Source organism: Bacillus sp. FSL M8-0077, from assembly GCF_038050255.1.
Classification (GTDB): domain Bacteria; phylum Bacillota; class Bacilli; order Bacillales; family Bacillaceae; genus Bacillus; species Bacillus altitudinis.
Window position 1 is genome coordinate 1,115,205 of record NZ_JBBPAF010000001.1, and the last position, 57,671, is coordinate 1,172,875.

General features: G+C 41.5%; 57 protein-coding genes, 2 pseudogenes and 1 riboswitch (2 of these 60 cut by a window edge). Of the genes and pseudogenes, 40 read left to right on the forward strand and 19 right to left on the reverse strand.

All coding sequences use genetic code 11. The features are described 5' to 3' along the window. The 5 genes from NST57_RS05580 to NST57_RS05600 all read right to left on the reverse strand — a co-directional run. Positions 1-309: the 5' portion of a spore germination protein GerPC gene (locus NST57_RS05580; RefSeq protein ID WP_008348607.1), read on the reverse strand. 306 nt of this gene lie to the left of the window's left edge; 309 of the gene's 615 nt are visible here — the first part of the coding sequence; it begins with the start codon at positions 307-309; the stop codon falls past the left edge of the window. A 31-nt stretch (positions 310-340) separates the two neighbouring features. Further along, positions 341-574 carry a spore germination protein GerPB gene (locus NST57_RS05585; RefSeq protein ID WP_142154730.1) on the reverse strand — a complete coding sequence of 78 codons (234 nt, stop codon included), beginning with the start codon at positions 572-574 and terminating at the stop codon, positions 341-343. Between the two features lie 14 nt (positions 575-588). Continuing rightward, positions 589-810, reverse strand: a complete 222-nt coding sequence (locus tag NST57_RS05590; protein ID WP_003211745.1) for a spore germination protein — start codon at positions 808-810, stop codon at positions 589-591. Between the two features lie 127 nt (positions 811-937). Beyond that, positions 938-1,099, reverse strand: a complete 162-nt coding sequence (locus NST57_RS05595; RefSeq protein WP_008348605.1) for an aspartyl-phosphate phosphatase Spo0E family protein — start codon at positions 1,097-1,099, stop codon at positions 938-940. Positions 1,100-1,221: 122 nt separating this feature from the next. Continuing rightward, positions 1,222-2,316, reverse strand: a complete 1,095-nt coding sequence (locus NST57_RS05600) for a CotH kinase family protein (RefSeq protein WP_341298213.1) — start codon at positions 2,314-2,316, stop codon at positions 1,222-1,224. 201 nt (positions 2,317-2,517) lie between these two features. Here NST57_RS05600 and cotG point away from each other — a divergent pair. From cotG to NST57_RS05615, 4 genes and pseudogenes are all read left to right on the forward strand, one after another. Next, positions 2,518-3,021: pseudogene (cotG, locus tag NST57_RS20335) on the forward strand (spore coat protein CotG); the annotation flags it as partial. Beyond that, positions 2,918-3,202 (forward strand): hypothetical protein, encoded by a 285-nt coding sequence (locus NST57_RS05605; protein ID WP_445818814.1) that lies wholly within the window; start codon positions 2,918-2,920, stop codon positions 3,200-3,202. The pseudogene cotG and the gene NST57_RS05605, both read left to right, overlap by 104 nt. An 18-nt stretch (positions 3,203-3,220) precedes the next feature. Beyond that, complete coding sequence (locus NST57_RS05610; protein ID WP_341298215.1) at positions 3,221-4,126, forward strand: fumarylacetoacetate hydrolase family protein; 906 nt, start codon at positions 3,221-3,223, stop codon at positions 4,124-4,126. Positions 4,127-4,217: 91 nt separating this feature from the next. Beyond that, on the forward strand, positions 4,218-4,586 hold the full coding sequence (locus tag NST57_RS05615; RefSeq protein ID WP_142154734.1) for a DUF1516 family protein: 369 nt from the start codon (positions 4,218-4,220) through the stop codon (positions 4,584-4,586). Between the two features lie 38 nt (positions 4,587-4,624). Here NST57_RS05615 and NST57_RS05620 read toward each other — a convergent pair whose 3' ends face one another. Continuing rightward, on the reverse strand, positions 4,625-5,149 hold the full coding sequence (locus NST57_RS05620; RefSeq protein ID WP_142154735.1) for a DUF2777 family protein: 525 nt from the start codon (positions 5,147-5,149) through the stop codon (positions 4,625-4,627). A 155-nt stretch (positions 5,150-5,304) separates the two neighbouring features. On the opposite strand from NST57_RS05620, the gene asnB reads away from it, so the two are divergent. From asnB to NST57_RS05640, 4 genes are all read left to right on the forward strand, one after another. Continuing rightward, positions 5,305-7,146, forward strand: coding sequence for an asparagine synthase (glutamine-hydrolyzing) (gene asnB / locus NST57_RS05625; protein ID WP_341299187.1), 1,842 nt, complete (start codon positions 5,305-5,307; stop codon positions 7,144-7,146). Positions 7,147-7,293: 147 nt separating this feature from the next. Continuing rightward, complete coding sequence (locus NST57_RS05630; protein WP_341298216.1) at positions 7,294-8,811, forward strand: phytoene desaturase family protein; 1,518 nt, start codon at positions 7,294-7,296, stop codon at positions 8,809-8,811. Continuing rightward, positions 8,808-10,283 (forward strand): phytoene desaturase family protein, encoded by a 1,476-nt coding sequence (locus NST57_RS05635; protein WP_142154737.1) that lies wholly within the window; start codon positions 8,808-8,810, stop codon positions 10,281-10,283. Before NST57_RS05630 ends, NST57_RS05635 begins: the two co-directional genes overlap by 4 nt. Further along, positions 10,276-11,115, forward strand: a complete 840-nt coding sequence (locus NST57_RS05640) for a squalene/phytoene synthase family protein (RefSeq protein ID WP_142154738.1) — start codon at positions 10,276-10,278, stop codon at positions 11,113-11,115. The genes NST57_RS05635 and NST57_RS05640 overlap by 8 nt, the downstream gene beginning before the upstream one ends. Positions 11,116-11,196: 81 nt before the next feature. On the opposite strand, the gene NST57_RS05645 is transcribed toward NST57_RS05640, so the two are convergent. Then, positions 11,197-12,573, reverse strand: a complete 1,377-nt coding sequence (locus NST57_RS05645) for an MATE family efflux transporter (RefSeq protein WP_341298217.1) — start codon at positions 12,571-12,573, stop codon at positions 11,197-11,199. Positions 12,574-12,686: 113 nt separating this feature from the next. On the opposite strand from NST57_RS05645, the gene NST57_RS05650 reads away from it, so the two are divergent. The 3 genes from NST57_RS05650 (at position 12,687) to NST57_RS05660 (ending at position 14,467) form a co-directional block, all read left to right on the forward strand. After that, positions 12,687-13,553: an AraC family transcriptional regulator gene (locus tag NST57_RS05650; RefSeq protein ID WP_142154740.1), complete on the forward strand. Its 867-nt coding sequence runs from the start codon at positions 12,687-12,689 to the stop codon at positions 13,551-13,553. 14 nt (positions 13,554-13,567) lie between these two features. Further along, positions 13,568-14,128, forward strand: a complete 561-nt coding sequence (locus NST57_RS05655; RefSeq protein ID WP_142154741.1) for a GNAT family N-acetyltransferase — start codon at positions 13,568-13,570, stop codon at positions 14,126-14,128. Positions 14,129-14,191: 63 nt separating this feature from the next. Beyond that, on the forward strand, positions 14,192-14,467 hold the full coding sequence (locus NST57_RS05660) for a hypothetical protein (protein WP_035392471.1): 276 nt from the start codon (positions 14,192-14,194) through the stop codon (positions 14,465-14,467). Positions 14,468-14,634: 167 nt separating this feature from the next. On the opposite strand, the gene NST57_RS05665 is transcribed toward NST57_RS05660, so the two are convergent. After that, entirely contained in the window at positions 14,635-15,171 is a 537-nt protein-coding gene (locus NST57_RS05665; RefSeq protein WP_341298218.1) for a serine O-acetyltransferase, read from the reverse strand. 385 nt (positions 15,172-15,556) lie between these two features. Between NST57_RS05665 and NST57_RS05670 the strand changes: the two genes are divergently transcribed. The 6 genes from NST57_RS05670 to NST57_RS05695 are packed head-to-tail and all read left to right on the forward strand — an operon-like array spanning position 15,557 to position 23,867. After that, positions 15,557-16,903, forward strand: a complete 1,347-nt coding sequence (locus NST57_RS05670; RefSeq protein ID WP_025207123.1) for an aspartate aminotransferase family protein — start codon at positions 15,557-15,559, stop codon at positions 16,901-16,903. Then, positions 16,890-18,386: a pyridoxal-dependent decarboxylase gene (locus NST57_RS05675; protein WP_142154743.1), complete on the forward strand. Its 1,497-nt coding sequence runs from the start codon at positions 16,890-16,892 to the stop codon at positions 18,384-18,386. Before NST57_RS05670 ends, NST57_RS05675 begins: the two co-directional genes overlap by 14 nt. Then, positions 18,383-20,164, forward strand: coding sequence for an IucA/IucC family protein (locus NST57_RS05680; RefSeq protein ID WP_341298219.1), 1,782 nt, complete (start codon positions 18,383-18,385; stop codon positions 20,162-20,164). The genes NST57_RS05675 and NST57_RS05680 overlap by 4 nt, the downstream gene beginning before the upstream one ends. Beyond that, positions 20,161-20,715 (forward strand): GNAT family N-acetyltransferase, encoded by a 555-nt coding sequence (locus tag NST57_RS05685; protein WP_341298220.1) that lies wholly within the window; start codon positions 20,161-20,163, stop codon positions 20,713-20,715. Before NST57_RS05680 ends, NST57_RS05685 begins: the two co-directional genes overlap by 4 nt. Then, the gene (locus NST57_RS05690) at positions 20,690-22,039 is read left to right on the forward strand and encodes a lysine N(6)-hydroxylase/L-ornithine N(5)-oxygenase family protein (RefSeq protein ID WP_341298221.1); all 1,350 of its coding nucleotides are present in this window, start codon (positions 20,690-20,692) and stop codon (positions 22,037-22,039) included. The genes NST57_RS05685 and NST57_RS05690 overlap by 26 nt, the downstream gene beginning before the upstream one ends. Before the next feature lie 13 nt (positions 22,040-22,052). Then, a complete protein-coding gene (locus tag NST57_RS05695) occupies positions 22,053-23,867 on the forward strand; it encodes an IucA/IucC family protein (RefSeq protein WP_341298222.1) in 1,815 nt (604 codons plus the stop codon). 45 nt (positions 23,868-23,912) lie between these two features. Here the strand turns inward: NST57_RS05695 and NST57_RS05700 are convergent, their stop codons facing one another. From NST57_RS05700 to NST57_RS05720, 5 genes are all read right to left on the reverse strand, one after another. Continuing rightward, a complete protein-coding gene (locus NST57_RS05700) occupies positions 23,913-24,770 on the reverse strand; it encodes a GNAT family N-acetyltransferase (RefSeq protein ID WP_341298223.1) in 858 nt (285 codons plus the stop codon). 295 nt (positions 24,771-25,065) lie between these two features. Further along, entirely contained in the window at positions 25,066-26,001 is a 936-nt protein-coding gene (locus NST57_RS05705) for an anti protein (protein WP_142154749.1), read from the reverse strand. A 321-nt stretch (positions 26,002-26,322) separates the two neighbouring features. Beyond that, complete coding sequence (gene metH / locus NST57_RS05710; RefSeq protein ID WP_341298224.1) at positions 26,323-29,751, reverse strand: methionine synthase; 3,429 nt, start codon at positions 29,749-29,751, stop codon at positions 26,323-26,325. Next, positions 29,735-31,576, reverse strand: a complete 1,842-nt coding sequence (locus NST57_RS05715) for a bifunctional homocysteine S-methyltransferase/methylenetetrahydrofolate reductase (protein ID WP_142154751.1) — start codon at positions 31,574-31,576, stop codon at positions 29,735-29,737. Before NST57_RS05715 ends, metH begins: the two co-directional genes overlap by 17 nt. A gap of 78 nt (positions 31,577-31,654) precedes the next feature. Continuing rightward, a riboswitch (SAM riboswitch) is annotated at positions 31,655-31,773 on the reverse strand. A gap of 81 nt (positions 31,774-31,854) precedes the next feature. Then, positions 31,855-32,346 carry a YajQ family cyclic di-GMP-binding protein gene (locus NST57_RS05720; protein WP_076821901.1) on the reverse strand — a complete coding sequence of 164 codons (492 nt, stop codon included), beginning with the start codon at positions 32,344-32,346 and terminating at the stop codon, positions 31,855-31,857. Positions 32,347-32,572: 226 nt separating this feature from the next. Here NST57_RS05720 and NST57_RS05725 point away from each other — a divergent pair, with 226 nt between their 5' ends. From NST57_RS05725 to NST57_RS05735, 3 genes are all read left to right on the forward strand, one after another. Further along, on the forward strand, positions 32,573-33,421 hold the full coding sequence (locus NST57_RS05725) for a CvfB family protein (RefSeq protein WP_017360190.1): 849 nt from the start codon (positions 32,573-32,575) through the stop codon (positions 33,419-33,421). 158 nt (positions 33,422-33,579) lie between these two features. Continuing rightward, positions 33,580-34,557, forward strand: coding sequence for a BMP family lipoprotein (locus NST57_RS05730; RefSeq protein ID WP_341298225.1), 978 nt, complete (start codon positions 33,580-33,582; stop codon positions 34,555-34,557). Then, positions 34,554-36,203 carry a methyl-accepting chemotaxis protein gene (locus NST57_RS05735; protein ID WP_142154753.1) on the forward strand — a complete coding sequence of 550 codons (1,650 nt, stop codon included), beginning with the start codon at positions 34,554-34,556 and terminating at the stop codon, positions 36,201-36,203. Before NST57_RS05730 ends, NST57_RS05735 begins: the two co-directional genes overlap by 4 nt. 41 nt (positions 36,204-36,244) lie before the next feature. Here NST57_RS05735 and NST57_RS05740 read toward each other — a convergent pair whose 3' ends face one another. Continuing rightward, positions 36,245-37,102 (reverse strand): DegV family protein, encoded by an 858-nt coding sequence (locus NST57_RS05740; RefSeq protein WP_008348544.1) that lies wholly within the window; start codon positions 37,100-37,102, stop codon positions 36,245-36,247. A 141-nt stretch (positions 37,103-37,243) separates the two neighbouring features. On the opposite strand from NST57_RS05740, the gene NST57_RS05745 reads away from it, so the two are divergent. After that, positions 37,244-38,086 carry a YitT family protein gene (locus NST57_RS05745; RefSeq protein WP_025207135.1) on the forward strand — a complete coding sequence of 281 codons (843 nt, stop codon included), beginning with the start codon at positions 37,244-37,246 and terminating at the stop codon, positions 38,084-38,086. Positions 38,087-38,100: 14 nt separating this feature from the next. Next, positions 38,101-38,556, forward strand: coding sequence for a BsuPI-related putative proteinase inhibitor (locus NST57_RS05750; RefSeq protein ID WP_008348542.1), 456 nt, complete (start codon positions 38,101-38,103; stop codon positions 38,554-38,556). A 44-nt stretch (positions 38,557-38,600) separates the two neighbouring features. Here NST57_RS05750 and NST57_RS05755 read toward each other — a convergent pair whose 3' ends face one another. From NST57_RS05755 to NST57_RS05765, 3 genes are all read right to left on the reverse strand, one after another. Further along, on the reverse strand, positions 38,601-38,792 hold the full coding sequence (locus NST57_RS05755; protein ID WP_008348541.1) for a DUF3813 domain-containing protein: 192 nt from the start codon (positions 38,790-38,792) through the stop codon (positions 38,601-38,603). Further along, complete coding sequence (locus NST57_RS05760; RefSeq protein WP_008348539.1) at positions 38,789-38,941, reverse strand: hypothetical protein; 153 nt, start codon at positions 38,939-38,941, stop codon at positions 38,789-38,791. Before NST57_RS05760 ends, NST57_RS05755 begins: the two co-directional genes overlap by 4 nt. An 88-nt stretch (positions 38,942-39,029) precedes the next feature. Then, positions 39,030-39,842, reverse strand: coding sequence for a Cof-type HAD-IIB family hydrolase (locus tag NST57_RS05765; protein WP_007499065.1), 813 nt, complete (start codon positions 39,840-39,842; stop codon positions 39,030-39,032). Positions 39,843-39,979: 137 nt separating this feature from the next. Here NST57_RS05765 and yjfP point away from each other — a divergent pair, with 137 nt between their 5' ends. From yjfP to NST57_RS05830, 13 genes and pseudogenes are all read left to right on the forward strand, one after another. Further along, positions 39,980-40,765, forward strand: coding sequence for an esterase (gene yjfP / locus NST57_RS05770; protein WP_142154757.1), 786 nt, complete (start codon positions 39,980-39,982; stop codon positions 40,763-40,765). A 46-nt stretch (positions 40,766-40,811) separates the two neighbouring features. After that, complete coding sequence (locus NST57_RS05775) at positions 40,812-41,120, forward strand: metal-sulfur cluster assembly factor (protein WP_060595986.1); 309 nt, start codon at positions 40,812-40,814, stop codon at positions 41,118-41,120. 314 nt (positions 41,121-41,434) lie between these two features. Further along, on the forward strand, positions 41,435-42,145 hold the full coding sequence (locus tag NST57_RS05780; protein WP_341298226.1) for a hypothetical protein: 711 nt from the start codon (positions 41,435-41,437) through the stop codon (positions 42,143-42,145). A gap of 28 nt (positions 42,146-42,173) precedes the next feature. After that, a pseudogene (locus NST57_RS05785) lies at positions 42,174-42,287 on the forward strand (MFS transporter); the annotation flags it as partial. A gap of 138 nt (positions 42,288-42,425) precedes the next feature. Continuing rightward, entirely contained in the window at positions 42,426-43,463 is a 1,038-nt protein-coding gene (argC, locus tag NST57_RS05790) for an N-acetyl-gamma-glutamyl-phosphate reductase (RefSeq protein WP_341298227.1), read from the forward strand. A 20-nt stretch (positions 43,464-43,483) separates the two neighbouring features. Beyond that, positions 43,484-44,704, forward strand: coding sequence for a bifunctional ornithine acetyltransferase/N-acetylglutamate synthase (gene argJ, locus NST57_RS05795; RefSeq protein ID WP_007499060.1), 1,221 nt, complete (start codon positions 43,484-43,486; stop codon positions 44,702-44,704). A gap of 14 nt (positions 44,705-44,718) precedes the next feature. Further along, the gene (gene argB / locus NST57_RS05800) at positions 44,719-45,495 is read left to right on the forward strand and encodes an acetylglutamate kinase (protein WP_017360181.1); all 777 of its coding nucleotides are present in this window, start codon (positions 44,719-44,721) and stop codon (positions 45,493-45,495) included. Continuing rightward, complete coding sequence (locus NST57_RS05805; protein ID WP_341298228.1) at positions 45,492-46,643, forward strand: acetylornithine transaminase; 1,152 nt, start codon at positions 45,492-45,494, stop codon at positions 46,641-46,643. The genes argB and NST57_RS05805 overlap by 4 nt, the downstream gene beginning before the upstream one ends. A 69-nt stretch (positions 46,644-46,712) precedes the next feature. Further along, the gene (locus NST57_RS05810; RefSeq protein WP_045034690.1) at positions 46,713-47,774 is read left to right on the forward strand and encodes a carbamoyl phosphate synthase small subunit; all 1,062 of its coding nucleotides are present in this window, start codon (positions 46,713-46,715) and stop codon (positions 47,772-47,774) included. After that, a complete protein-coding gene (locus NST57_RS05815; protein WP_341298229.1) occupies positions 47,767-50,847 on the forward strand; it encodes a carbamoyl phosphate synthase large subunit in 3,081 nt (1,026 codons plus the stop codon). Before NST57_RS05810 ends, NST57_RS05815 begins: the two co-directional genes overlap by 8 nt. After that, complete coding sequence (gene argF / locus NST57_RS05820) at positions 50,844-51,794, forward strand: ornithine carbamoyltransferase (RefSeq protein WP_341298230.1); 951 nt, start codon at positions 50,844-50,846, stop codon at positions 51,792-51,794. Before NST57_RS05815 ends, argF begins: the two co-directional genes overlap by 4 nt. 103 nt (positions 51,795-51,897) lie before the next feature. Continuing rightward, a complete protein-coding gene (locus tag NST57_RS05825) occupies positions 51,898-52,077 on the forward strand; it encodes a YjzC family protein (protein WP_008348517.1) in 180 nt (59 codons plus the stop codon). Positions 52,078-52,246: 169 nt separating this feature from the next. Then, positions 52,247-53,512, forward strand: coding sequence for an MFS transporter (locus tag NST57_RS05830; protein ID WP_341298231.1), 1,266 nt, complete (start codon positions 52,247-52,249; stop codon positions 53,510-53,512). A 117-nt stretch (positions 53,513-53,629) separates the two neighbouring features. Here NST57_RS05830 and NST57_RS05835 read toward each other — a convergent pair whose 3' ends face one another. Further along, positions 53,630-53,824, reverse strand: a complete 195-nt coding sequence (locus NST57_RS05835) for a YjzD family protein (RefSeq protein ID WP_024720055.1) — start codon at positions 53,822-53,824, stop codon at positions 53,630-53,632. A 212-nt stretch (positions 53,825-54,036) separates the two neighbouring features. Here NST57_RS05835 and NST57_RS05840 point away from each other — a divergent pair, with 212 nt between their 5' ends. From NST57_RS05840 to NST57_RS05855, 4 genes are all read left to right on the forward strand, one after another. Then, on the forward strand, positions 54,037-54,777 hold the full coding sequence (locus NST57_RS05840) for a hypothetical protein (protein WP_341298232.1): 741 nt from the start codon (positions 54,037-54,039) through the stop codon (positions 54,775-54,777). A 75-nt stretch (positions 54,778-54,852) separates the two neighbouring features. Next, positions 54,853-55,428: a nad binding enzyme gene (locus tag NST57_RS05845; protein ID WP_341298233.1), complete on the forward strand. Its 576-nt coding sequence runs from the start codon at positions 54,853-54,855 to the stop codon at positions 55,426-55,428. Between the two features lie 90 nt (positions 55,429-55,518). Continuing rightward, positions 55,519-56,484 carry a BMP family ABC transporter substrate-binding protein gene (locus tag NST57_RS05850; protein ID WP_008348509.1) on the forward strand — a complete coding sequence of 322 codons (966 nt, stop codon included), beginning with the start codon at positions 55,519-55,521 and terminating at the stop codon, positions 56,482-56,484. 11 nt (positions 56,485-56,495) lie between these two features. Continuing rightward, positions 56,496-56,693: a ComZ family protein gene (locus NST57_RS05855; RefSeq protein WP_008348507.1), complete on the forward strand. Its 198-nt coding sequence runs from the start codon at positions 56,496-56,498 to the stop codon at positions 56,691-56,693. Between the two features lie 203 nt (positions 56,694-56,896). On the opposite strand, the gene NST57_RS05860 is transcribed toward NST57_RS05855, so the two are convergent. Continuing rightward, positions 56,897-57,130, reverse strand: coding sequence for a hypothetical protein (locus NST57_RS05860; protein WP_008348506.1), 234 nt, complete (start codon positions 57,128-57,130; stop codon positions 56,897-56,899). Between the two features lie 169 nt (positions 57,131-57,299). Between NST57_RS05860 and NST57_RS05865 the strand changes: the two genes are divergently transcribed. Then, positions 57,300-57,671 carry the start of a beta-ketoacyl-ACP synthase III gene (locus NST57_RS05865; RefSeq protein WP_024720058.1) on the forward strand. Its footprint extends 567 nt past the window's final position, so the window shows 372 of its 939 coding nt (coding positions 1-372); it begins with the start codon at positions 57,300-57,302; its stop codon lies beyond the right edge, outside the window.

A 57,671-nucleotide genomic window follows, 5' to 3' on the forward strand; every position in this document is an offset into this window, starting at 1 on the left:
GAAAAATTGATCAGCCATTTCTTGCTGCATCATTCCAATTCCCGGGGTTGTTGTTTGGCCCACTTCAAAATTTTGAACACTATTTGGATCAGATGGATTGAGGCCGATATTTAATGTGCCTTCGAGCCGCTCGATTTTCAGTTGATCAAATTGATAATCAATCCGTTCAATCGTTGTTGTCGGTTTATCTTTGATCATTTGCATTTCCTGCTGAAGCTCGTTAAGCCTTTTTTCAAGCATCATGATTTGCTGTGTTTGCTTTTGAATGATGCCATACATTTGTGAAGCGCTGTTTTGATAGTCATACATATGCATACACCTCCGGGGATTGCAGATGAACTTATGTTGTTGGTGACTGAAGCGGTACAAAAGGTGCCGTGCTTGCGCCTAGAGACTCTTCAATTCCTTGTGTGCCTGCTGCGGCAGGTGCTGCTTCTACGTAGCTGCCAGTGTTATACAGATTGGAGAGTGCTTTGATGGATCCAGCACTGCCGATTTGAAGAACGGATGAGTTACTCACAGACTCCACACGTAAGTAATTAATTTGTATCGCTTGATTAATATAGAAGTTCAATGGATTCTCACTCCTTACAAGTTACCAACAAGCGGTTGATCAATGACATCACTATCATACGTATTTGTCACACTTTTATAGTTGCTAATGCGTAATTGATCACCAGTGTTAAAACTGCCTGCGCCAGCAAACGTTTTAACCTGACTATTTGGAGAAATGGTGATGCAGTCTCCAACATGAACGACTCCGCTCGTTCCGACGGCATTTACTTTAAAGGCTCCAACAATAGCCGGCATAGCGGTGCACATCCTTTAGAAAAATAGGGCACTTCGTTTTTGGGCGTTTCACCATAGCTTATGATGGGTCTTTTAATATGTGATTGTCTTTTTGAAGAACTTTGATGAGAGGAATGAAGTGTATGGTTTACCCTTTATTCGAGCATTCTTTAGAGGTGGTTTTGATGCCTTTATTTAAGAGTGTGTCAAGCTCTTGACTGCACCTGATGGTTTCTTCGGCATTCATTCCGAATTTTTTTGCGGTCTCAATTAAATGTAATCTTTTTTGTTCAATTTCATAATTGATCATAACGGACGCCAACTCTCACATTTTTTATCAAATAGAAGGATATGGTTAGTATACCCTATTTTTCTATAAAAAAAGCTGTTTCGTCAATATGAGAACTAAAGTGACAAAATTCGAAAGTGTCTTTACAGGTGAGATGTCTCTTTTTTGATTTCAGTTTGTAAATAACGTCGTCTTTTGTTGATATACTGTCGGATTAATTCTCGCTCTGAATGCAGCATGTCTTTTCGGTCTTTCGTATATGGATCGTCTCCGATTCGCTGCTCAATTGAAGCATGCCATGTCTCAATGATGGGAAGAAGCCGGTTTTCTAAAAAATGTGTATCTAGTACATGCTGGAAAAGGGCATAATAGTCTCTTTTAAATGCAGGGATGTCTAGTAATCTAGCGGTTAATGTATTGAAACCGCTGACTGGAATATAATCAAACGCCATTTCTTCTCCGTGAATATCACGGCCCCAGGTCGCATCATAATCCCAAGGCATTACTTGAAACCTTCCTTGATCATTCACATAAAGCGCATAGTTATGAACAAAGCCATCAAAATTCTGGGTACACACGACACCAATGAGCCAGCGGAAATATTGTGTCACATCAAGGTACTGCTCAATCTTATTTGCAAACGTGTCGTCCCTTGCGGTGTTCAAAAAGTAAATAAATTCACTCAGCTGCTTGTCGTGTTCAGGTGTTCCCGTTTTTTTCTCATAACCGAGAAGAAGGTGTTTTTTGGGCTTTTTATCAAATGAACTTAAAAGAGAGAAATTGGCATCATCATCGACAGCATAATAAATGCCGCCTCCATGCAGCTGTCGTTTTTGGAGGAACCGCTCATCTACAGATTCTATTTTTAAATAAATGCCTTCTTTTCTTCCATTAATGGTCAGAAACACATGAGAAGCGGACGGGCTGAACACACCCATATGTTCAAAGAAATAAAAAGACAGCCTGTTGCGAATGAAAGAAGGATCATTGTACTCTGCATTTAAGTGAAAAACGGATTCGCCCTGTCTTTGTTTAGGTTTTCGATATTCAATTTGATAGGATTTTTTCTTGAGCTTTCGAATGTGTGATCCTCGGTATGAGGCATAAATATGTGACTTGGTTTGGCCAGTTTTCAGAATGGCCTCAACGGGTTCATCGTTCCATACGTCCTTTTTTAATTCCATGAGATCTTTTGGATGAATCCAGATATCCAGTTGTTTTAAAGGTTCTGTGTCCATACGTTCATCACCCTCCTATATCTCCTCCACTATATGAAAATGAAGGAATGTCCTGTACCTGCTGATAGGTATTCATGGAGTTTTATAAGAAAGAGGCATTCGCCAAGAACACTTGTCTATCGAGTCTCGTAACATAAAGCAGAGAAGATAAACAGCTTTGTCTGTTTGTTTTGTCAGCACAGATTGGGAGGGGAATTGTTCGTGAGCACATTTGATCATTCTCATATTGAACATGCAGTTGATTCACTTCGAAGTGAGGGGCGTGATCATCACTTAGATCGTGAACCTGAATCGGGACATTCACACAAATCATCTCGTTCTCGTCATTCAAATCGCCGTCACTGGTTCTTTGGTGGGGGAGGATGCCGTAAATCACATCGCAGCAAAAAAAGCCATAAAAGCTATCGTTCTAAGAAAAGCTATCGCTCTAAAAAAAGTCGCTGCTCAAAGAAAAGTGTAAAGAGCAAGAAATCATGCAAAAGTAAAAAGTCGTATAAAAGCAAAAAGTCATGCCGCAGCAAAAAGAGTGAACCAAAAAAATCATACCGCAGTAAAAAGAGTAAACCAAAAAAATCATGCCGCAGCAAATACAGATCTCATCATAAGAAAAGCTGCCGCAAGTCACTCCGAAGCCATCGATCTAAACGTTCTCATCATCATAAACGGAGTCACTCTTGCCGAAGATGCGGAAAGAAAAAACATCATTCCCGCAATCAAGGAAATGTCCATCGCAAATGGGATCAAGGAAATATGTGGGAGTATCGACGCTTCCGCTAAATATCAGGTCTTCCTTTTTGAAACCCTTTTTAAAAGAGAGTATGATAAAAAAGGGTTTTTTTTATTTCGTAGAGAAATAAAAATGAGACATCATAATGTATTGAAATGAAGATTGCGAGGGGAAGACATGAAGTTTTTTACAGGTGAGATACATAACAGATTGTTTATTGGGGTCGTCATTGATGATGAATGGGTGATGGACGTCAAAAAGGCAGAAGCAAAACTATTTGAGCTGGAGACATTGCCAAACTCTTTATCTGAATGCATCAACATGGGGGACAAGTTTGTCGAACACGTCAAACAGCTTCTTGATTGGGCGGAGAAAAAAGAAGAAGACCGCGGCTCTTATGTCTATCCGCTTTCGGACGTGACACTCCATGCACCGATTCCAAAACCAACGAAAAACATCATGTGTGTTGGGAAAAACTATCAAGATCACGTCATGGAAATGGGAAGTGCGGCAGATATTCCTAAAGACGTGATGATCTTTACAAAGGCGCCTACCTCTGTTGTAGGGCATGAAGCGGACATTCTTCTCCATGAAGATGTGACAAGTGAATTGGATTACGAAGGGGAGCTTGCCATTGTCATTGGCAAAACAGGAAAGAATATTGCTCCTGAAGAGGTCCACGATTACATTTTCGGTTACACCATTTTAAATGATATAACGGCAAGAGATTTGCAGAAAAAACACAAACAATTTTTCATCGGAAAAAGCTTAGATACAACTTGTCCAATGGGACCTTATATCGTGCACAAGTCAGTGATCGAGGATCATGGAGCACTCCATGTGAAAACAAAGGTAAACGGAGAGGTTCGTCAGTCTGCCAGTACGGAATTAATGATCTTCCCAATTGAAGACATAGTGTCAACTCTTTCAAAAGGGATGACGCTGGAAGCGGGAGACATCATTGCAACAGGTACACCTTCTGGAGTCGGCAAAGGTTTTGAACCGCCAAAATTTTTAGCCTCAGGCGATCAGATTGAAGTAACAATTGAACCAATTGGGACGTTATCAAATCGCGTCAAATAAAGGTGTGTTGACACAGGATTGTCGCTTTGTGTTCGACTTATTTCGTGGTACGATGAGAAGGTAATTGTTCTGATAAAGGGGGAAATCACAAATGGGAACACATTTACATATTACAGCGTGGGTGCTAGGTATTATTTTATTTTTCGTTGCCTTTGCATTAGCAGGTAAAAACGATAAAGGCGCTAAAATTGTGCATATGATCGTACGACTATTTTACTTGCTCATTATTGCAACAGGCGTAGAGCTGTATGTTCGCACAGGAATGAAAATCCCGGGTTACGGGGGCGAGTATGTTGGAAAAATGATACTTGGTATTCTTGTGATTGGTTTCATGGAAATGGTTCTTGTACGCAAGAAAAAAGGAAAATCGGTGACGGGTGTATTCATTGGTTTTATCGTGGTTGCCATTGTGACCATTCTTCTCGGCTTACGTCTGCCGATCGGGTTCCATATCTTTTAAGATAAAAAGGGCATTGCTTATCAAAAGCAGTGCCCTTTTTATGTGAGATCAAACTGAGACATTAGCCGGTGACCGTCAGACGTCGTCCATTCCAATTGAACTTGATTTGCACCCGAATGATGGCATTGAAGGGCAAGTGATTGCATGTCTCCTGAAAACTGAAAAAAAGACACGCGATGAGATGGATGGAAGGAAGAGAAGACACAATCATAGACGGAAAAGCCAAGCTGTTCTACATGATCAATGATCTGATAAAAGACGCTTTCCGGTACGAATAGAAGCAAATCAAGCCAGCCTTTAGACAGTGCCGCTGTATATTGGATGAATTCTCCGCCTTTTACCTCCATCAGTTGTCCATTTTCACAAAGAACAACAGACCCGAGCAATTCACCTTTTGTCCATTGCTCCTTTTCTTTCAAGCAGATCATAGAACTTTGAAGGCTTTCAGGCAGCATGATGTCTCCTTCTTCGTCTTCAATCAGACAATGACCGTTTTCCATCAGTAAATACCCGTTACACCATTTTGGGTGGTTTTGCTGAAGATATGTCATTCGGTTCTCCATTCGCAAAACCTCCTTTCCTCTTTCTTTTCTTACCAAATGAAGCTTGTCCTATACACAGGGGAAAAAAGGACAAATCAACTATCAAGGAGCCGATGCATAAACTAAGAAAGGCTAAATGAGAACACTTGATGAAAAACGGATGGGAGCTGATGATGATGTGTGGAATAACAGGCTGGGCAGACTTTAAAAAGCAGCTCATCCAACAGGATCATGTAATCAATCAAATGACAGATACATTATCTAAACGAGGGCCGGATGATACAAATACGTGGAAAAGTGAGCACGTTCTTTTTGGCCATAAACGGTTAGCCGTTGTCGATGTTGAAGGCGGAAAGCAGCCGATGACATATACCCATCAAAACCATGCTTACACGGTGGTATACAATGGAGAACTCTATAACACGGAGGATATACGAAAAGAATTATTCAAAAGGGGGCACCGCTTTCTTGGGCATTCTGATACAGAAGTTCTTCTTCACGCCTATACAGAATGGAAGGAAGAGTGTGTGACCCATTTTAATGGGATTTTTGCATTTGTCATCTGGGATAGTGAGCGTGAATTATTATTTGCAGCGAGAGACCGGCTCGGCGTCAAGCCATTTTTCTATACAGAACGTCATCATTCCTTTTTGTTTGGATCAGAAATCAAAGCACTGCTGACTCATCCTGAAATGAAAGCCAAAGTCAATCATGAAGGCTTATCAGAAATTTTTGGTTTAGGGCCGTCTAGAACACCGGGGCAAGGCGTATTTAAAGGAGTGAAAGAGCTGAGACCAGCTCATGCCTTAACCTTCTCAAAAGATGGTTTGCGTGTATGGAGGTACTGGAATGTCAAAAGCAAGCCGCATACAGATTCGCTTGATGACACCGCTCAGCACGTGAGAGAACTCTTTACAGATGCCGTTACAAGACAGCTCGTCTCTGATGTGCCTGTATGTACGTTTTTATCGGGCGGTGTGGATTCTAGTGCCATTACGGCCATTGCCGCCAAGCACTTTGAGAAAATAGGGAAAGCCCCGCTGCATACGTATTCCGTTGATTACGACGGAAATGATCAATTCTTTGAAGCAAGTCAATTTCAGCCGAATGCTGACGGGCCGTGGATTGATCGAATGACCAAAGCGTTTCAAACGGATCATCACAGCTGTATCATCGGGCAAAAAGAGCTGGCTTCTTATTTAAAAGAAGCGGTTGAAGTACGAGATTTGCCGGGGATGGCAGATATTGATTCTTCTTTGCTATGGTTCTGCCGAGAAATTAAAAAGGATTTTGTTGTCGGTTTATCAGGTGAATGTGCGGATGAGATTTTTGGTGGCTATCCATGGTTTCACATGGCAAGCGAAACAAATGGATTCCCTTGGATGAGATCAACTGAAGCACGCATTCAGCTTCTTCAAGACTCATGGCAAAAGAAATTATCATTGAAAGAATATGCGCAAAGCAAATATGAAGAAACCGTGGCAGAAACCCCTCTTTTAGATGGAGAAACTGGAGTAGATAAAGCCCGAAGAGAACTTTTTTACTTAAATATGATTTGGTTTATGACAACGCTGTTGGATCGAAAAGATCGTATGAGCATGGGGGCGAGCCTTGAGGTACGTGTACCATTCGCAGATCATCGTCTTGTTGAGTATGTATGGAATATTCCTTGGGAAATGAAAATGTATGGAAATCGGGAAAAAGGGGTTTTGAGAAAAGCATTAGAGGGAATTTTACCGAATGAAGTGCTTTATCGCAAGAAGAGCCCTTATCCGAAAACACATCATCCTGCTTATACTCAGGCGGTAAAAGAAATGTTAACAGATTGTCTCGCGCAAAAGGATTCTGTGCTTCATGAATTTTTAGATCCACATCAATTAAAACAGCTGATTGAAACGGAAGGGGCTTCTTTTCAGGTTCCTTGGTATGGTCAGTTAATGAAAGGCCCACAGCTCATTGCCCATTTGGCACAGATTCATCATTGGTTTGAAACATATCGAATTGATATAGAAGCATAACAAAGGGTCGGCTTTCTTGCATTTGTTGAAAGGAAGTCGGCTTTTTTGATACATAACATGAGACTTTTAGAGCACATCAAAAGTTGAACTAACAGTTTTAATTTGTATAATTAACTTAAAGTGAATTAATTTGGAGGAAAAAGGATAATGAAAATCATTGTGATCGGAGCAGGACCAGGGGGACTTGCAGCAGCTATGATGTTGCAAAGCAAAGGACATGATGTTCATATATATGAAAAACAGTCCTTTGTTGGCGGACGTAACTCTAAGTTTCAACTTGGTGATTTCACGTTTGATACAGGTCCTACTTTTCTCAGTATGATTCATATTGCAGAGGAACTGTTCACCTTTGCCGGTAAAAATCTCTATGATTATATAGATGTGATTGAATTAAGAGAAATGTATAGATTAATCTTTCAAGATGAGAAGCTTGATATGATTCGAGATCGAGACGAAATGTACAAACGACTAGAAGACTTTGCACCTGGTGAGGGCGAAGGGTATGTACGTTTTATGAATGATACAAAACGAAAAATGGACCGCCTAACGCCGATTCTACAAAGTAAAATGGATCGTTTCCATCATTATTTGCGTCCAAAAGTCATCAAAGCACTTCCTCAGCTCTCATTAAATAAAAGCTTATATGATGTGCTGTCAGATTATTTCTCAAATGAATCAGTGAAATATGCCTTTACATTCCAATCAAAATATTTAGGGATGTCACCTTGGGAATGCCCAGGAGCATTCTCGATTCTTTCCTATATGGAGCATGACACAGGCGTTTATCATCCGAAAGGCGGAGTGAATCAACTGTCAGAAGCGATGGCAAAGGTAGCTGTTGAATCTGGGGCTACCCTTCATTTATCAACTGGAGTTGAAAAGCTGCTGACGGAAGGTAGGAAAGTGAAGGGCATTCGCTTAGAAACCGGTGAAGAAATACAGGCAGATGAGGTGGTCGTAAATGGTGATTTTGCACACGTCATGACAAAGCTTGTAGAGCCGGGTCTTTTAAAGAAATATAGCGAGAAGAAACTGAAAAAGAAAAAATTCTCATGCTCTACCTTTATGCTGTACCTAGGTTTAGATACGATATATGATGAGCCGCATCATACCATCGTTTTTTCCGATGACTATGCGAAGTTCGTCAAAGAGATTACGAAAACCTTTGAGCTGCCGGATGATCCGTCCATTTATATTCAAAATGCAAGTGTGACAGATGATTCTCTTGCGCCAAAAGGCAAGTCCGCTCTTTATGTGTTAGCACCCGTTGCCAATAATCAAAGCGGTATTGACTGGGAAGCGCATCAAGAAGAATTCAGAGAGCTTGTGCTGGATACGCTGGAGCGGAAAACGGGGTTTAAAAATATTAGGCATCATATCGAAATCGAGCGGATGATCACGCCGAAGCAGTGGGAAGAAGAGCTGTACGTGTATGAAGGAGCTACATTTAACCTTGGTCACCAGTTGACGCAGATGATGGTACTAAGGCCGCATAATGAATTTGATGAGTTGAAACACTGCTGGCTCGTTGGTGGAGGAACCCACCCGGGGAGCGGATTGCCAACCATTTTAGAATCAGCGCGTATCACGACAAATGCGATTCTGTCAAAAGAGAAACATACGCACAAAAGAGTGCCACATCAAGAAAAGGGGAGCGCCTCATGAAAAAACATATATTGATTGCTGGCGGCGGTATTGGCGGAATGATCTCAGCCCTCTATTTAAAAAAAGCTGGACATGATGTCACCCTTGTTGAAAAAAATGAACGGCTTGGCGGGAGGCTTGCTTTTGTACGTGAGAAAGGATATAAAGTAGATGAAGGTCCGACCATTGTCCTACTTCCTGATATGTTAAAAGGCATTTTACATGACGTAGGCATTGATGAAACCTCTCTTGATCTCTTACAGCTCGATCCGCTGTATACGATCCACTATCAAGATGGAACCTCCTACACGAAATACTCTGATACACTGAGACAACTAGAAGAAATCAAACGTGTATTTCCAAAGGAAGAACAGGGATATTTAACATTTATGCAAGAAATGACGGATCGGTTTCAAGAAGGGCAGCAAGCTTTTCTAGAAAAATCATTTCATGAAAAACGAACCTTTTTTACAAAAGCGAACATGAAGATTTTAATGAAATTAAAAGCATATCGAACCGTTCAAAGTTCTCTCAAAAAATATTTTTCGGATGAGCGCCTCCGAGATGCATATGCACTTCAAACCCTCTATGTCGGAGGAAATCCGTATGAAGCATCCGCCATTTATTCGCTTGTTTCATATAGTGAGCACGCACACGGAATTTACTATTTAAAAGGCGGATATGCGAGTTTAGTAGATATATTGGAGAGACAGCTCTTAAAGACGGGTGTACACATAAGAAAAAGTGAAGAAGTCGCACAATTTGAGTTTGAGGGGAAACGTGTGGTCAAGGCAAAAATAAATGATGAACACATAGCAGCTGATGCATTTGTGATGAACGGAGATTATCCAGCGGCGTTAAAACAGCTTGGTTTAGGTGAACAAGACCGGCGTAAATATGTTCCATCCTCCGGCTGCGTGATGGTGTATCTAGGGTTAAACAAAGTATACGATGAAGCACCTGTTCATCAATTTTTCATGGGAGAACACTTTGATCAGCATATGAAAGAGGTGTTCCAAACGAAAACGATACCTCAAGATCCATCATTTTATACTTTTAATCCATCGACCATCGATCCATCCCTTGCCCCAGAAGGCAGCAGTGTCCTATATATGCTCATTCCTGTTCCATCAGGAGATCACATCAACTGGGAACAAGAGACAGACTTTGTGGATAAAATGGTGGAGCGTCTTGAGAAAAGAGGCTTTCCGCAGCTGCGAGAGGCGGTTGTCTGGCACAAGGTGAGAACACCGAATGATTCAATGCGAGAAGGATTGTTTGAAGGCGGCAGCTTTGGCCTCGCTCCTAATTTGTTTCAATCAGGTGTGTTTCGCCCGCAGGTAAAGGTTGCAGAGGTAGACAATTTATATGCGGTAGGTGCTTCCATCCATCCCGGCGGCGGGGTACCGATCGTGATGCAAAGTGCAAAGCTCATGGCTTCTGTACTGCTTAAAGATCTGAACAACAGAAAGGAAGTGAAGCTAAGTGGTTGATGTGCAAACAGCATTGAAAATATGTGAAGAGACCATTCAAACCCATTCAAAAACGTTTTATCGTGCTTTTTCCATGCTGCCTAAAAAGAAAAGACAGGCTGTTTGGGCCGTATATTCCTTTTGTAGGAGAGCGGATGACATTGTAGATGAGTCTCCTTCACCAAAGGAGGAACTGGCGTCTTTTGAGAAGGCATTTGATCGTTTCTTGAAGGGAGAAGTAGATTGTGATGACCCAATGTGGGTGGCGCTGGAGTATACATTTCAACAGTTTCGTATGGATGAAGCCCCATTCCGTGACCTGCTGCGAGGACAGGAGATGGATTTAGAGCAGCACCGGTATGAAACGTTAGATGAACTGCTCATCTATTCCTATCATGTCGCAAGTACAGTTGGATTAATGCTGCTTCCGATCATTGCACCGCGTAAAAAAGAACAGCTAAAAGAAGCAGCGATTTCCCTTGGGATTGGCATGCAGTTGACCAATATTCTTCGAGACATTGGTGAGGATAAGGCGGAAAGGAACCGCATTTATTTGCCAAAACAAGTCATGGATCAATTTGGGTATACAGAGCAAGAATTACAAGAAGGGATCGTCAATCAAGCCTTCCAGCATGTATGGGAATATATTGCTTTTGAGGCAGAGGCGTACTACGAGGAATTTTTTGACCATCTCCATGAATTCCCACTTTATTCAAGGATACCAGTGAAAGCAGCTGCTCACTTTTATAAGGCTATTTTAGATAAAACTAGAGAAAACGAATACCGCGTCTTTACGAAGCGGTCATATATTTCAACACAAGAAAAAGCACTTATTTTAGAAGATATTACGTAATGAAAAGAAGACAAAGGGCTAAAATAAGGTTCGTTTTAGCCCTTTGTCAACAATCTGAAAGGACTGCACCCGCAGTCCTTTTTATGTGGAAGTAAACCGATACTCCGTCCACACCCTTGAACGCCACCGTCTATACATGAAGATACCTCTTACCCATTCATCCACGATAAAAGAAATCCAAATCCCGATAAGGCCCATCTCAAGTTGAATGCCTAATAGATAAGCGATGGGAAGGCCGATGCCCCACATTGAAATCATCGCCATATAGACTGGAAACTTTGCGTCACCAGCTGCCCGCAAGGAGTTGATGATGACCATATTAAAAGAACGTCCCGGCTCTAAAATAATCGTCAATATGAGGAGGAGGCTCGCTATTTGAATGATCTCACTGTTGCTAGTGAAAAAAGTAAGTAAATGCGTCGATGATAAAGATAAAGCAGTCGAAGAAAGAAGTGAGATGGCAATGGCCCAGTATAAGCTTTTCATGCATCTTCGATAGGCCGCATCAAACTCTTTCGCCCCGATCAGGCGCCCGATTAAGATTTGCGTTCCTTGGCTAATGGCGGCACCAAATAACATAATGAACATCATCAAACTCTGGGTATAGACTTTTGCTGCCAGTGCTTGCGTGCCCATAAATGTGATAAACAGCGTAATGATCATTTGAGAGCCATTATAAGAAAGCTGTTCTCCAGCAGAAGGAATACCGATTTTTAGCAGTTTTTTTAAATGCGTCCGCTGGATGTAAAACATTCGCTTGAATGAAAACCGTAATCCAATTCGGTGTCGAACAATGAGGATCATGGCTGTTAGTCCGATCAACCGTGCAAATGATGTGGAAAGAGCAACACCCATGACACCTAATACAGGGAAGCCAAATGGTCCGAAGATGACCAAATAATTACCAGCAACGTTTAACAGGTTCATACCGATGGTGACATACATCGTATCTCTCGTGAATCCATAGCTTTTTAAAATAGCACTATAGGTCATAATGAGCGCCTGAATAAAAGAAAGCAGGCCGACAATCTGTAAAAAGACGGATGCATCTGGCATGAGCTCGCTTGATAATCCCATCATATGCAGGATAGGCACAGCTAACACAAACATAAGAAGACTGATCACAAAACTAATGAGGAAGTTTGTGCCTAGTGATACATAGGCAACTTGGGTCGCTTCCTGCTTGCGGCCCGCTCCTAAAAGCTGCGCAATGACAATCGTCGTCCCAGTCGTAATGAAGCTGAACATCACAATCAATAAATTTAATAGCTGATTGCTTACCCCTACTGCGGCAACACTATTGTCAGAATACTGGCTGAGCATCAGTGTATCTGCGCTCCCCATCAGCATATATAAAGAGATTTCGATAAAAATAGGCCAAGTTAATGCAAATAATGAAGGGTGGGATTTTTCACTTTTGGCTTGAACCTTTTGTATTGTCAGTGCTTGTGGTTTCATCACATCGCCTTCTTTCGTATAAATCCGATTTATAGTGTACCTTGCATCGACTATAATAAGAAGAGATGAAACCGAAACTTATTGGAGAAATCCGACTTCATAAGGGGATGAATATGGGTCCGTTTATTACATTTACTGTGCCGCCATTTCCAGTCTATATTGCTTCAGGCAAAGGTGTATTCCAGCCAGGAGAACGACATATCTCCAGAATTTTCACCGTATTTGATCTTCTTTATGTCACGAAAGGTGAACTATGGATCACAGAAGACGAGGTGCCTCATCACATAAAAGAGGGAGAATACATCATCTTATCACCGGGACTCGCCCATGGTGGACATCTGCCATGCAAAAAAGAAACACTTTATGAGTGGCTGCATTTCTCAATAGATTCATTTGAGTTTACAGATCGGCCGAGAGAGCACTGGTTTGACATGAAACAAAATCAAGCCACTTTTGAAAAAGCAGCAAGCTATGAATTTCGTCTGCCCCGAAAAGGAAAAGTGAAAGGGAGAAACGTATTACAGAAGCATCTTTCAGCGATGCGTGCATTAAATGATGATGCGTCTGAACTTCCGCTCAAAAAGCAGCTTCAATTTGAGGAAATGCTCATTCACTTACAAAAAGAAGCATTTCATATTCCAAGTGCAAAAGAGACTGTCGCTTCAGAAGTGGTTCACTATCTTGAACGTCATTTTACGCAAAAATTACAGATGGAAAAGCTGGCAGAGATTCTTCATTACCACCCTGATTACATGACAAGATGCATGCAGACCGTGTACGGACTGACGCCAAGCCAGTACATCAATCGACTCAAAATTGAAAAAGCCAAAAGCCTACTTGCTTCAACGAATGAAAAAATTGCTCTCATCGCAGAACATGTAGGCATTGATGACCCTACTTATTTTTCTAAGCTGTTTCGGCAAAATGAAGGCATAACGCCTATCGAGTACCGCCATCTTGCCAAAAGGACGACAAAGTAAAGGAACGTGAACAGATGAAAGGAAAAAAAGAAGAGATTGTGGGTATACGCCCATTAGACGAAACCGATTTAGAAGTGGTATGGCATTTAAGGTTTAAAGCACCAGACCAGGCCTATCGAAAGTGGAATGCACCGTATTTTATTGAACACGACATATCGCTTGCTGCATTTAAAAAACGCTATTTACAGGATGAATCTGTCCTGCCAAAATTATTTGGCATTGATGTAGGAGGTGAATTAAAGGGCACAGTTTCTTATTATTGGGAGAATGAACGCACGCGCTGGTTGGAGTGTGGGATTCTTATTTATGACTCGCGTTTTTGGAATGGGGGCGTTGGAACAAAGGCATTGCGTCTATGGATCGATGAACTCTTTTCACACATTGATATCCCACGTATCGGTCTGACCACCTGGTCTGGAAATGAACGCATGATGCGTTGCGCAGAGAAATGCGGGTTTATCCTTGAGGGAAGACTTCGTAAGGTTCGTTACTATCAAGGGGAGTATTATGATTCGATGCGGTATGGGATGTTGAGAGAAGAATGGCAAAGCCTTCCTCACCATTCATTTGAATAGTTGTTTTTAAGATTAGGAAAAAAGTATAGTAAGATTAAATAAATTGAAAAAGAAGGGTGGCGGATGAATGTGAAATGGATTACAGGTTGGTTCGTATCCATATTAGTCGCAATCTACCTATTCGTTGATGCACCAAAACACGGGAAAAATAAATGGTTATGGGCCATCTTAGGCCTTTTACTCGGGCTCTTTACACTTGGAATATATCTCATTCAAACAGGAAGAAAAGGGTTGGGCTGGACAGTACTGATTGTGTCCATTTTCATCTATGCGATTGCCATCCTCGTCTTTGTCTTGTACTTCCTCATGCTGGTCTTCGGGTACTCCAACGCAAATTAGAGAGTACGGCTGTGGTGATTTTTTCACTTCATGTTGCTACCGATTGATGGTTTGATTGCGCCATAGCATCATAAGGATAAATGGTGTTGGGCTCGGGCAGGATGATCCTCATGTTTAACCATCTTATTTTATCTCATGTGGCTCACTGCTTTGATCAAGTAAGTCCTTCATAAAGAAGGGCTTTTTTCTTTTATTTTTTGCGCAGGCACACCTGCAATGACAATGTGCTCTTCATGAAAGGAGCGATTCACTACAGCATTTGCTCCGATGGAAATATGATTCGCAATATAAATGTTTCCAAACAGTTTAGCGCCAGGGCCGATCCATACATGATCTCCGATGACAGGCACATCTTTTTCGTGATGGTTTTGACCAAAATTCACGCCCTGATGAATATCACAAAATGCGCCGATTTTGGCATGCTTGTTCACAATCAACAACCCAGTATGGTTGATTCTGAGCCCAGGTCCAAATACACCAATTGGAATATCAAAGCCAAGCTGCATGCCTTTCTTTTTATGTAAGTAACGATAAAACCATTTGCGTAACGTAGCACCGCTATTGGTATAGTACTCATATTTTCGTAAATATCTTTGATATTTCCAAATATCATCCCCAAGCCACTTTGGTCTTTTTCGATTGATGGCAAGTGCTTTCTGATCTTGTGCCAGGTAGTGGTGAAGGTCATGCTTCGTTAAAATCATCAGATCTCCCTCGATTCCCTTTCGCTTCAGAGAAATTATACCATTATACCCATTTATATCAAGAGAAAATGACGTTCATTCTTTGATTTTCTACATTCATTTCATTCGGCCGTCCCGTATCAATCAAGGGCTCTACAACGCATAGAGCAAAAGAACCGGGAGAATTGATTTGTAATTTTTTTAACATTTTTCATGATTAAACGTTACATCGCCTTATGGCTGTAGATGTTTGTAAAAAATACACGAAATTACTCGTTAAAAAGAGAATATAGCATTTATATGCTTTTAGAATCATCTTTTTGAATACAATTGACTTTCGTATCTTACATCCTCTAGGGTAGTAAATGAAAATGATAATCTTTATCAATTGGAGGAGTGTTTTATTATGTCCATCAAAACCGTTTCTAAAAATCAGCAATTTTTAGAGCAGCAAAGTCAAAGAGAATCTAATGCAAGGTCTTACCCGAGACGGTTCCCATTAGCCATGCAAAAAGCCGAAGGTATGATCGTGACAGATGCAGATGGTAGAGAATTTTATGACTGCCTAGCAGGCGCAGGAACACTTGCCCTTGGTCACAATCACCCGGTTGTTATAGATGCTATTGAACGTATGCTTCATGAAAAAAGACCGTTGCATACGCTGGACATCACTTCAGAGATTAAAGAAGAATTTGTGAATGAGATTTTTTCTCACTTGCCAGAGGAGTTTGCAAAAAGAGCGAAAATTCAATTTTGCGGACCAACTGGTGGTGATGCTATAGAAGCAGCAATTAAACTAGTCAAGACAGCGACAGGAAATCGTTCCATTCTATCATTCCACGGGGCATATCATGGTGCTACGCATGGCACGATGTCATTAAGCGGCAATTTATCACCAAAGGAAAGAGTGCAAGGATTAATGCCAGATGTTCACTTCCTGCCTTATCCATATGAATACCGCTGCCCATTTGGAATTGGCGGTAAAGACTCACATCGCATTTCCAGCTCTTATATTGAGCGTGTATTAAATGACCCTGAGAGTGGTATTCTCCCGCCAGCAGGCATGATATTTGAAGCGGTGCAAGGGGAGGGCGGCTCCATCCCGGCATCAATTGAATGGATACAAGAAATGAGACGAATCACAAAAGAAAAAGGAATTCCGCTTATTATTGACGAGGTTCAGTCAGGCATCGGCCGAACAGGTAAGATGTTTGCCTTTGAACATGCTGGTATTGTGCCAGATGTCATTGTGTTATCAAAAGCAATTGGGGGAAGCCTTCCGCTATCAGTTGTGATTTATGACAAAGACTTAGATCAATGGAATCCAGGTGCACATATTGGCACGTTTAGAGGAAACCAAATGGCGATGGCAGCTGGAACTGCTACGCTTAAATTTATAAAAGAAACCAATCTGCTTGATCATGTAGAAGCGCTTGGTCAGCGTATGCAGGCGAATCTAAAAGACATTCAAAAACAAGTGCCTGCTCTCGGTGATGTGCGAGGAAGAGGATTGATGATTGGTGTTGAAGTTGTGAATCCAGATGAGAAACAAGATGTGGACGGCAGTTATCCAGCAAATCCAGAGCTAGCCAGTCTCATTCAAAAGAATTGTTTCGATAAAGGCTTAATTGTGGAGACAGGAGGCCGTTTTGGAAGTGTGATTCGATTCTTACCGCCTTTGATTATGACAGAAGAACAGCTTGAAAAAGTCATCACGATTTTTAAAGAGGCCGTTTACGATGCAGTCAACTAAACCATCTATTGATTCATTATTTATTCAACAAAGCCAGCTTGGGAGGGAGTCCTTCCAAGCGGCTCTCTCCACATCCATCGACAGCTTACTTGCAGAGTGGCAAACAAGCAGAGGACCGTATAGCGGAATATTGCCTGGGAAATTAGCGGCTCATGTCGAATCGTTATTCCAAATTCAACCGGCTGGTGAATCTATTGAGTCTGTTTTTCAAGATATAAAAAATCACCTTTTACCGCATTTGGTTGATGTATCACATCCTAAATGCCTGGCACATTTACATTGCCCACCTCTTATCCCTGCACTGGCAGCAGAGGTGATCGTAAGTTCCTTTAACCAATCAATGGATTCCTTTGATCAAAGCGGCATTGCATCTTTGGTTGAGGAGGAAATCCTTAAGTGGTTATGTGAAAAGTTCTCTTATGGAGAACGAGCAGATGGGACCTTTACGAGCGGTGGAACCCAATCTAACTACATGGGACTGCTTTTAGCAAGAGATGCATTTTGCGAAAACACATGGCAATGGAATGTACAGCAGAAAGGGTTGCCGAGCGAGGCAAACCGTATGCGGATTCTTTGCTCCAAGAATGCCCACTTCACTGTGAAAAAATCAGCATCTCAGCTAGGTTTAGGTGAACAGGCTGTTGTGTTAGTTGAGACAGACGAACATCACCGAATGGACCTGCATGATTTGCAGAAGAAGCTTATGGAGCTTAAGGAGCAGGATTTGCTTCCATTTGCAGTCGTGGCGACTTGCGGAACAACTGATTTTGGCAGTATTGATCCTGTACATGACATATATGACATGGTGAAGCCTTTCGGTTTGTGGATTCATGCAGATGCTGCCTATGGAGGAGCGCTTGTATTAAGCAAAACCTTCCGAGGAAAATTAGATGGCATCGAGCTTGCGGATTCGATCACGATCGATTTTCACAAGCAATTTTATCAGCCGATCTCTTGCGGGGCATTTTTACTAAAGGATAAAAGATATTTTGGTTTGATTGATTACCATGCAGATTATCTCAATCCAAAGGAAGATGAACTGGAAGGAATTCTACATCTCGTTAATAAATCTGTTCAGACGACGCGCCGGTTTGATGCGCTAAAACTCCTTTTCTCTTTGCGCATGATTGGAGAAGAAGGATTTGCAAGTATCATTGACCATACCATCCATTTTGCGAAAGATGTGGCTGCGTTGATTGAGAAAAATGAGCATCTTGAGGTGATCAATCCTGATCCAGAAATCAATGCAGTCGTGTTTCGTTTTATGGATGATCATCAAGCAGATGACATCAATAAAATCATTCATCGCACACTTTTCCAAACAGGAACGGCTGTCGTAGCAAAAACAGTGGCCAATGGTCAAACATGCTTAAAATTCACTTTGTTAAATCCGAGAACGACTATTACACATATTGAGGAAATCCTTTCTGACATTGTTGATATCGGGATCGCTCATATTCAATCCGGGAGGGTACTACGTTGAGTCAATATAAACAAATGGCTGAAAATGCAACGATGCAAAGCTTTTTAAACTGTTTTTTACGTGAAACTGGAATTGATCGATCTGCAAAGAAAGAGACAAAAGCAGACGGCTCACTTGTATTTGTAGCAGCATTAGCAAAACAAGATCTTGAGCTTGTCATTCCGATTCGATATTTTTCGCCTGTAGGCCGTCATCTCTTTGATTTCCCCGTTCGCTTTCGCCCGCAAGGCAGTGAGCAACAGGGAACGATCATCGATTATACAACACTTGTTGCTTTATGTTCAAAGGAACTTCTCATTGAATACGGCCGCACTGATGCAGAGGATGAGTTCATGCTTCGCATCATTTTAAGCTGCCGGAATATTGAACGATTCATTAGAGAGAGAGAAAGTGATCGAGCGGCTCTTTCTTCAGCTGATTTTGAATATATTGAAGCGGAGCAGTCGCTTCTTCTTGGACATTTAACGCATCCTACACCAAAAAGCAGACAAGGAATGACAGAAGAGGAGGAAGCTATTTATTCTCCTGAGCTGAAAGGCTCTTTCCAGCTTCATTACTTTAAAGCACATCCGTCAATTGTGCTTCAGGATTCTTCTATTTCACAGTCTGCGGCAAGTCTCATGTTTGAGGAGCTCATGCGCCAGATGCCAGAAGAAAAAGAGAGACTGACGACGTTAACAGAAGGCGGTCAATATGTCCTGATTCCGATTCATCCGCTGCAAGTCCAAGTGGTGATGGAAAAAGCGTTCGTCAAGCGTTATATAGAGGACGGGATGTTGACGTATTTAGGGCCGCTAGGGTCTGAATACACAGCGACATCTTCCTTTAGAACGGTCTATCAAAAAAACTCTGAGTACATGCTCAAATTCTCTGTCCCTGTAAAAATCACAAACTCTTTACGTGTTAACAAACAAAAGGAACTTGATCGCGGAGTTGAGATGTCTCGTATCTTAAAAACAGAATTAGGCGTTTCTTTATATGACAAATTCTCTGGATTCCGTGTGATTGAAGATCCTGCGTATCTATCTATTCAAGGGGATGAGGTGGAATCTGGCTTTGAAGTCGTCATTCGTCAAAATCCATTTTTGCATCATGAAAAAGGGGCAAGCTTAATTGCAGGGCTATGTCAGGATCATGCATACGGAGGAAAATCAAGGCTTTCAGGCATTATTCATGAATTAGCAGACGCTGAAGGCAGATCAACAGAAGATGTCAGCCGTGATTGGTTCACACAATATTTATCGATTTCGTTAGAGCCGATGCTTTGGTTGTTTGAAACGTATGGTCTTGCCCTTGAAGCCCATCAGCAAAATGCTGTCGTACAGCTAAAGAATGGATATCCGCACACATTCTATTATCGTGACAATCAAGGCTACTATTATAGCGAATCGAAAAAGGATCAGCTTGCGAAGCTTGTTCAAAACTTAAGCGTCAGAAGTGAAACTATTTGTGCAGACGATGTAGCGGTTGAGAGACTGCGTTACTATTTCTTCTTTAATCATTTGTTTGGTCTTGTGAATGGTTTTGGTACAGAGGGGCTTGCACAAGAAGAAGATTTATTAGCCCTGATTAGAGACACACTGATTGCGCATGAAGAGACATATGGTGCATCTGAGCTGACGAACAGTCTTCTCCGGTCACAGGAGCTGCCTTCAAAAGCGAACTTACTCACTCGGTTTGAAGATATGGATGAGCTGACGGGTTCTTTAGAAACGCAATCCAGGTACACGTCTGTATTGAATCCGCTCTTTTTACATAAGGAGGCGCTGATTGGATGAGGCATCGAATTGGGTTCATTCGCGCTGAATATGAACGGGACGTCCAGCTTGTCCACAAGTGGATGCAAGAAGAGTATGTCCACCCATTTTGGCATTTGAATATTCCATTTCCTGCTTTTGAAAAGCACTTTTATCAGGCCATTCATGATCCGCATCAAACCCTTTATTTGGGAACCATTGATGGCACGCCGATGAGCTATTTTGAAGCATACAATGTGAAAGGGGATATCATTGAATCGTACTATGAGCCTTCTCCGCATGATCAAGGCATTCACCTGTTAATTGGAGAGCCAGATTATGTAGGGAAAGGATTTGCGGCTCCGGTGCTTCAAGCCATGACAGCATTTCAGTTTGAGCAGAACAAACGAACAGAAAAAATCGTGGCTGAGCCAGATATTCGGAACGAAAAAATGATTCATGTCTTTGAAAAGTGTGGATTCGAACGTGTGAAACCAGTCACTTTACCAGATAAAACAGGTCTTTTGATGTTTTGTCATCGAGATCGATTTGAAAGGAAGTATAACCATGACGTGGTTCAACAAGCAAAATAATGTAGTGAATGTCATTGGGATTGGCATTGGACCATTTAACCTAGGGCTTGCTGCATTATCTGAAGAAGTAGACGAAATTGACGCTTTGTTTTTTGAAAGAAGTGAAGCGTTCCACTGGCATCCAGGTATGCTCATTGAAGGGACAACACTTCAAGTCCCCTTTTTAGCGGATCTTGTCAGTATGGCGGATGTGAAAAGCAAATATAGCTTTCTCAACTATTTGCAGGAACAAAACCGTTTGTATTCATTTTACTTTCTAGAAGACTTCCATATCCCGCGCAAGGAATATAGCCATTATTGCCGCTGGGTCGCGGATCAATTAGATTCTTGCCGATTTGGCATGAATGTCGAATCTGTCTCCATCGTTGAAAAAGCTGGAGAAAAACGATATGAAGTGCATGTCCGTCATGTGAAAGATCAAACGGTAGAGGTGTTTGAAAGTAAGCATCTTGTTTTAGGTATCGGTACACAGCCTGCGGTACCAGTATCTCTTCAGCCAGCTTTAGGGGATCGGGTGTTTCATTCTGCTGATTACTTGAAACGAAAGAAAGAAGGTTGTTTTAAAGGAAAATCCGTGACGGTCATCGGTTCTGGTCAAAGTGCGGCAGAAGTATTCTATGACATTTTATCAGACGATGAGGCGAAGGATATTCATTGGTTTACACGCTCTAAAGGGTTTTTCCCAATGGAATATTCAAATTTGGGTCTTGAGTATTTCTCTCCAGACTATATTGATTTCTTTTATGAGCTTCCGCAACCTAAAAAAGATGCGCTATTAAAGCAGCAAGATTTGCTGTATAAAGGCATCAGCTCAGCGATGATCCGAGATATTTATCACTTGCTGTATGAACGTTCTGCTTGCGGAGAGCAGCTGAACACCGTGCTGCAGGCGATGACGGAGGTCAATTTGATTGAGGAAACGAGGGACGGCTTATCGCTTTCATGCAATCAATGGGTCAAAGAGGAATCCTTTACGCATGAGACAGACATTGTCGTCTTGGCAACGGGCTATCAATCCGTATTACCGCCATTTATTGATCCGATTTCCCATCATATTAGGTGGGATCATCAAGGACGCTTCCAGGTTGAACGTGAATATCGATTGAAAACAAATACATTAGGTGAAAATGATATTTTTGTACAAAATGCAGAGCTTCATACACATGGAGTAGGCGCACCAGATTTAGGGCTAGGGGCGTACCGAAACAGTGTCATTATCAATGAACTGGCTCGTCGACCTGTGTATCCACTTTATCAAAAGCATGTCTTCCAGACATTCGGTACACATAAACACGCAAACACATTTGAAGAAATCAAAGGGTAAGGAGGATGAACCGATGAGTGTACAAGATGAATTGAAAAAAGCGGTCAATCCTGCTGCTTGGAAAAAAGCAAACCAGCGAATGGTGGCAAAAATGCTGTCCGAATATATGTATGAGGATATGCTTCATCCCGTTCAGCTAAATCATCAGGATGGCATCGCCCAATATGAATTAATCATTCACGAACAGAAGAAATATCGTTATCTCGCAAAACCTCGTTTGTTTGATAGTTTTGATACGATTGCTGAATCGATCGAGTGCTGTCAAGACGGAACATGGACAAAGGATGTTAGTGCCATTGTGTTTTTACTAGACATTCAGCCAATCATCCCAATGTCTTCTGAAACAACTGGCCATCTGATCAAAGAGCTTCACCATACCTTGTTAGCTGATGTTCATTTGCTGTCGAAAAAAGCACTTCGTGCAGATGAGCTGACGGATACAGATTACGCATGGATTGAAGGCGAGATGACTGGTCATCCTTGGATCGTATATAACAAAGGGCGTATTGGGTTCAGCTACGATGATTACTTAGCCTATGCACCTGAAAGGCAGGAAAGTGTGCAGCTGTCTTGGATTGCTGTTCACCGAGAGCTTGCGACATTCCATGCGGTCGATCATGAGAACTATGAGCGCATCATTGCCAAAGAATTAGACGAAGTCACGATTCGTCAATTCCATCGTGTGTTAAAGGATGAAGGTCTGAATGTGGCTGATTATTATATGATGCCTGTTCATAAATGGCAGTGGACACATATGATCATCCAACATTTCCCCGAAGATTTGGCCATGCGCCGTATTGTGTATTTAGGAGAAGGGCTGGATCAATATATTCCGCAGCAATCGATCAGAACCTTTACGAATATCTCAAATAAAGGCAAGCATCATATTAAACTGCCAATGAGTATTTTAAATACGCTAGTGTACCGGGGGCTCCCATCAGAACGTACGGTTATTGCTCCTCGTATTACAGCGCATATTAAAGGAATCGCCGATCAAGATGCCTTTTTGTCCGAGGTATGCCGCGTCATTTTACCAGGTGAGAATGCGAGTATCAATGTTGATCATCCTTATTACAGCAAGCTACCTGGAGCGCCGTATCAATACCTTGAAATGCTTGGCGTGATTTTTAGAGAAAGCATTTATACGTATTTAGATGAAGGGGAGAGCCCTGTCACGCTTGCGGCACTCACATATGAGGATCATGAAGGCGAGCCTTATCTGAAGCAGCTCATTGAAAAATCGGGTCTCTCAGCAAAAGAATGGATGGCGTCATTCTTCCATGCTGTCATGCCGCCGCTTCTGCACTTTATGTATCAATATGGCACGGTCTTCTCACCGCACGGACAAAATACAATTCTTGTGTTAAAAGATCACAAACCGCATCGTTTGGCGATCAAAGATTTTGTTGATGATGTGAACATTAGTGATCAACCACTGCCTGAATTGGCTTCATTAGAAGAAGATCTAAAGGAAGTGCTGCGTAGTGAGCCGCCGGAAGGTCTTGTACAATTTATTTTTACGGGCCTGTTTATTTGCAATCTTCGTTACGTGTCAAACGTGTTAGACAATCACAATTTGTTAGATGAAACGACGCTTTGGCGCTTGCTTGCAGAAGAAATTCAGCAGTATCAAAAGCAATTTCCACAGCTAAAAGATCGTTTTACCTTATTTGATCTATTCCAGCCTCAGCTGACAAAGCTTTGCTTAAACCGTAATCGCATGATTGATTATGGCTATGGAGATGGAGATGACCGGCCGCATGCATCAGAGCATGGCAAGGTCACAAATGCACTCGCTCAAGTTCTCTCATCCGTAGGCGAGAAGTAAAAAAGAAAAGCTGTAGACAACATCTGTCTACAGCTTTTTGATATTTTAAGAAAATGCTTGTGAGGCTAGGAAATAGAGAAGCGCCGAATCGTTCTGCTTTTCGTCCCCGCGAATCATCATAAAATGTGCGACGTTTGTTTTCGTAAATCCTGCTTCTACAAGTGATGCATGCAGGCGCTCAGCTGTTTCTTCCTGCATATCTAAACGAAAGGCGCCAGAATAAGACGTGAGAAGTGATTGAATAAGTGATAGCGCCGTTTGTTCATCGTTTGCAGCAAGCGGGCCAATCATCAGATTAGCTGGTGTTTCCACTCCAAACGCGAAGCCGGTGATTTCATGGTGTTCATCCTTTGCGATCAGTTTAAACGTTGCTCGCTCCATTCGCTTTATTAAGAAGTTTGATCGATTGGTCCCTGCGCCTTTTTCATCCAGTCTTTCAATAGACGGAAGGTGCGTTTCATCAGCGGGAGAAAGATGAATCTGATATGACGCGTGAAGCGCATTAGAATTTGTTTTTTGTGCTTTGTATGTATGAATATATCCGGCTGTCTGAAAGCCGATTTTTTCATAAACTGGCTGTCCTTGTACAGTAGCCGTTAAAATGACAGGGACACTTGGATCACTATGACGAAGCAGTGTGTCAATCATTTGACGGGCAAGACCGAGGCCACGATGTGTCTCTGATACAATGACCGCCCCAATTGATGCCACTCTGTCATATTGAAAAAGTCCAGCGCATGAAATGACTCGTCCATCAGTTGTTGTAAAACCAGTAAAATGTCCATTTGTTAAAAGAGATGTGAGCTCTTCCGCATTGTAATCAGGCCAGTCGACCTCTTTTGACAATGCGACAAGATCTGGTATGTCATCAAGTGTTAAAGATCGTTGAATAACGTTTAGCAATACACGCAACTCCTTCTTCGATGATTTCTCTATATGTATCGTACCATAAGAAGGCATAAGAAAAAGGAAAAGGGGGTACCTTTTCCTCAGCGTGTAGACAAACCCTCGCATTCTTTGTCAGTCCTGCGTGCTGGTGCTCACGAATGTGACATTCGCTCCGCGCCAGTACTCGTCCTTCCTAGGGCTGCAAAGGTTTTCTATCACGATGAAAAGAAGACAAAGGGCTAAAATCAAGTTCATTTTAGCCCTTTGTCAACAATCTCAGGAAAAGGGGTACCTTTTCCTTTTGTATGGTTTAATAATTGAGGTCACGGTTGTATTCATATTCAAAGGTGAGCTGTAAATTCTTAATTGAGACAACGCCTACTTTGATTAACCGTCCACCGATCAATTGAGGAACCTCGGTTGCATTAAAAGAAACAAAAAAGCGGTCTTTTGCCGGTACTTGACTTGTTTTATAAGAAGAGATGTCAACTTTTTGACCGTTCCAAGGTACGTTCACTGTTCCGCCTTTTAAGGAAGAGACGGTGAATACATAATTATATGCATTTGTACTGCCTTTTTCAGCTTCTAATGACAGGCCAGTGATAACAGCATCCTGCGGCAAGCTGCTTAAATCAAAAGAAGAATTGGGAGATCCGGCTTCATTGAAACTATTCAATGTGGCAGGTGATCCATATCGTTTGGTTGTGCCTTTTTCAATACTTTTATCAAAGACAATACGATACATGTTGTCCTCTTCATTTAATAATTGCTTTGGTTTGACGGCTAAGTAGTAGTCAGTGCTTGCGGCAATTTTCGGCATATGGATGATTTCATTTTGGTTGTTTGTCCGCACAGAGGAAGATACGAGTGACCCGTTCTGATTGTAAAGATACAGATCAAAATCATTTCCAGCCTTCACATTGACGAGTTTGATAGAAAAGCGGCCATCTGCTCCATCAAATTTAGAGCTGGTGAAACGGTAAAAATCAATGTCATTCGTAGAAGAGATACTGCCTTCGTGATATAAATAAGTCTTGTTTAGATGAAGAGAGTGCTGTAAGAATTGAGCTTTTTCCATCGTATCATTGTTTGCATAATCACTGTCTGGATACAGGTGCTCCAATTCTTCTGTATAATATTTTGTTTGTTTCGTAGAAGTTTCACTTGCTTGAGCAGGTGATTGGAAAAGAGGGCTAGCGATAAAGAGGCCTGTAAGCAATAAAACCCCGATCTTCTTTTTGAACATGACAAACATCTCCTTTTAAGTAAATGACTTTCATTTGTAATATCGGTAAATAAACGTAATTTTTCATATTTATTCCATTGTTATTTATAAAAAGAACCTCCATTCTAGGAGGTTCTCAGCGTGTAGACAAACTCTCGCATTCTTTGTCAGTCCTGCGTGCAAGTGCTCACGAATGTCAAATTCGCTCCGCGCCAGTACTCGTCCTTCCTAGGGCTGCAAAGGTTTTCTATCACGCTGAAAAGAAGACAAAGGGCTAAAATAAAGTTCATTTTAACCCTTTTTCAACAATCTGAAAGAACCTCCATTTCAGGAGATTCTTTGTTAGTGAACGTTAAAATATCGAGCTTCAGGGTGAGAAACGACAATGGCTGAAACGGATGCTTCGGGCTCCATCATAAACCCTTCTGTGAGATGAATCCCGATTTTTTCTGGTTGCAGCAGGTGGAATAGTTTTTCTTGGTCTTCTAGATTAGGGCACGCTGGATAGCCAAAGGAATAGCGCTGACCTTGATATTTGGCTTGGAACCTTTTCTCCATCGTGAAATCGACTGGGTCTGGGAATCCCCATTTATCACGAATTACTTGGTGCGTTCGTTCAGCCAATCCTTCTGCAAGCTCAAGTGCTAAAGCTTGGACAGCATGCATTTTTAAATAGTCGCCCTCTTGTTTAAATTGCTGCGCAACCTCTCGTATGCGGGCACCAGCCGTCACTGCAAATAAGGCGATATAATCTTTATCGTTCTCTCCGCTTTTCCGCACATAATCAGAAATAGACCGGTACGGAAGTTTTTCCTGTCTTGGAAATTGAAATGTCTCAATGACGCGGTCAGGCGCTTCAGGATCATAGATATGCAGATCATTCCCATTTGAATGAGCAGGGAAGAATTGATAGACAAATGCAGGTGCAAACCAGTTTTTCTCTCTGCCTTCTTGAAGAAGATCTGTGATCAGCTGTTTTAATTCCAATGCTTTTGGATGCTGTTCAGCCAATAGTTTTTTGACCTTTCCTTTTAAGCCGAGATGATGGCCGATCAGCATTTGCTCATTGACATAGGGCATAATGTGGTGCAAATCAATATCCCGTACATAATGGCGTTTCGTATTTTCTGGTGTGAAAATGGCTGCCTCCGGAAGTGTCGCGCGTTTTTCTAGTAATTCAATCACGGCTTTTGGCTGCGTTGTTTCTTTTTCCTTATGAAGTGTTTCTTGATCCTCCAAGGGTTTTGTTTGAAATTGAAGAGGGTTCGCTCTTAATTCATTCGCTAAAGACAGGCCGTCCATTGCATCTTTGGCGTAAAGGACGGGGCCATCATATTGAGGCGAAATTTTCATCTTCGTAAACTTCCGTGAGAGCGCCGCGCCGCCCACCAAAATGGGAACAGAAATGTTTGCTTTTTGTAAATCTTGAGCGGTCAAGACCATTTGCTGTGCTGATTTGACAAGTAAACCTGATAATCCAATCATATCTGGCTTTTCTTTTTGCACCGCTTCAATCAATGTTTGTGGGGTTACTTTGATTCCGAGATCGACCACGTGAAAGCCATTATTGCTCAAAATGATGTCGACCAGGTTTTTCCCTATATCATGGACATCTCCTTTGACGGTGGCGAGGAGAATCTTCCCTTTGCCGCTTGCGTCCTGCTTTTCCATATATTGCTCAAGGTATGAAACAGATGCTTTCATGACCTCAGCGGATTGAAGTACTTCAGCTACGATCAATTCGTTTTGATTAAAAAGGCGGCCAACCTCTGACATTCCCTGCATTAATGGTCCATTGATGATATGAAGAGGTGACTCAAATTTGTCCAAAGCAAGGGCTAGGTCATCAATCAGTCCTTCTTTCGTCCCTTCGACGACATAAAGTGCCAGTCTTTCATCAAGTGATAAGGAGATCTTTGGTTTTTTCTCTGTTTTCTTTTTCCCGCGATAAAATTGTGTGAACTCAGCAAGGGTTTGATCATTTGTTTCATAGAGTAAAGTTTCAGCCAGCTTGATTTCTTCCTTTGGAATTGAAGCGAAGCGTTCAAGCTTTTCAGTATTCACGATGGCATAATCAAGCCCCGCTTTTACGCAGTGATACAAATAAACGGCATTCAATATTTCTCTGCCAACTGGCGGGAGTCCGAAAGACACGTTACTGATGCCTAAAATGGTGAGACATTCAGGCAATGCTGTTTTGATTCGCTCAATGCCTTTAATCGTTTCTTCGGCAGCACCAATATACTGTTCATCTCCAGTACCTACTGGAAAGACAAGCGGGTCAAAAATGATGTCACTCGCAGGAATTCCATACTTTTTCGTGAGCAGGTCATGGGATCTTACGGCAATCTCAAGTTTGCGGTCTGCTGTGACGGCCATTCCTGTTTCATCGATTGTTCCAACAACAAGTGCGCCGCCATATAGCTTCACAAGCGGAAGAATCTCTTCAAAGCGCTCTTCTCCATCCTCTAAATTAATAGAATTAATAATGGCTTTTCCTTGTGAATACATGAGTGCTTTTTCGATGACATCTTTATCGGTCGAATCAATGACAAAGGGAGCTTTTACTTTTTTCATGGCTTCTTTTAAAAAGCCTTCCATGTCTGCTGTTTCATCACGATCAGGGTCTGCTAGACACACATCAATGACGTGAGCGCCATTTTTCACTTGAGCACGAGCAATTTCTACTGCCTCTTCAAACTTTTGTTCTGCAATGAGCCGTTTGAATTTGCGTGAACCAATGACATTTGTGCGCTCACCAACAAAGAGGGGGCGCATCGCTTCTTCATAAATGAGGGGCTCGATTCCTGATACGGTATGCGGTGATGACTCATGTGTCATGCTGCGGGGCTGAAGCGAACGTACTTCATCTGATAATGCCTGAATATGTGCAGGCGTTGTACCGCAGCAGCCGCCGACGATATTTAACCAGCCTTCTTTTGCAAAAGCGGCGATTTTTTTAGCCAGCGAAGCAGGGGATTCGTGATATTGCCCTTCTTCATCTGGGAGACCAGCGTTTGGATAGCAGCTGACAGCCGATTTTGAGATGGAGGAGAGTGTACGGATATGGTCTGTCATAAATTCTGGACCAGTTGCACAGTTTAGGCCGACGCTGATTGGTTTCATATGCTCAAGCGAGATATAAAAGGCTTCAATATCTTGGCCTGCAAGAGTGGTACCCATTGGTTCAATCGTCCCTGACACCATCAGTGGCAGCTCAATACCGGTCGTGTGAAAGGCTTCTTGAATGCCTTTAAATCCAGCTTTGACATTCAGCATGTCTTGACTTGTTTCTAAAAGAAGAGCATCACATTTCCCATCAATCAGGCCGCGGGCTTGTTCTTCATAATTTGCAACGAGCTCTTCAAACGTTGTGCCACCTGTTACGGATAATGTTTTTGTAGTGGGCCCCATTGCGCCTACAACAAAGCGGGGCCAGTCTGGTGTCGACAAACGGTCTGCTTCACGTTTAGCCAGCTGAGCCGCTTTTACATTCAGTTCATAGGCGAGGTGGCCAAGTCCATATTCATCGAGAACGAGCTTCGTCGCACCGAATGTATTCGTTTCAATAAGGTCAGCACTTGCCTCAAGATATTGCCGGTGGATCGTGGAGATAATGTGAGGGGCTGTGACGTTTAAATATTCGTTACAGCCCTCATACTCTTCACTGCCGAAATCCTCTGCTGTGAGATCGGCGTTTTGAATCATTGTGCCCATTGCACCGTCAAGGACGAGGATGCGCTTTTTGAGCTGTTCAGTGATAGTTGACATGGGTGTTTGGCTCCTTTTCTTTCTGATGGATGTAAGTTGTCAGTTCTGCTGTTAAATCTGATCGAAGGAAAGGGGTAATCAAATAAATGCCATTAAACAATTCACAGGCTGTATCTAATAAAGAACGGGCAATGGCTAATCCTTCTGTCCGCTGCTTTGCTTTATCTTCGCCTGCCTTTGCCATAATCTCACGAATTGAGTCAGACAATTTAATGCCGGGAATTTCATGATGAATAAACTCTGCATTTCGGCTGCTTGTCAGCGGCATAATACCGATGTAAATCGGTTTATCCAAATGTCGGCTTTCTTCATGAATCTTGACAAGCTGTTCCTCAGAGTAAACTGGTTGAGAGATAAAATAATCGGCACCGTATTCGATTTTCTTCTCGAGGCGTTTAACCGCTTTATCAATATGACGGACATTAGGATTAAACGCACCAGCCACTGAAAAATTGGTCTTTTTCCCGAGCGGCTTTCCGGAGAAAGACAGTCCCTCGTTAAATTGTTTAATCAGACGGATCAAATCAAAGGAGGTTAAATCATACACAGACGTTGCACCTGGGAAGTCTCCAATTTTAGACGGATCGCCGGTAATGGCTAAAATATCGGTTAGTCCAAGCGTGTCCAGCCCCATTAAGTGGGATTGGAGTCCAATCAAATTGCGATCACGACATGTGATATGGACAAGTGAACGCATATCAAGCTGCTGTTTTAATAAAGCGCCGCATGCGACATTGCTAATACGCGGGGTAGCTAGAGAGTTATCGGCCAGTGTGAGGGCATCAATGCCTGCACTTTTTAATTCGTTCGCTGCGACAAGGAATTTTTCAAAGTTCAGCTTCTTCGGCGGGTCCAGCTCGACGATAATCGAACGTTTTTTCACAGCCAGCTCATCAAGACCAGGTTCTGTCCGCTGATCTTGGATGGAAATGATTTCCTCTTTTAATACTTTCACTTCTTTTTCGGTGATAGGTGCTAAATCTTTGACTGCCTCAGCCATGGCGCTAATATGCTGAGGAGTTGTTCCGCAGCAGCCCCCAATGATTCGTGCGCCCTGATTTCTAAACTCAAGTGCACTTTTTCGGAAATAATCATTATCTGTATCATAGACGAGTCTGCCTTCTTCAAGGGAGGGAAGACTGCTGTTCGGATAGACAGATAAATGCGAATTTTCCAAAAGAGGAACACCTTCAAGTGCCTGAATCATATGATAAGGGCCCAAACGGCAGTTAATGCCGACGACATCGGCGCCAAGTGAGGATAATTCAGATAAACCGTCTTTTAGCGGTGTACCGTCCTGCAATACACCTTGCTCATGCATGGAGACGTTCATGACAATCGGAAGCGCTGTTTCTTTGCGAGCAATCTCAAGAACGGCCTTTGCTTCTTCAATATCGTAATACGTTTCAAGCAGTAACCCATCAGGCTCTTCATTTAAAAGGAGATAGAGCTGTTCTCTAAAGCTCCGTTTAATCTCGTCTAACGAGTAGGCATTTTTGTTAAATGTTCGAATGCCGCCGATCGTTCCGAGGACATAAGCTGAGCCAGCGGCTGCTTTGGCAATTTGTACAGCTTTTGTGTTAATGCGTTTTGTTTCTTCCTCTAAGCCGTAGCGAGATAGTTTAATATAATTCGCACCGTATGTGTTCGTTTGAATAATGTCCGCTCCAGCTTGCACATATGCTTCGTGCACTCTTTTGACTTCATCTTCTTTCGATAAATTTAATTCTTCAAAGCAGCGGTCAATGCCATAAGAGTATAAAAGTGTTCCCATTGCTCCATCAGCAATCAGTACGCGATTTTGTAAGTCTTGTAATAGGCCCATTGGTTTCCTCCTTATTTCTATGTAACAAAAAAAGCCTTCTGATAAGAAGAAGACTTTTTGGCTGTATTGAGATTCTTCTTCTTATCTTCCAAGCAGTTGCTTGCTGGATTTAGCACCTTGGTCATAGAAAATAGATTTCTACTACACCGGTTGCTGAGGCTTCACAGGGCCAGTCCCTCTGCCTCTCTTGATAAGAAAGCGATATGAACATGTCAATGAATTGAACTTCCATCAACTGTAACGAAAAAATCGGAAATAATCAATGGAAAATTTGAAATTTATCGAAAATTTATAAATTGGACGTCAATCGGTAAATCTGCCTTGCGCATGAGCGCCATCACTTCTTGTAAATCATCTTTATTTTTTCCTGTCACACGCACTTGGTCATCTTGAAATTGCGACTTTACTTTTATACCAGATTGTTTGATCAAGGCATTGATCTTTTTGGCATTATCCTTATCAATCCCGCTAATCAGCTTTGCACGCTGGCGAACGGTTCCACCTAGGGCATGTTCTGTTTTTCCGTAGTCAATGTTTTTAGTCGGTACGTTTCGTTTAATCAGTTTTGTCACAAGGACATCCTTTAGCTGCTCCAGCTTGAAGTCATCATCAGAAATGAGAACGAGTTCTTCTTTTTCTAGTGAAATATCACTTTTACTTCCTTTAAAATCATAACGGTTTTTAATTTCTTTCAGTGCTGCTTGAATGGCGTTTTGCACCTCTGGCAGCTCCACCTTCGATACAATATCAAATGAACTTTCTTTAGCCATCACATATGACCTCCAACTATAGATATTGCGTCTATTTTATCATGCCCATAGGGGAAGAAGAAACTTTATCGAAGAGAGTTCAGATATATGCGGTATAATTCAAGTACAGTTTGTCCACTTTAGCTAACAGAACTAGAGATGTTCATGATGACAGAAGTATAGTAGAATAAAGTGAATCAAAAGTTGAACGAACGCTCTTTTAAGGGCAGATAGGAAGGAAGAGAACATGAGACCAGGTGAGCAACTGACCTTGCAAATAGATAACGAGATGGAATACGGCTACTTTTTAACAGATGGCGAAGATTCTGTTCTCCTACATCGCAGTGAGATGACAGAGGATATTGGAGATCGTGATGAAGTAGAGGTCTACTTATATGTAGATCATGAGGAAAGACTGGCAGCGACGATGAAAATTCCTAAAATCAATGCACATACATACGACTGGGTAGAAGTCGTAGACGTTGTAGAAGATATGGGTGCTTTTGTCGATATAGGTTTGTCAAAGGATGCACTTGTTGCAACTGAACACCTCCCGCCTTTTGAGGAAGCGTGGCCGAAAAAAGGCGACAAACTATACTGTATGCTCAAAGTGACAAGTTACGGGAGAATGTTCGCAAAACCAGCCACTGAAGATGTGATCAGTGAATTGTTTACTGAGGCGCCAGAAACGTTAATGAACAAAGAAATCACGGGAACGATTTATCGCTTAATTGCGACAGGTTCTTTTATGCTGACAGATACAGGGGTCAGAGGATTTATCCATCGTACTGAGCGAAAAGAAGAGCCAAGACTCGGATCGACCGTGACTGGACGCGTCATTGCAGTGAAAGAGGATGGAACCGTGAACGTTTCTCTGCTTCCTAGAAAACAGGATGCATTATCTGTCGATGCAGAAGAAATTTTAACCTATATGAGAACAAGAAACGGCGCTATGCCTTACGGGGATAAAAGTGACCCAGAAGATATCCGTGAAAGATTTCAAATGAGTAAAGCAGCCTTCAAACGAGCATTAGGTCATCTGATGAAAAATGATCTTGTTTACCAAAAAGAAGGATGGACATACGAGAAAAAGTGAGCATTTGCTCACTTTTTTTATTTTTGTTATAAATAATGGTTTTTTTTCAGTGAAAAAAGTCATAAAAAAAGCTGAAAATCCTTCTCTTTATCATTGAAACAATGCCTCTCAAATCCGATAAATAAGAGGTAAGGATGATAAAAGGAGTGTGTTTTTGGATGAAAGTGAAAATTTCTTTACTTCTGATGGCAGCTATGATCATGGTACTCGCCTCGTGCAGCAATCAGCAGGGAGGACCACCGGTATCAAATACGAAGCGTATTGGTGTCATGCTGACGGATGATGGTCTTGGTGATCAATCATTTAACGATTCATCATTTAAAGGCTTAGAAAAAGCACGTGATGAGCTTGGCATTGAATTCGATTATAGAGAAATTGAAGAAACCGATACATATGAAAAAGGGCTGACCGAGCTTGTGAAAGATGGAAATGACCTAATTATCGGTGTAGGTTTCAGTATGCAAGAGCACTTAGAAAAGGTAGCGAAAAAATATCCGAAAAAGCAATTTTTGCTCATTGATGCTGTGTCTGAACTGAAAAATGTCACATCAGTGACTTTTAAAGAAGAGCAGGGCAGCTATTTAGCAGGAGCACTTGCTGCCATGACAACAAAAAGTGATGTCATTGGTTTTGTTGGCGGAGTCGATGCCGATGTGATCCACCGATTTGAACAAGGCTATCAAAAAGGTGCAAAATCTGTCAATCCGAACATCAAGATTGTATCCACGTATGCTGGCACATTTAGTGATGCAGGCAAAGGCAGTAAAATAGCGAAAGAAATGATTAAAAAGAAAGCAGATGTTTTATATGCCGCAGCTGGTTATACGGGTGTTGGTGTATTAAAAGAAGCGCAAACGCAAGGCAAATATGCAATCGGCGTGGACAGCGATCAGTATTATACAGCTGAAAAAGCCGTTATTTCGTCTATGGTCAAAAAAGTTGATGAAGTCGTCTATCAATTCAGCGAACAGCTCGTCAAAAGCAGCAACATCAAAAGCGGGCATATCGTTTATGACTTAAGTAATGACGGAATCGATATGGCAAGAATCCGGGTGCTCAAAGATGCTGAGAAATTGACCAAAAAATTAAATGGACTAAAGCAGACACTTCTGAAAGAAGAGGGGGCAGCATCATGAGCTTACGCATCAAAATTTTGCTCAACTCACTCATTTCACTTCTTTTAGCGGTTGGCGTAATTGCCTTTATTATTGTGAGTATGACAAAGATTCAGTCATCAAGCGAAACAGAAGTTCAAACCTTACTGAACGTACAAAAAACGAAGGCCAGCTTTGAAAGTGTCGAACAAGCCATGACCAATTATTCCATGACCCTTTCAGATGAACAGCTAGAGGTCGTTCAAAACGATATATCGACAGCGAAAAAACAGCTGCAAACGTTAAACAAAAACGCAGGAAATATGAACAAAGAAGCCCTAACACGGTTAAATTCAAAGTTTGACACATGGACGCAAGAAGCAAACAATGCCATTGGTGAAAAAAATGCCTCTGATGCCAGACGAGTGGCTGCCAGAATTGACGGTGTTTTAAACGACGTGCATACGATGAATAAAAGAGCACAAGAAGCGTATGAATACCATGTAGAGGAGGCGGCAGACAATGTGCAGTGGATCATCACAAGCGCAACGGTTGCAGCCCTCACGCTGATTGTCATCGCCGTCTTTTTAAATATTGGTTTAACGAGATCCATTGTGACACCTATCAAATCCCTTTCTTACCGAGCAAAACAGATTGCAGAAGGAAACCTTGCTGTGGAAAGGATGAACATCAAGCGTAAAGATGAAATCGGCGGCTTAAATGAGTCGTTCAATCAAATGACGGATCAGCTGATTAGCTTGATTCAAGAAATCAGCCATGTCTCAAGCCAAGTAGAATCATTCTCGATTCAGTTAGATGATGAAAACAAAAAGCTCATGGAATCGGCCAATCAAGTGTCTGTATCGACAGACGAAATGGCGAATGGTTCACAAGCGATTTCAGAAGACCTTCAGCATGGCGTTAGTTTGATTGAGAAAATGGATTCACATGGCCGTAAGAATTCCGAAAGATCACATACAGTCATCCGTAGTACAGAGGATGCCATTGAAGCGGTGGAAAGCGGAAAACACACGTTAACAGAAACAAAAGCAGCCATTGAAAAAAATACACGTGCGACGAAACAAATTGAAGAGTCAGCAGGAGAATTCACTCAGTACGCAAGCGGAATCTCCGCAATGGCCAAAACGGTTTCTGATATTGCGGACCAGACAAACCTCCTCTCGCTCAATGCGGCGATTGAAGCGGCAAGAGCAGGAGAAGCTGGCAAAGGGTTTGCCGTCGTAGCAGACGAAATTCGTAAGCTTGCAGATGAATCGTCTCGTGCAACAAGACAAATTTTTGACATGGTGAGTCATATTGAAAAAGGCATTCAATCCATTAGTCAAACTGTACAAGAAGGGGTCAAGCTATCACTTCAGCAGCAAGATGCAATGGACAAAACCTCACACTCCTTTGAAGATATAGAAACAAAAGCAGAACATATTAAGAAAGAAATGGCTGTCTTAAATGACCAAATTATTCAATCAACAGAGCTTGGTGGACAAGTGCTGCACTCGATTGAAAATATTAGTGCCGTTGTAGAAGAAACGGCAGCGGGCAGCGAAGAAATTTCTGCCTCGGCAAACGAACAACTGCAATCTTTCCATCAAATGAACAAACAAGTAGAAGAACTGATGAGTATGACGGCAAGATTAAACGAAACCGTTCACCGATTTAAACTATCATAAGAAAAGCACCCTTCCCGTGATGATTCAGGGAAGGGTGCTTTTTATGATGGGCTGCCTGTAAAGAAAATGGCAAGTGTGCTAGGGCCTGAGTGGGACCCGACAGCCGCGCCGATGACCTGGATGTCGATTTCTTTTGGATGAAATTCGGCTTCGATTAATTGTCTCATCTCTTCTGCAAGTGCAGGATCATCTCCATGACTAATGCCAACAGTTTGGCTGGACCAGTCAGATCCGCGTTCTTTCATCAGCTCGATAATGCGTTTCAACAATTTTTTACGGCCACGAATTTTTTCAAGGGGTATCAGTTTTCCATCCTCAACGTGTAAAATGGGTTTAATACTTAACAATCCGCCAACAAATGCGGACGCTTTACTGATTCTTCCGCCTCTTGCTAAATACGATAAATCGTCTACAGTAAAAATATGTTGTAAAGATTCACAAAAATGCTTTACAGACGTTTCAATTTCTTGTATTGTATTTCCGTCAATGGCAAGTGATTGAGCGTGTTTGACAGCTAGCCCATAACCAAGTGAAGCACATTTAGAATCAATGATCCGTAAATCGAAATCAGGGTATTCTTCCTTCACTTCATTTGCCATCATCACAGCGGTTTGGTATGTACCTGAAAGCTCTGATGAAAAGGCAACATAAATAGCGGATGTATGGGTTTGTGCTGCAGAAACAAAGGCTTCCTTTATCCGGTTCGGTGAAGCTTGTGATGTTTTTGGACTTGCACCTTGTCTCATCGCATCAAATACTTGTTTTGGTTCAATGGTAATCAAATCCTCAAATTCCTGCTCGCCGAGTAACACACGCAGCGGAATGAGTGTCATGTTTTGTTCATCATAATAAGAAAGAGGCAGATCAGCAGCACTGTCTGCTATGATATGAACAGTCATCAAAATCCCTTCTTTCTAAAAAATCAACCATATTTTACATCTTTTTAGCCTAACTATATCATAGAAAATCATCTTTTCGTGTTCAAATTCTAAATTTTAGGGAAAACCATAGAGAGAATGGTAAGTGGAGGAATGACTAACATGTTCATTGGAGAAGCAAAAAAACTCATCGTCGTCGTCATTGGTGCACTGCTCAATGCGATTGGGCTGAATTTATTTTTAATCCCTGCTGACGTATATGCAAGTGGTTTTACAGGGGTAGCCCAGCTGTTATCCAGTTTAATCGATCAATATGCACCGTTTTATTTATCAACAGGAATCCTATTATTTATTTTAAACATTCCAGTCGGCATTTTAGGCTGGATGAAGGTTGGTCGTTCCTTTACTTTGTATAGCATTATCAGTGTGGCACTGACAACGATTTTCCTCGGCATTTTACCAGAGACAAGTGTTTCTGAAGATATTTTATTAAATGCTGTATTTGGCGGAGTCATTTCTGCACTTGGCATTGGGATCACACTGAAATATGGAGCATCTACAGGCGGCCTTGACATTATTGCGATGATTTTAGCGAAATGGAAAGACAAACCAGTCGGCACGTATTTCTTCATTTTAAACGGAATTATCATTTTTACAGCAGGATTGTTACAAGGTTGGGAGAAAGCTTTATATACCCTTGTCACATTATATGTGACGACTAGGGTAATTGATGCCATCCATACGAGACATGAAAAGCTGACCGCCATGATTGTGACAAAGAAAGCAGATGAAATCAAAGAAGCCATTTATGGAAAAATGGTCAGAGGCATTACGACTGTTCCGGCAAAAGGGGCATTTACCAATGAACAAAAAGAAATGATGGTCATTGTCATTACAAGGTATGAGCTGTATGAACTTGAACAAATTATAAAGGAAGTCGATCCAAAAGCCTTTACAAATATTGTTCAAACAACCAATATTCTTGGATTCTTCAGACGAGATTAAAAGGTGGGTAGAAGATGAAAAAAGGGTTAGTGCTTTTTCTCGTTCTATTGGTTTTAACAGCTTGTGGGCAACAAAAAAAGGATGAACCAGACAAGGAGGTATCCGGTCAAATGGGAGAAAAAACCGTTGTACTCACAGTAGACCCCGTCCAAAAAGGTTCTTCGGTTCAATTTCATATGTCACTAAAAAATGAATCAGATCGAGATATTGAATTCACGTTTAACACAAGCCAGAAATTTGAATTGAGTGTGTACGATGAAGATGGAAATGAAAAATACCGTTACTCGAAAGACCGTATGTTTACACAAGCCATCCAATCCTTTGTGCTGAAAGCAGATGAAACATATGACTTCCAAGATACGTGGTCAAACGGTGTGGAACCGGGAACGTATGAAGCGGTCGTCACATTTAAAGGAAAAGCAGAAGGGCTAAAGCAAATCACTGAGAAGAAAACGTTCCAAGTGAAATAAGAGAATAAGAAAAGCTGTCCAGAAAATGGACAGCTTTTTTACCGTTAAAGATCATCAAGCAGGTCTTGGAACGTATGCAGCTGGTTTCTTTCTGCATCTGTCGAATTAGCAAATGCAGATGATACGGCGTTTTTAGCTCGCTGAACTGCTTGTTGACGCTCTAAACCAGATGGAAATGAAGAAGTAAGGGCTTCTTCAGTAAATGATTTGGCTTGATCAAAAAGTTCGTTTCTCACAATGAACCTCCAGAAGCATCAGTCTTCATATTTCCCCTGTCCTCCGCAGCTTCTTCAAGTGTGGAACGATACGGAAAACGTGCGTCATGTAGACTGACTGAATCTTTACCTTGTTGTATAAAGCGTTTCGATTTGCTTCTTTTACCCATTCGGAATCCGCCCCTTTACACAAGCTGACAGGACAACCTGTCTAACGGTAGTATGCCCGTTTCGACCTGTTATGTATGAATGGAAAAATTAAAGCGAAAAGTAATTCGTTAGGAATTTTGCAATCCCATCTTGTTCATTCGTATCTGTCACTTCATTTGAGACGCGTTTCACTGCATCAATCCCGTTGCCCATTGCAACCCCGCATCCAGCAAATTCAAGCATCTCTAAATCATTGTCTTCATCTCCGAATGCCACAATCCGTTCCTGAGGCACCCCGTAATAATCACTGATTTTTTGCAGTCCAACGGCTTTGTTCATGCCTGTTTTAATGATTTCAATGACGTGCCACGGAGCGGCCCATCGCCTGTGATCAATTACTTCTGCATGAACATCTGTCAAATAGCTCCGGATCGCTCCGACGTCTTCTTCTTTTGCGTGAATTAAGACGCTTGTGACATTCTCTCCAAGATTGTTCCGAAGGTCTCCAACGGTCACTTTGTTTGCATTCATATTAAATATATCAATGAGCTTTTCATCATGATAATGGAAATACAAATCGTCTAGCACTTCAGCTAATACATTGTGTACTTTATATTCCTCACTAATATCCACAAGCTGTTTCACGACTTGAAGATCAAGTGATGTGTGAAATCTGCCCCATTTTTCATCAAGAGGATGATGGACAAACGCTCCATTAAAGTTCACAATCGGTGAATCGAGCTGCAATTGCTGATAATAAGGAGAGCTGGAACGAAATGGCCGGCCAGTTGAAATACAGACATGATGCCCGCTGTCTTTCACTTTTTGAATGACATCAAGTGTGCGCGCTGAAATCGTTTTATCGTCTTTTAATAACGTGCCATCCAGGTCAAGTGCGATTAGATAAGGTTTAGTCTCCATAAAATCTCCTTTGATCTGTAAGTAATAGGAGGCAGCTGGTGCGGGTGCCTCCACCTATAGTGTATCTTTATCACATCTTCGTTGTCTACATGTTAAAATAAACAAAGACGGGAATGATAAAGGAGGATTCATAGGCTGTGATCACCATTGATGAGCAAATTACATGCGATATTCCATTTTTACATATCGTAAAAGCTGAAAATAAAGATAAACCGCTGCCACTTGTATTTTTTATACATGGATTTACAAGTGCACGCGAGCACAACTTACACTTCGCCTTTCATTTGGCGGAAAAAGGAATGAGAGTCATCTTACCTGACTGTGCTTATCATGGTGTAAGATCAGAAAACCTCAGCTTAGAGGAACTGGCATCAAAGTTTTGGGAAATCGTCCTAAACGAAATCCATGAAATCGATATACTTAAGGCACATTTTCAAGAAAAACAATTAATTGAAGCCGATCTAATAGGTGTTGCAGGTACATCTATGGGAGGGATCACAACCTTCGGAGCACTTGCAAAGCATGATTGGATCAAGGCAGCTGTGAGCCTGATGGGCAGTCCAACATATACGACATTTCTTAAAGCACAAATCATGGACATGCGTCACAAAGGGTTGATGAAAGACATCACGGACGAAGAAGTCAATCAGCAATTAGACGCTCTGCGTCCTTATGATCTAACGCTGCAAACAGATCGATTGAACAAAAGACCATTGTTATTCTGGCATGCAGAAAACGATCCGGTTGTCCCATATCGCCATGCAAAAGCGTTATATGACGAGCTAGCGGCAACCCAATATAAGCAAGATCAGGAGCTTCTTCGGTTTATTACAGATAAGCAGGCGGGTCACAAAGTCACAAGACAAGCGATGTTTGAAACCATTGACTGGTTTGAGACACACCTGAAAAGCACAAACGTTTAGCCAAAAGGAAAAGTACGTTATACTAGTTGAAAAAGGAGTGGATATCATGGATGAAGCATTGAAAGAAAATATTTTAGGCGCCCTAGAACAGGTGATTGACCCTGAGTTAAACGTAGACATCGTCAACCTTGGACTTGTCTATGATGTCGATCTTGATGAGAATGGAAAAGCAGACGTGACCATGACTTTAACATCAATGGGCTGTCCCCTTGCACCAATTATCGTCGATGAAGTCAAAAAAGCATTGAGCGACTTGCCTGAAGTGAAGGAAACTGAAGTTCACATCGTCTGGAATCCACCTTGGACACGTGACAAAATGTCAAGATACGCAAAAATTGCGCTTGGTATTCAATAAGTAAATACGACCTGGTATGAGTTGAACTCATGCCAGGTTTTTTTATGAAAAATTAATCTTTTAAGGATATGTGAACTGATGTAGGTACTACTTTTGTACAAATTATTGAATGCTATTAGAAGTTTTCTTAATGTATTATATGGTTTTATTTTGTCGATTGAATTATAATGAAATATATGGAAATTTAGGTTTTTTAAGTTAATAAGTGGGGTGATCATATTATTAGACTAAAAAATGGATATAGTGTATCTAACTTAATTGTAATACTATTAACTATTATTGTTAGTATTGTTCTTTTTTTAATTTCGGAGTTATTGCCTTCACATACTATATGGAAAGCTATTGCAAGTAATGTGGGAGCTGCATTACTTATATCGGGTGTATTTACTGGATTTAATGAATACTTTATGAAGGACAAATTAGTAGAAATGATTTTTGATAAATTAAAATTAAAAGAAAACATTCAAAACACGGGAATTAATGAAACATTTCTAGATGTAACACAAATTGATTATGGCTATTACATAAAAAATGCAAAAAATTCAATTGATATTTTTCATACTTATGGCGAAACATGGACAAAAACGAATCATGATCACTTTGTGAATAAGTTAATAAATTCTAATTGTAAAATTAGAGTTTTTTTGTTATCTCCAGAATCTAAATTTTTACCAGCTTTAGCTGCTCAATATGATTTATTACCAGATGAATTAAAACAAACAATTTACAGAGTAACGGATTTATGGAAAGACATCTATGAAAGAAAAAGTAAACAAAGAAAAAAGGCAACTCAAAGCGAGTTATATTTATATTTTCATGATTTATTTCCCTCAAGATCTATTTATCGAATGGATGACAAAGTAATTGTAGTGGATACTAGAATCTTAAAAGGGAGATCAAGTAAATTGCCAGTTTTAATTTGTTCTAATACAAAAAAAACAAATGATTTCTATGATTATTATGTCAGCGAAATAAATGAATTAGAATCGAATGCAAAAAAACAATCTTTAAATAAAAATTCATAAGAGCAATACAGCAATTATGGCACCTTTTATGCTTGGCGGCCTGTTTGCTGATTTCTTCACCATTCATTTGATTTTTTATGCAAGTTCCCTATTATATTTATGCAGTGCACTGCTGGTCCTCAAGATGAAAATGAATAGATAAAATCCGCATGTCTCACGAAGATATGTGGATTTTTTTATGAAAAAAAATGAAAACAAATATTAAATATACAATTGAATTAATTTTTATACATGTTATAATGTTAAATAATTTCACAAAGATCAAGAGGGTGTATTGACGTTGAAAATAGGTATTATAGGTGCTACAGGGTACGGTGGTGCGGAATTAGTTCGTATCTTTAAGCAACATCCACATGTGGAGGAATGTATATTGTATTCATCAAGTGGTGATGGGCAATTATACAGTCAATCTTATCCGCATCTGACAACGATTACTGACCAAACATTAAAAGCCATTGATCCGGCTGCCATTGTGCAAGAAACAGATGCTGTGTTTTTAGCGACACCAGCAGGCGTATCAAGTGAACTCACACCGAAGCTCATGAATCAAGGGGTGCCAATTATTGATTTATCAGGTGACTTGCGCATTCAAGATGGGGCCATCTATGAAGCGTGGTATAAACGAAGGGCAGCTGATGAAGCATCAGTTCAACAAGCTGTATACGGATTATCTGAATTGAATCGTGAAACCATTAAGCAAGCGGAAGTCATTGCAAACCCCGGTTGCTTTCCTACTGCAGTTCTTCTAGGTTTAGCACCGCTGATGAAACAGAATCTCATCGATGAATCTATGATCATTATAGATGCAAAAACCGGGGTGTCCGGTGCGGGGCGATCAGCCTCACTTGGCACACATTTTTCAGAGCTGAACGATAACTTTAAAATTTATAAGGTGAATGAACATCAGCACACACCTGAAATAGAACAAGTACTTAGAGAATGGAACCCGCAAACGGCGAACATCACATTTTCAACACACCTTGTCCCGATGACAAGAGGGATTATGGCGACGATGTATACACAATTGAAATCAGATGTCACAAAAGAAGAATTAATGAAACGGATGAAGGACTTTTATGAAGATTCCTATTTTGTAAGAGTGAGAGATCATGGGGTATATCCGCAAACAAAAGAAGTATACGGCAGTAACTTCTGTGACATTGGTTTTCATTTAGATGAGCGAACAGGCAGACTGACGATTGTATCTGTCATAGATAATCTCATGAAAGGCGCAGCCGGCCAAGCGGTTCAAAACTTCAACATCATCAAAGGCTTACATGAAGAGGCGGGCCTCACAATGACACCTCTCTATCCATAAGAACAGGGGAGACAACAAACATGATCGAATTGAATGAAAAAAGTATAGTCAAAATTGACGGGGACGTATCATCACCAAAAGGTTTTGAAGCAAAGGGGATTCATATAGGATTACGCTATTCAAAAAAAGACCTTGGCTTGATCATCAGTGAAGTACCAGCAGCGAGTGCAGCGGTATACACTCAAAGTCACTTTCAAGCTGCTCCTTTACAAGTGACACAAAAAAGCTTAAAAAAGACGGGCAAACTAAAAGGTGTCATTGTCAATAGTGCGATCGCCAACGCATGCACAGGTGAGCAGGGATTAAAAGATGCATACGACATGCAGGCAGCCTGTGCAGACATGTTAGGCACAGAGCCTGATTACATTGCCGTTTCTTCTACTGGTGTCATTGGAGAGTGTCTGGATATGGATAAAATCAAAACAGGCATCGCTCAGCTAAAAGAAGCAAAAGCAGGAAATGGCCACTTTGAAGAAGCGATTTTAACAACAGATACAGTCATTAAAAATACAACATACTCCTTGACGATAGACGGGAAAGAGATTCTCATTTCTGGTGCAGCAAAGGGCTCTGGTATGATTCATCCGAACATGGCCACAATGCTCGGGTTTGTCACAACCGATGCAAATGTCGAACAAGAAGCTTTGCAAAATGCTCTTCGTGACATTACAGATGTGACGTTTAATCAAATTACCGTCGATGGAGAAACATCAACTAACGATATGGTGCTTGTGATGGCAAATGGAATGGCAGAAAACCAGGCACTGAATGAAGAACATCCAGAATGGCCATTGTTTAAAGAAGGATTAAAACTAGCCTGTGAAGATCTAGCAAAAGAGATTGCAAGAGACGGAGAAGGCGCAACCAAATTAATCGAAGCGAAAGTCGTTGGTGCTAAAAACAACTTAGAAGCTGGTATTATTGCAAAAAAAATCGTAGGTTCAAGTCTTGTGAAAACAGCCGTATACGGCACGGACGCCAACTGGGGCCGGATTGTCGGAGCGATCGGTCATAGCGCAGCTTCTGTCACGCCAGAAGAGGTTGAAGTTTACTTAGGCGGGCAATGTCTGTTTAAACATAATGAACCTCAGTCTTTCTCAGAAGAGGAAGCAAAAGCGTATCTAGAACAGGATGAGATTACGATTTTCATTCAAATGAATGAAGGAAATGGTGAAGCGGCAGCATGGGGCTGTGACCTTACCTATGATTATGTGAAAATTAACGCGAGCTATCGCACATAATGAAGGAGATAGACATGGATAAAACGATCGTGTTCAAGTGTGGAGGCAGTGTCATTCGAGAACTTTCCGATACCTTTTATGAAAATGTCCGCTCACTTCAAGCTGCTGGATTTAAACTGGCTATCGTACATGGCGGAGGTCCTGAAATCACGAGCATGCTGCAAAAATTAGAAGTGAAAACGGAATTTGTAGATGGACAGCGCAAAACAACAAAGCCGGTGTTAGAGGTAGCCGAAATGGTCCTTTCAGGAACGGTGAATAAATACTTTGTTTCAGAGCTGGCAAAGCATGATATATCATCTGTCGGTGTATCTGGTAAAGATGGACAGATGCTTGTCGCCGATTTTCTCGATCAAGATGTATATGGGTACGTTGGCGAAATCAAAGAAGTCAATCCAGAGATGGCAGAAGCACTAATGGAGAAACAATTCATTCCCGTCATTGCGCCGCTATCTATGACCGAAGAATGCCAAACGTTAAATGTAAATGCTGATCTTGCAGCATCAGCAGTCGCAGGAGCTATGAAAGCTGATAAGCTCATGTTTGTCACAGATGTGGAAGGAATTTTAAAAAATGGTGAGCTGTTAGACGTTGTCACCGAACAAGAAGCTCTCAAGCTCATCGATGAAGGCATTATTTCCGGGGGAATGATTCCAAAAGTGCAATCTGCGCTAAGTGCTTTATCAGGAGATGTGGATGAAGTCATGATTGTGAATGGAAAAGGCAGTATTTTTACAGGAGATACCTTTAAAGGAACTCGAATTGTAAAACAAAAGGAGGCGGTCCTGTGAGTCATCTCTTTCAAACGTACGGACGGTGGAATGTTGAAATTAAAGAGGCAGAAGGTTCTTGGGCAGTGGATACAACTGGGAAAAAATATTTAGACTTTATACAAGGCATTGCGGTCACGAATTTAGGTCACAATCATCCAAAGGTCAATCAAGCCATCAAGAAGCAGCTTGACGAGGTCTGGCATGTATCAAATCTATTTGAAAATGGACTGCAAGAAAAAGCAGCGGAAAAGCTGGCAGCCAACAGTTCAGGGGATCTCGTCTTTTTCTGCAACAGCGGGGCTGAAGCGAATGAAGGGGCTATCAAATTGGCCCGAAAAGCAACAGGTAAAACAAATATTGTGACGTTTTTGCACTCTTTCCATGGGCGCACGTATGCTGGTATGGCTGCCACAGGTCAAGATAAAATCAAAACTGGTTTTGGACCGATGCTGGAAGGCTTTCATTATGTACCGTTTAATGACCCTGAAGCGATCACAGCGTGTGAAATCGATGATGTCGCAGCGGTCATGCTGGAAGTGGTGCAAGGTGAAGGTGGAGTGAATCCAGCTACAGCTGAATTTCTAGAAGCCGTTCAAGCGTTTTGCAAAAAACATCAAGCGCTGCTGATTGTAGATGAAATCCAAACGGGTATTGGGCGCACAGGGACAGCATTTGCCTATGAGCAATCGGGACTTGATCCTGATATTATTTCAGCCGCAAAAGGTTTAGGAAATGGGTTTCCAGTCGGTGCAGTGATAGGGAAAAAAGCTTTAGGAGATGCATTTACTCCAGGTTCTCATGGTACAACATTTGGTGGCAACATGCTCGCTATGTCAGCTGTGAACGCAACTCTTGATGTGATATTCAAAGAAGACTTTTTTTCAGAAGTGAAAGAAAAGGGTGCGTATCTCTTAAAGAGACTGCAAGAAGTCAAACAGCTGAATATTGTGAAAGAAGTACGGGGCAAAGGATTAATGGCAGGGATTGAGTGTCATCAGCCAGTAGGTGATTACATCACAGCCCTTCGAGAGCAAGGTTTGCTGGTGCTTCCAGCTGGTCCGAATGTCATTCGTTTGTTACCTCCGCTGAATGTCAAAAAAGTTGAATTGGATCAAGCGATAGAAGCGATCATTCAAGTGTTAGCAAATGAAACAGTAGCGGTCTAAATTTTTTTGCACCAAAACGCATAAATATGCATTTATATTATTAATTATTCAATATGGGGTGACACAAGCATGAAAGGTTATTTAAATTTAGAAGATGGAGCCTCTTTTGAAGGAGATCTGACAGGAGAAGCTGGCATGACAGGTGAAGTGGTCTTTTTTACAGGGATGACAGGTTATCAAGAGGTGCTCACAGATCCTTCTTATAAAGGACAAATCATTGTTTTCACATATCCACTCATCGGAAATTACGGGATCAATCATGAAGACTTTGAGAGCAAAAAACCACAAGTAAAAGCGGTCGTTGTCTATGAGGCAGCTGACCATTTTTCTCATCACCTTGCAGCCGTAAGCTTAAAAGATTATTTACAGAAGTGGAACATTCCGCTTCTTACACATACAGATACTCGCGCAGTCGTGCAGAACATTCGTGCAAATGGAACGATGAATGCAGTACTTAGTTTAGACGAAAATGAAACGCCGCCTGCAATGAAGCAAGACAATGTGATTGAGCAGGTTACAGAAGATGAAGTATACACACAAGGCAGCGGTGAGGAACATGTAGCGCTCATTGATTTTGGCTTTAAAAAATCAATTGCGGACTCACTCGAAGCGCGCGGCTGTAAAGTCACAGTGATTCCGTACAAACAAATGGAAAAGGTATTTGATATCAAGCCAGATGCGATCCTTTTGTCAAATGGACCTGGAGATCCAAAAACAATGAAGCCATATTTAAAAACCATTCATGACATCATGATGACCTTCCCGACACTAGGCATTTGCTTAGGTCATCAATTAATTGCTCTTGCGCTTGGCGGGGATACGTATAAGCTTCCTTTTGGCCACCGCGGGGCGAATCATCCTGTACAAGATACAGAATCAAAACGTGTCTTTATGACAAGCCAAAATCATAGCTATGTGGTCAATGAAAAAAGCATGAATGACAAAGAAGTGGACGTCAAATTCCTCCACGTGAATGACGGATCTGTTGAAGGATTCATTCATAAAGAGAAGCTGATTATGTCCGTTCAATTTCATCCAGAAGCACACCCAGGCCCTGCAGAAAGTGAATGGGTATTCGATGATTTTATTGAGAAAGTGAAACAAGCAAGGAGAGAAGTCGCACATGCCTAAAGATCAAAGCATACAAACCATTCTAGTCATCGGGTCTGGTCCAATCATCATTGGTCAGGCAGCAGAATTTGATTACTCAGGAACACAAGGTTGTATGGCCTTAAAAGAAGAAGGCTACAACGTCATCTTAGTGAATAACAACCCAGCAACTATTATGACAGACGAGTCATTTGCTGATGAAATTTATTTTGAACCGCTTTCAGTTGATTCAGTGACAAGAATCATTGAAAAAGAGAAACCAGATGGTCTTTTAGCCAATCTTGGCGGACAGACGGCTTTAAACCTTGCTGTCGAGCTGGAAAAAGCCGGTGTGCTGAAAAAGCATGGGGTAAAACTGCTCGGAACGTCAGTTGAAACAATTGAAAACGGTGAAGATCGTGAGAAATTCCGTGCTCTCATGAAGCATTTGAATGAACCTGTACCAGAAAGTGAAATTGTGGATAATGCGAAAGACGCCCTTCAATTTGCAAAAGAAGTGGGCTTTCCTGTCATTCTTCGACCAGCCTACACACTTGGTGGTAAAGGGGGAGGCATCGCTTTAACTGAAGAGGCTTTTAAACCGCTGATTGAAGGTGCTCTTCTAGCGAGTCCGATTCATCAGTGCTTAGTTGAAAAAAGCATTGCTGGCTTTAAAGAAGTCGAGTATGAGGTCATGAGAGATCGTCAAAATACGTGTATCACTGTATGTAACATGGAAAATATCGATCCAGTTGGTGTGCATACAGGTGACTCGATTGTCGTTGCACCGTCACAGACATTAACGGATCAGGATTATCAAATGCTCCGCTCAGCTAGCTTAAAAATTATTTCAGCGCTTGATGTCGTTGGCGGCTGTAATATCCAATTCGCTCTCGATCCACTCAGCAAAGAATATTTTGTCATTGAGGTCAACCCTCGGGTCAGCCGGTCTTCTGCTCTTGCATCAAAAGCAACAGGCTATCCGATTGCCAAAATGGCGGCAAAACTTGCGGTCGGTTACACATTAGATGAATTGAAGAACCCGCTCACAGGAACAACTTATGCTAGCTTTGAGCCGGCACTCGATTATGTCGTGGTGAAATTCCCACGCTGGCCGTTCGATAAATTTAAACATGCAGACCGCAAATTAGGCACAAAAATGAAGGCGACTGGTGAAGTCATGGCCATTGACCGTAATTTAGAATCTGCCATTCAAAAAGCAGTCGCATCACTTGAAATCAAAACAAAGGGCTTCCACTTACCTGAACTGAAAGAACATTCGACTGAACAATTATTTGAATTAATCAAAACACCCGATGATCGCCGTTTCTTCGCTGTCATGGAACTGCTTTCCAGACAAGAAACCGTTGAAACGATTCATGACACGACAAAGATTGATCTGTTTTTCTTACATGTCTTCAAGAATATGATCACACTCGAACAAGAATTGAAGAATCATCAGGGGATACTATCCAAAGACATCTTAAAAAAGGTGAAGGAAAAAGGCTTCCTTGATGAAACAATCGCTTATCTGACGGATCGCAGTGAACAAGATATCAGACAGCTTCGCCAAGAGTATGGCATTGCTGCTTCATTTAAAATTGTCGATACATGTGCAGCTGAATTCGATGCAAAAACGAATTATTTCTATTCTACGTACTTTGGCAAAAGTGATGGAGAACATCAAGAGAAAACAAAGCAGCGTGCACTCATCATTGGCTCAGGTCCGATTCGAATTGGGCAGGGAGTCGAGTTTGATTATAGTGCCGTTCATGGCGTTCTGACTTTACAAAAGCTTGGATTTGAAACCATCATGATGAACAACAATCCAGAAACGGTTAGTACCGATTATGAGATTGCAGATCGTTTATACTTTGAGCCTATTACGTTAGAGCATATTTTAAACGTAGTTGAAGCGGAGCAAATTGATTTTGTTATCGTTCAATTTGGCGGACAGACAGCAATCAATGTGGCGGAAGGATTAGAAAAAGCCGGCGTTACCTTGTTAGGCACGTCCTTTGACACACTAGATGCATTAGAAGATCGTGATTTATTCTATCAGCTTCTTGATGAACTGAATCTTCCTCATGCAAAAGGAGATACGGCTCATTCAAAAGAAGAAGCACTGGAGCATGCTGCAAGCATCGGGTACCCTGTTCTTATTCGACCATCATATGTCATTGGGGGAATGGGCATGATCGTTGTCCATACAGAAACTCAATTGGCATCACTACTTGATCAGCCAGATCATTTACCTTATCCGATCTTAATTGATGAGTACGTCACTGGAAAAGAAGTGGAAGTGGATCTCATTTCAGACGGACAAACGACATTCATTCCAACAATTGTTGAGCATATTGAAAAAGCGGGCGTACACTCAGGTGACAGCTTTGCTATCTTACCAAGTGTCTCTATCAGTGAAGACATCAAACAGCAGGTGTATAGCGCTTCTGAACAAATCGCAAAAAAATTAGCTTTTAAAGGCATCATGAATATTCAATTTGTGATGAAAGGGAACCAGGCGCTCGTATTAGAGGTGAATCCTCGGGCAAGCCGGACTGTTCCAGTTGTAAGTAAAGTCATGGGTGTTGACATGATCCCAATGGCGACTCAGCTGTTAGCTGGTGCAACGCTTGAAGAATTGAAACCAGCAACGAAGAATAAGGGGGGCACAGCTGTTAAATTCCCGGTCTTCTCCTCACATGCCATTCAAGATATCGATTTAAAGCTCACACCTGAAATGAAGGCGACGGGTGAAGGAATGTGTGTAGGAAAGAACGTCGAAAGCGCCTTGAAAAAAGTGTTTGCACCGATCTGGAAACAGAAAGGAAGCCTCTTTATACAAGGCAGTGAATTATTCGTAGATGAAGCAAAACGAGCAGGCTTTGACGTCTGGACTGGCAACTTTGAATCGTGGCTGCAACAAGACGATAAATCGCTTCACATTCATTTAGGTGATGATGAAGAGGCAAAAGAACAGCGTGTAAAAGCACTCACACATGGTGTTCAAGTTCTAACCGAATATGAAACGGCGCAAGCGTTCCTGCAAGGAAAAGATGGAGATGTATCACCAGTATCTCTCCACGAATTATATAAAAAGGAAGTGACGGCATGAGCCAAGTCGACGTGCAACCGGCATTATACGGAAAAGACTTTTTATCGTTAAAAGACTTTTCGATCAATGACATTGCGTACTTAATTGAAAAAGCAGAAGAAATGAAACAACATCCATATCAAGATTTATTCAAAGGAAAAACATTAGCGATGATCTTTGAAAAATCTTCAACTAGAACCCGTGTCTCGTTTGAAGCGGGCATGACGCAGCTAGGCGGACATGCGCTCTTCCTCAGCTCAAATGATCTGCAAATTGGCAGAGGAGAAACGATTGGTGATACAGCGCAGGTGCTGTCTGGGTATGTAGATGGCATTATGATTCGAACCTTTGAACATGAGAAGGTAGAAGAACTTGCAAAATACGCCTCTATTCCAGTGATCAACGGACTAACGGACTACTCTCATCCATGTCAGGCACTGGCTGATTTACTGACGATTAAAGAAGCAAAAGGCACACTAAAAGGTGTGAAAGTGGCGTACATCGGTGATGGGAATAATGTGGCTCATTCCTTAATGGTTGGCTGCGCGCAGTTAGGCTGTGACATTGCCGTTGCATCACCAAAAGGCTATGAACCTCTTCAAGAGGTGACAGACACTGCCCAGGCGTTTGCAAAACAATCAGGCGCAGAAGTCATCGTCACAACAGATCCAATAGCTGCTGTTCAGGATGCAGATGTCATTTATTCAGACGTATTTACAAGCATGGGACAGGAAGCTGAAACAGAGAAACGTCTAGCTGAATTTAAAGAATATCAAGTCAATGAGGAACTCATGCAACATGCAGCAGCAGATTATATCTTCCTTCATTGTCTGCCGGCACACCGCGGAGAAGAAGTGACGGCTGATATCATTGATGGACCACACTCTAAAGTATTCCAGCAAGCAGAAAATCGCCTGCATGTGCAAAAAGCGTTAATGAAAGAGCTCATGTATCAACAACCTAAATAAATCACAAGTGCCCCTGTCTCGACTGAGCAGGGACTTTTTACATATTGGATTGGAGAGGCAATGGACGGGACATAATAACATCAATCGAGAAAGGAGGATGGAAATGGGTCAACAGCATCAGTTTAAATCTGGTAATAAGGCACCTAATAATGGTGTTTATATCGAAATCGGTGAGACCGGTAGTATGGTGAAAGATCCTTTAAAGATAAAGCTTAAAGCAGGAGACGTCTTTCCGGATAACTCGAACCATAACCGTGTTTGGACGTACCAAAGAAAGCCGTAAGCAATTGACTAAGAGTCTATATGAATAAGTCTTTAGAGGCATGTGTCATGCCTCTTTTTTCTTTATAATAAAAAACAATTAAGTTCCAATTTTCAAATAAATAGTATGAAAAAAAGAAAGATTAAGGTAAAATGTGTAAAAATAGTATAAGGTTGAAAGGATTTGTGTGATGGAAAAGATGAATCTCAGTGAAAGTGTTTGGAATAAACGCTTCACCTCATTGTTCATATCAAGACTCATAAAAAATACAGGAGAAAGTTTTGCTTTTACATCCGTTCTTTGGTTATTGATTTTAAGAGGGGATGGAGCGCTCGGTACCGGACTTCTTCTAGCAGTGACAGTTCTTCCTTCATCATTGTTGGCCCCAATACTAGGACCTCTTATGAAAAGACACCATTTATCTAAATGGATGTTTGCTTCAGATGTCATTCGAGCAACCATTGTACTCATTATTCCACTACTGCATTTTTCGCACATATTGCCTCTATGGTTATTGATCTCATTAATGGTTATTCAATCGGCAACAGGTGCAGCCTATAACCCGGCTTCTGTGGCCATCCTGCCGCAGATTGTTCCAAAGCATCTCATTCAAAAAGCAAATGCGATCCTGCAATCATCTTTTGAAATTGTCGCACTTGCTGCGGTGATGGTCGCTGGTCTTTTGGTCAAATTAATTGGACCTGCAGATACGCTCCTGATCACCACTGCTTTATTTATCATATCGGGCTTGTTCATTATTGGCGTTAAACTCCAAAAGTCAGATGCAGAAAAAGCAGCAGACATTAAACAAGCAAAGAATACATATCTGTATAACTTAAAAAGAGGCTTTCTAGTCGTTAAAAATCATCATATTTTATTTGCACTGACCCTTTATTGTATTTTAATGAATGTCGCCGCAGCTCCGTGGCAGGCATTATCCGCTGTATATGTAGCAGAAGCGCTGCAAAGTGATTCAATGGTGTATTCCATTTTAAGAGGTGTCGCCGCAGTCGGTGCATTTATGATGGGCTTTGCACTGGCGAAGGTGAAAATCAAAAGATTCGGCTTGTTCTTTATTGTCGCAGGCATGATTGAAGGAGCTGCATTCTTTATCACTGGAATGAGTACATGGCTTCCAGTCGTTCTTCTAGCTTCCTTTATTTTTGGTGCAGCCGTCAGTGCAATCAATGTCCCAGAGATGGTCATTATTCAAACGTCTGTTGACCAAGAAGATCAGCCACAAGTATATGCCGTGATCAATGCGTCATCAAATGTCTTTCTCCCGCTTGCAGCCGTCGTATCGGGCGTCCTGGCAGAACGCTTTGGAGCAGGCCCTGTCATTGCGGGGGGTGGTGTGCTTGAGATTTTATCAGGCATCGCGATCTTCCTGTTCACAGGGCTTGCGAAAAGCCATTTGTCAGTAGACAAACAGAAGTCCGAAACGGTTGAGGTATAACTCAAAAACCCCCTGTAATTGACGGCAGGGGGTTTTAGCGTGCGCTCAACTTCTAGTCATCATTCTGAAAAAAAGAAAAAGAGCTAATCTCAAATCATTAGCTCTTTTTCACCAATATTAAGAATGTTCTGTTGAACTTTCTGTTTCTTTCATTGGACTTACTTCAGCAAAGATGAATAAAATAACCGTAAACACTATGGCAAGAATGGAAGTTAACGTAAAATCATAAGCAGCTCCATTCATAGATGAAACGATGTAACCAGCCATATGTGTCAGCAGAAAAGTCCAAATGAGGGTGATAATGTAATGCATTATTCCACCGTCCTTTATGTAACAATCTATTGACTATCATACCATAGATACGAGTTCAGAGAAAAGACTGTTTTCCGCCTTTATGTGACCATTTTGAGACCTTCTACTATAAAAATAAAAAGAATTCTTCTGTCTTTAGGGGATTTCCTTATTCCTACAAGAGCTGTTGTTCATATCATAGAAAGCAGAATCACTGAAAGGAGGCTGGCCATATGGGTGTAAGCGAACGTTTTTTCCAGCTTGGTTCCCAGTGGAACGTCATTCACCTTCCTCAAAAACCAAATGGCTTTGGCATTCTAATCCTCGGTGACCGAAATCACTTTGTGCAGGAAAATACATCATTCTGGCTTCAGCATTACGGAAGAAACCAGCTTTTAACTGCTTTAAAGGATGAAGGATATACATTGTTTAATAGTCATCTTCATGGGAATCACTGGGGATGTGAAGATGCTGTTTTTAGTGCGAAACAGCTTGTTCATCACACATTAAAACAAGAAATATTAAACCGGGAAATTCATGTGCTGGCAGAAGGAATGGGAGCACTTGTCGCCATGAGTCTTGCCGAAGAAATGCCAGAAGTGCTAAGGTCTATAGCCATGATGAATCCATGTTTACACCTGCAAGCACAAAGAGAAAGAGAAAAGGAACACAAATTCTTCTACAAACAGTTCATGAAAGAACTCGCACAGAGCTATGGGGGCTCTGCTAAGGAAGCAGAAACCTATCCACTTCCTTCTTGCCCCGTTCATTCAGCTCATGTACCGATTCATATATGGCAGAGACTAAACGGCGCACCGTATGCCTATGAACTACATGCAAAGCCTTTTATTGATCAACATATGATGAATCCAGACCATTGTCAGATGGACCTTACCTTGCATATGTTTGATCATCCAAGAAGAATCTTTCAGTCCATTCACAAGTTTTATAAATCGCATGAAAGAGAATTGTAATGAATAGGATGATAACAGCCCTTCATGGAAAGGGCTCTTCTTTTTATTCGATATGCTAAAAAAGGGGACATGAACATGGAAACAGGACTGATCATAGGTGCAGATGAATTTTTTGGCCTGACACTTTGTGAATATATGATGAAAGAGGGCATACAAGTGGATATCACTTATCCTAAGGAGCAGTCAGAGGAGCAAAAAATGTTATTAGAAGAGCGGATGATGTGGCTCGGCCGCAATGATCTTGTCCGCGTTATTGATGGTCAAGATAGGAAAGAGGCATATGACCTGATCTTTTTTCAATCAGATGATTCAATGAACAGAGAGACAGACCTCGAAGCGAAGCATGGCATATACCACTTGTTTTACGAAGAACCCGAAAGCCATTCGCATGAACAAAGCGTTTCGGCTGTTATCCTTCCACGCATGTTTGGTCCGTGGACACTCCATGAAGAGAGACGAATAAAGGATGATCACACATTTTTTGTAGAAGATGTCGCAAAGGATCTTTTAAAGTGGGCACGGACTGATCAAAGGCAGGAAATGATCCATCAATTGAAGGTAGAAAGACAAACAGGTGACAAACAAGCAGAAGAAATCATAGCAGAATGGAAAAGACAAAACTCAACATTTTTCGACAAAAAGCAAGAATGATCTTCCATCTTATCTTTTTTCAGTATAAAATAAACCTATATTTAACATACAGGTTCATGCCTGCGTGTTGCAAAGGGAGTTGAACATGGCATGAAGTACCAGCGGCTTGTCATGATCTTTTCGTTCCTTCTTCTTATGCTATCTGCCTGCTCGCAGGCGCCGTTAAAAGGACATATTGAGAAGGTGGGTTTACTCGTCCCCGATACGATTAATGATCAAGTTTGGGGAACGAAAGGTTATAAAGGCTTATTAAATATCCAATCAACATTCGGTGTAGATGTTTATTATAAGGAAGGGATGGTCGACAAGGAGAAAATCGTTGATGCCATTGAAGAATTTCATAAAAAAGGAGTCAATTTGATTATTGGCCATGGCAATGAATATAGCGAAATTTTCAACTTGATCAGTGAAGATTATCCGAAAACACAATTTATCACGGTCAATGGAGGCAAGCCTCAAGCTGATAATGTCACAAACGTCACGTTTAAAGGAGAAGCAATGGGCTTTTTCGGAGGCATGACTGCAGCACATATGTCCAAAACAAAAAAGATTGGTATTCTGGCTACATATGATTGGCAAAGTGAAGTAGACGGTTTTATCAAAGGTGCAAAATATCAGGACGAACATGTGCAAGTTCTAGCGGAATTTGTCGAAAATTGGGATGATGCTGACAAAGCGGTGAACCTCTATCAAAAATTGAAAAAACAAGGTGTAGATGTTGTGTATCCAGCAGGTGATGGTTATAATATCCCTGTCATTGAACAAATCAAAAACGACAATTTATCTGCGATCGGATATGTCACTGATCAATCCAACCTTGGAAGCCATACGGTGTTAACTAGCACAGTCCAGCATGTCGATAAAGCGTACAGTATCATTGCGAAGAAGTTTAATGAAGGCAAGCTAAACGAACAAGGTGAGTACTCCTTTGACTTTAAAGAAGGAGTGATCGAAATGGGGAAATTTAGCTCAACCATAGACCGCGCTTTTGTGAAAGACATTGAGAAGGATATTGCGAATTACAAAAAAACAGGCAAACTGCCAAATGAAAAGTGAGGACGTTGAACATGCAGCACGAAAAATCGATGGAGTTTTTACAAATTGCGATGAAGTATTTTCCACAAGCAAAAGAAGAATTAGATAAAGCAGGAATTCAGCTTGATCCACAAGCACTTCAGCCGCTTCTCTCTTTGTTTACATCTGTCATGCAAGAGGCATATGAGCTTGGAAAAGCAGATGCAGCATCAGAAAAAGCCACAGAATAGTGGCTTTCAGCGTGTAGACAAACCCTCGCATTCTTTGTCAGTCCTGCGTGCTGGTGCTCACGAATGTGAAATTCGCTCCGCGCCAGTACTCGTCCTTCCTAGGGTTGCAAAGGTTTTCTATCACGCTGAGAAGAAGACAAAGGGCTAAAATATTTTAGCCCTTTGTCAACAATCAAAAAAAGCCACAGAATAGTGGCTTTTTTTTATGATAATTTTTTCTTAAAGGCACTGATCATAGGGCCGACATCTTTAAACACAGGCTTCAGCTCATCGATGGAGTTCATAATGTTTCCAATTTGATTCATGACATGCATGTAGTCAATGGAGTCATCACTTGAAGAAGTCTCTGCACGCTCCTCCTTTTTTTCTGTCTTGCTTTTCTCCTTTTCAAGCGGCTGACCAAACATCATTGCTGAGAAAATATCCTTTTGCGCCATATCACATGTTCCTTTCTACTATTGGTATATCATTAATCTATGAAAAAAGTGAGAGGAAAGGTTAGACGTTTGTATTGCCAAGGAGAAAAAAATAAGGTAAAATTAGTACCAGATACTAATATAAGATCACAATATCACATGCTCGTATGAGTAAAAGGAGTCTTATTCAATGAATGCTGGAATTATTGGCCTTGGCCGCTATATACCTGAAAAAGTATTAACAAATCGTGATTTAGAAAAAATGGTTGAAACTTCTGACGAGTGGATTCGTACTAGAACAGGTATAGAAGAAAGAAGAATTGCATCTGATGATGTCAATACATCTCATATGGCGCTTGCTGCTGCAAAAAAAGCATTAGCTGACGCAGATGTGGCTGCAGAAGATATTGATATGATTCTTGTAGCGACAGTTACGCCAGATCAAGCATTTCCGACAGTCGCTTGTATGATTCAAGAGCAGCTCGGTGCGCATAAAGCATGTGCAATGGATATTAGCGCTGCATGCGCTGGCTTTATGTATGGGCTTGTTACTGGAAAACAA

What these genes read in the sequence shown, in the direction of transcription:
- argF (WP_341298230.1), top strand. Translation starts at nt 50,844, where the DNA reads ATGAGCCAAGTCGACGTGCAACCGGCATTATACGGAAAAGACTTTTTA.
- metH (WP_341298224.1), bottom strand. Translation starts at nt 29,751, where the DNA reads ATGTCAACTATCACTGAACAGCTCAAAAAGCGCATCCTCGTCCTTGAC.
- NST57_RS05840 (WP_341298232.1), top strand. Translation starts at nt 54,037, where the DNA reads ATGGGTGTAAGCGAACGTTTTTTCCAGCTTGGTTCCCAGTGGAACGTC.
- NST57_RS05595 (WP_008348605.1), bottom strand. Translation starts at nt 1,099, where the DNA reads ATGATCAATTATGAAATTGAACAAAAAAGATTACATTTAATTGAGACC.
- NST57_RS05725 (WP_017360190.1), top strand. Translation starts at nt 32,573, where the DNA reads ATGAGACCAGGTGAGCAACTGACCTTGCAAATAGATAACGAGATGGAA.
- NST57_RS05690 (WP_341298221.1), top strand. Translation starts at nt 20,690, where the DNA reads ATGACGTGGTTCAACAAGCAAAATAATGTAGTGAATGTCATTGGGATT.
- NST57_RS05660 (WP_035392471.1), top strand. Translation starts at nt 14,192, where the DNA reads ATGAATGTGAAATGGATTACAGGTTGGTTCGTATCCATATTAGTCGCA.
- NST57_RS05610 (WP_341298215.1), top strand. Translation starts at nt 3,221, where the DNA reads ATGAAGTTTTTTACAGGTGAGATACATAACAGATTGTTTATTGGGGTC.
- NST57_RS05810 (WP_045034690.1), top strand. Translation starts at nt 46,713, where the DNA reads ATGAAAGGTTATTTAAATTTAGAAGATGGAGCCTCTTTTGAAGGAGAT.
- NST57_RS05630 (WP_341298216.1), top strand. Translation starts at nt 7,294, where the DNA reads ATGAAAATCATTGTGATCGGAGCAGGACCAGGGGGACTTGCAGCAGCT.
- NST57_RS05855 (WP_008348507.1), top strand. Translation starts at nt 56,496, where the DNA reads ATGCAGCACGAAAAATCGATGGAGTTTTTACAAATTGCGATGAAGTAT.
- NST57_RS05730 (WP_341298225.1), top strand. Translation starts at nt 33,580, where the DNA reads ATGAAAGTGAAAATTTCTTTACTTCTGATGGCAGCTATGATCATGGTA.
- NST57_RS05655 (WP_142154741.1), top strand. Translation starts at nt 13,568, where the DNA reads ATGAAAGGAAAAAAAGAAGAGATTGTGGGTATACGCCCATTAGACGAA.
- NST57_RS05635 (WP_142154737.1), top strand. Translation starts at nt 8,808, where the DNA reads ATGAAAAAACATATATTGATTGCTGGCGGCGGTATTGGCGGAATGATC.
- NST57_RS05695 (WP_341298222.1), top strand. Translation starts at nt 22,053, where the DNA reads ATGAGTGTACAAGATGAATTGAAAAAAGCGGTCAATCCTGCTGCTTGG.
- NST57_RS05825 (WP_008348517.1), top strand. Translation starts at nt 51,898, where the DNA reads ATGGGTCAACAGCATCAGTTTAAATCTGGTAATAAGGCACCTAATAAT.
- NST57_RS05600 (WP_341298213.1), bottom strand. Translation starts at nt 2,316, where the DNA reads ATGGACACAGAACCTTTAAAACAACTGGATATCTGGATTCATCCAAAA.
- argJ (WP_007499060.1), top strand. Translation starts at nt 43,484, where the DNA reads ATGATCGAATTGAATGAAAAAAGTATAGTCAAAATTGACGGGGACGTA.
- NST57_RS05835 (WP_024720055.1), bottom strand. Translation starts at nt 53,824, where the DNA reads ATGCATTACATTATCACCCTCATTTGGACTTTTCTGCTGACACATATG.
- NST57_RS05715 (WP_142154751.1), bottom strand. Translation starts at nt 31,576, where the DNA reads ATGGGCCTATTACAAGACTTACAAAATCGCGTACTGATTGCTGATGGA.
- NST57_RS05765 (WP_007499065.1), bottom strand. Translation starts at nt 39,842, where the DNA reads ATGGAGACTAAACCTTATCTAATCGCACTTGACCTGGATGGCACGTTA.
- NST57_RS05735 (WP_142154753.1), top strand. Translation starts at nt 34,554, where the DNA reads ATGAGCTTACGCATCAAAATTTTGCTCAACTCACTCATTTCACTTCTT.
- NST57_RS05750 (WP_008348542.1), top strand. Translation starts at nt 38,101, where the DNA reads ATGAAAAAAGGGTTAGTGCTTTTTCTCGTTCTATTGGTTTTAACAGCT.
- NST57_RS05685 (WP_341298220.1), top strand. Translation starts at nt 20,161, where the DNA reads ATGAGGCATCGAATTGGGTTCATTCGCGCTGAATATGAACGGGACGTC.
- NST57_RS05815 (WP_341298229.1), top strand. Translation starts at nt 47,767, where the DNA reads ATGCCTAAAGATCAAAGCATACAAACCATTCTAGTCATCGGGTCTGGT.
- NST57_RS05645 (WP_341298217.1), bottom strand. Translation starts at nt 12,573, where the DNA reads ATGAAACCACAAGCACTGACAATACAAAAGGTTCAAGCCAAAAGTGAA.
- NST57_RS05745 (WP_025207135.1), top strand. Translation starts at nt 37,244, where the DNA reads ATGTTCATTGGAGAAGCAAAAAAACTCATCGTCGTCGTCATTGGTGCA.
- asnB (WP_341299187.1), top strand. Translation starts at nt 5,305, where the DNA reads ATGTGTGGAATAACAGGCTGGGCAGACTTTAAAAAGCAGCTCATCCAA.
- NST57_RS05860 (WP_008348506.1), bottom strand. Translation starts at nt 57,130, where the DNA reads ATGGCGCAAAAGGATATTTTCTCAGCAATGATGTTTGGTCAGCCGCTT.
- NST57_RS05705 (WP_142154749.1), bottom strand. Translation starts at nt 26,001, where the DNA reads ATGTTCAAAAAGAAGATCGGGGTTTTATTGCTTACAGGCCTCTTTATC.
- NST57_RS05665 (WP_341298218.1), bottom strand. Translation starts at nt 15,171, where the DNA reads ATGATTTTAACGAAGCATGACCTTCACCACTACCTGGCACAAGATCAG.
- NST57_RS05740 (WP_008348544.1), bottom strand. Translation starts at nt 37,102, where the DNA reads ATGACTGTTCATATCATAGCAGACAGTGCTGCTGATCTGCCTCTTTCT.
- NST57_RS05720 (WP_076821901.1), bottom strand. Translation starts at nt 32,346, where the DNA reads ATGGCTAAAGAAAGTTCATTTGATATTGTATCGAAGGTGGAGCTGCCA.
- NST57_RS05615 (WP_142154734.1), top strand. Translation starts at nt 4,218, where the DNA reads ATGGGAACACATTTACATATTACAGCGTGGGTGCTAGGTATTATTTTA.
- NST57_RS05590 (WP_003211745.1), bottom strand. Translation starts at nt 810, where the DNA reads ATGCCGGCTATTGTTGGAGCCTTTAAAGTAAATGCCGTCGGAACGAGC.
- NST57_RS05650 (WP_142154740.1), top strand. Translation starts at nt 12,687, where the DNA reads ATGGGTCCGTTTATTACATTTACTGTGCCGCCATTTCCAGTCTATATT.
- NST57_RS05775 (WP_060595986.1), top strand. Translation starts at nt 40,812, where the DNA reads ATGGATGAAGCATTGAAAGAAAATATTTTAGGCGCCCTAGAACAGGTG.
- NST57_RS05675 (WP_142154743.1), top strand. Translation starts at nt 16,890, where the DNA reads ATGCAGTCAACTAAACCATCTATTGATTCATTATTTATTCAACAAAGC.
- NST57_RS05845 (WP_341298233.1), top strand. Translation starts at nt 54,853, where the DNA reads ATGGAAACAGGACTGATCATAGGTGCAGATGAATTTTTTGGCCTGACA.
- NST57_RS05850 (WP_008348509.1), top strand. Translation starts at nt 55,519, where the DNA reads ATGAAGTACCAGCGGCTTGTCATGATCTTTTCGTTCCTTCTTCTTATG.
- NST57_RS05760 (WP_008348539.1), bottom strand. Translation starts at nt 38,941, where the DNA reads ATGGGTAAAAGAAGCAAATCGAAACGCTTTATACAACAAGGTAAAGAT.
- argB (WP_017360181.1), top strand. Translation starts at nt 44,719, where the DNA reads ATGGATAAAACGATCGTGTTCAAGTGTGGAGGCAGTGTCATTCGAGAA.
- NST57_RS05830 (WP_341298231.1), top strand. Translation starts at nt 52,247, where the DNA reads ATGGAAAAGATGAATCTCAGTGAAAGTGTTTGGAATAAACGCTTCACC.
- NST57_RS05670 (WP_025207123.1), top strand. Translation starts at nt 15,557, where the DNA reads ATGTCCATCAAAACCGTTTCTAAAAATCAGCAATTTTTAGAGCAGCAA.
- NST57_RS05620 (WP_142154735.1), bottom strand. Translation starts at nt 5,149, where the DNA reads ATGGAGAACCGAATGACATATCTTCAGCAAAACCACCCAAAATGGTGT.